The 57,421-nt window shown below is 65.4% G+C and carries 55 protein-coding genes and 3 pseudogenes (2 of these 58 cut by a window edge); 25 read left to right on the top strand and 33 right to left on the bottom strand.

The features are described 5' to 3' along the window. The 3 genes and pseudogenes from AB0L63_RS17705 to AB0L63_RS17695 all read right to left on the bottom strand — a co-directional run. On the bottom strand, nt 1-556 hold the 5' portion of the coding sequence (locus AB0L63_RS17705; protein WP_364501486.1) for an aquaporin. It extends 233 nt beyond the left edge of the window; the window shows 556 of its 789 coding nt (coding positions 1-556); the start codon lies at nt 554-556; the stop codon falls past the left edge of the window. Between the two features lie 153 nt (nt 557-709). Further along, nucleotides 710-1,552 (bottom strand): annotated as a pseudogene (locus AB0L63_RS17700) (transglutaminase family protein). Beyond that, a pseudogene (locus AB0L63_RS17695) lies at nt 1,549-1,785 on the bottom strand (alpha-E domain-containing protein); the annotation flags it as partial. The pseudogenes AB0L63_RS17695 and AB0L63_RS17700, both read right to left, overlap by 4 nt. Nucleotides 1,786-2,057: 272 nt before the next feature. On the opposite strand from AB0L63_RS17695, the gene rpsT reads away from it, so the two are divergent. Next, complete coding sequence (gene rpsT, locus AB0L63_RS17690; protein ID WP_364501483.1) at nt 2,058-2,318, top strand: 30S ribosomal protein S20; 261 nt, start codon at nt 2,058-2,060, stop codon at nt 2,316-2,318. Between the two features lie 357 nt (nt 2,319-2,675). Further along, the gene (locus AB0L63_RS17685; RefSeq protein ID WP_364501480.1) at nt 2,676-2,921 is read left to right on the top strand and encodes a hypothetical protein; all 246 of its coding nucleotides are present in this window, start codon (nt 2,676-2,678) and stop codon (nt 2,919-2,921) included. A 59-nt stretch (nt 2,922-2,980) separates the two neighbouring features. On the opposite strand, the gene AB0L63_RS17680 is transcribed toward AB0L63_RS17685, so the two are convergent. Continuing rightward, nucleotides 2,981-3,892 carry a helix-turn-helix transcriptional regulator gene (locus AB0L63_RS17680; protein ID WP_364501478.1) on the bottom strand — a complete coding sequence of 304 codons (912 nt, stop codon included), beginning with the start codon at nt 3,890-3,892 and terminating at the stop codon, nt 2,981-2,983. A gap of 123 nt (nt 3,893-4,015) precedes the next feature. Between AB0L63_RS17680 and AB0L63_RS17675 the strand changes: the two genes are divergently transcribed. Genes AB0L63_RS17675 through AB0L63_RS17665 form a run of 3 tightly spaced genes read left to right on the top strand, consistent with a single transcriptional unit; the run spans nt 4,016 to nt 5,680 of the window. Further along, on the top strand, nt 4,016-5,086 hold the full coding sequence (locus AB0L63_RS17675; protein WP_364501476.1) for an aldo/keto reductase: 1,071 nt from the start codon (nt 4,016-4,018) through the stop codon (nt 5,084-5,086). Nucleotides 5,087-5,096: 10 nt separating this feature from the next. After that, nucleotides 5,097-5,327, top strand: coding sequence for a hypothetical protein (locus AB0L63_RS17670; RefSeq protein WP_364501473.1), 231 nt, complete (start codon nt 5,097-5,099; stop codon nt 5,325-5,327). Further along, the gene (locus AB0L63_RS17665) at nt 5,327-5,680 is read left to right on the top strand and encodes a toxin-antitoxin system HicB family antitoxin (RefSeq protein ID WP_364501470.1); all 354 of its coding nucleotides are present in this window, start codon (nt 5,327-5,329) and stop codon (nt 5,678-5,680) included. Before AB0L63_RS17670 ends, AB0L63_RS17665 begins: the two co-directional genes overlap by 1 nt. 76 nt (nt 5,681-5,756) lie before the next feature. Here AB0L63_RS17665 and holA read toward each other — a convergent pair whose 3' ends face one another. The 3 genes from holA to AB0L63_RS17650 all read right to left on the bottom strand — a co-directional run bounded on the left by holA (nt 5,757) and on the right by AB0L63_RS17650 (nt 10,712). Then, nucleotides 5,757-6,728 carry a DNA polymerase III subunit delta gene (gene holA, locus AB0L63_RS17660; RefSeq protein ID WP_364501468.1) on the bottom strand — a complete coding sequence of 324 codons (972 nt, stop codon included), beginning with the start codon at nt 6,726-6,728 and terminating at the stop codon, nt 5,757-5,759. Nucleotides 6,729-7,203: 475 nt separating this feature from the next. Then, the gene (locus AB0L63_RS17655; RefSeq protein WP_364501465.1) at nt 7,204-9,780 is read right to left on the bottom strand and encodes a ComEC/Rec2 family competence protein; all 2,577 of its coding nucleotides are present in this window, start codon (nt 9,778-9,780) and stop codon (nt 7,204-7,206) included. Further along, the gene (locus AB0L63_RS17650; protein ID WP_364501462.1) at nt 9,777-10,712 is read right to left on the bottom strand and encodes a ComEA family DNA-binding protein; all 936 of its coding nucleotides are present in this window, start codon (nt 10,710-10,712) and stop codon (nt 9,777-9,779) included. The genes AB0L63_RS17655 and AB0L63_RS17650 overlap by 4 nt, the downstream gene beginning before the upstream one ends. A gap of 662 nt (nt 10,713-11,374) precedes the next feature. Here AB0L63_RS17650 and ligD (AB0L63_RS17645) point away from each other — a divergent pair. The 5 genes from ligD (AB0L63_RS17645) to AB0L63_RS17625 all read left to right on the top strand — a co-directional run bounded on the left by ligD (AB0L63_RS17645) (nt 11,375) and on the right by AB0L63_RS17625 (nt 15,240). Further along, nucleotides 11,375-12,325 (top strand): non-homologous end-joining DNA ligase, encoded by a 951-nt coding sequence (ligD, locus tag AB0L63_RS17645; protein WP_364501459.1) that lies wholly within the window; start codon nt 11,375-11,377, stop codon nt 12,323-12,325. Nucleotides 12,326-12,358: 33 nt separating this feature from the next. Further along, a complete protein-coding gene (locus AB0L63_RS17640; protein WP_364501457.1) occupies nt 12,359-12,676 on the top strand; it encodes a metalloregulator ArsR/SmtB family transcription factor in 318 nt (105 codons plus the stop codon). After that, nucleotides 12,673-13,182, top strand: coding sequence for an SRPBCC domain-containing protein (locus AB0L63_RS17635; protein ID WP_364501454.1), 510 nt, complete (start codon nt 12,673-12,675; stop codon nt 13,180-13,182). The genes AB0L63_RS17640 and AB0L63_RS17635 overlap by 4 nt, the downstream gene beginning before the upstream one ends. Nucleotides 13,183-13,972: 790 nt before the next feature. Next, on the top strand, nt 13,973-14,149 hold the full coding sequence (locus AB0L63_RS17630; protein ID WP_364501452.1) for a hypothetical protein: 177 nt from the start codon (nt 13,973-13,975) through the stop codon (nt 14,147-14,149). Next, nucleotides 14,146-15,240 carry a DegT/DnrJ/EryC1/StrS family aminotransferase gene (locus tag AB0L63_RS17625; RefSeq protein ID WP_364501449.1) on the top strand — a complete coding sequence of 365 codons (1,095 nt, stop codon included), beginning with the start codon at nt 14,146-14,148 and terminating at the stop codon, nt 15,238-15,240. Before AB0L63_RS17630 ends, AB0L63_RS17625 begins: the two co-directional genes overlap by 4 nt. Here AB0L63_RS17625 and AB0L63_RS17620 read toward each other — a convergent pair. The 3 genes from AB0L63_RS17620 to lexA form a co-directional block, all read right to left on the bottom strand. Then, the gene (locus AB0L63_RS17620) at nt 15,237-16,304 is read right to left on the bottom strand and encodes a GDP-mannose 4,6-dehydratase (protein ID WP_364501446.1); all 1,068 of its coding nucleotides are present in this window, start codon (nt 16,302-16,304) and stop codon (nt 15,237-15,239) included. The genes AB0L63_RS17625 and AB0L63_RS17620 overlap by 4 nt on opposite strands. A 556-nt stretch (nt 16,305-16,860) precedes the next feature. Continuing rightward, nucleotides 16,861-17,349, bottom strand: a complete 489-nt coding sequence (locus AB0L63_RS17615; protein WP_364501444.1) for an FBP domain-containing protein — start codon at nt 17,347-17,349, stop codon at nt 16,861-16,863. Between the two features lie 99 nt (nt 17,350-17,448). Beyond that, on the bottom strand, nt 17,449-18,108 hold the full coding sequence (gene lexA / locus AB0L63_RS17610) for a transcriptional repressor LexA (RefSeq protein WP_364501441.1): 660 nt from the start codon (nt 18,106-18,108) through the stop codon (nt 17,449-17,451). Between the two features lie 116 nt (nt 18,109-18,224). Between lexA and AB0L63_RS17605 the strand changes: the two genes are divergently transcribed. Further along, on the top strand, nt 18,225-18,980 hold the full coding sequence (locus tag AB0L63_RS17605) for an NAD(P)H-binding protein (RefSeq protein ID WP_364501438.1): 756 nt from the start codon (nt 18,225-18,227) through the stop codon (nt 18,978-18,980). Nucleotides 18,981-19,187: 207 nt separating this feature from the next. Here the strand turns inward: AB0L63_RS17605 and AB0L63_RS17600 are convergent, their stop codons facing one another. The 7 genes from AB0L63_RS17600 to AB0L63_RS17570 form a co-directional block, all read right to left on the bottom strand. Beyond that, entirely contained in the window at nt 19,188-19,634 is a 447-nt protein-coding gene (locus tag AB0L63_RS17600) for a hypothetical protein (RefSeq protein WP_364501435.1), read from the bottom strand. Between the two features lie 322 nt (nt 19,635-19,956). Next, nucleotides 19,957-20,799, bottom strand: a complete 843-nt coding sequence (locus AB0L63_RS17595) for a DegV family protein (protein ID WP_364501433.1) — start codon at nt 20,797-20,799, stop codon at nt 19,957-19,959. A 3-nt stretch (nt 20,800-20,802) separates the two neighbouring features. Beyond that, nucleotides 20,803-21,561: a diglucosylglycerate octanoyltransferase gene (octT, locus tag AB0L63_RS17590; RefSeq protein WP_364501879.1), complete on the bottom strand. Its 759-nt coding sequence runs from the start codon at nt 21,559-21,561 to the stop codon at nt 20,803-20,805. Between the two features lie 439 nt (nt 21,562-22,000). Then, nucleotides 22,001-22,660, bottom strand: a complete 660-nt coding sequence (locus tag AB0L63_RS17585; protein ID WP_364501431.1) for a histidine phosphatase family protein — start codon at nt 22,658-22,660, stop codon at nt 22,001-22,003. Nucleotides 22,661-22,715: 55 nt separating this feature from the next. Continuing rightward, entirely contained in the window at nt 22,716-23,144 is a 429-nt protein-coding gene (gene rsfS / locus AB0L63_RS17580) for a ribosome silencing factor (RefSeq protein ID WP_364501428.1), read from the bottom strand. 83 nt (nt 23,145-23,227) lie between these two features. Further along, on the bottom strand, nt 23,228-23,869 hold the full coding sequence (gene nadD, locus AB0L63_RS17575) for a nicotinate-nucleotide adenylyltransferase (protein ID WP_364501425.1): 642 nt from the start codon (nt 23,867-23,869) through the stop codon (nt 23,228-23,230). Nucleotides 23,870-23,917: 48 nt separating this feature from the next. Next, the gene (locus AB0L63_RS17570; protein ID WP_364501422.1) at nt 23,918-24,598 is read right to left on the bottom strand and encodes an RsiV family protein; all 681 of its coding nucleotides are present in this window, start codon (nt 24,596-24,598) and stop codon (nt 23,918-23,920) included. A gap of 193 nt (nt 24,599-24,791) precedes the next feature. Between AB0L63_RS17570 and AB0L63_RS17565 the strand changes: the two genes are divergently transcribed. After that, the gene (locus AB0L63_RS17565) at nt 24,792-25,238 is read left to right on the top strand and encodes a nuclear transport factor 2 family protein (RefSeq protein ID WP_364501419.1); all 447 of its coding nucleotides are present in this window, start codon (nt 24,792-24,794) and stop codon (nt 25,236-25,238) included. On the opposite strand, the gene AB0L63_RS17560 is transcribed toward AB0L63_RS17565, so the two are convergent. From AB0L63_RS17560 to AB0L63_RS17545, 4 genes are all read right to left on the bottom strand, one after another. Then, nucleotides 25,239-26,168, bottom strand: a complete 930-nt coding sequence (locus tag AB0L63_RS17560; protein ID WP_364501417.1) for a hypothetical protein — start codon at nt 26,166-26,168, stop codon at nt 25,239-25,241. Between the two features lie 91 nt (nt 26,169-26,259). Then, nucleotides 26,260-27,675 (bottom strand): VWA domain-containing protein, encoded by a 1,416-nt coding sequence (locus AB0L63_RS17555; protein WP_364501414.1) that lies wholly within the window; start codon nt 27,673-27,675, stop codon nt 26,260-26,262. A gap of 3 nt (nt 27,676-27,678) precedes the next feature. Beyond that, nucleotides 27,679-28,590 (bottom strand): MoxR family ATPase, encoded by a 912-nt coding sequence (locus AB0L63_RS17550; RefSeq protein ID WP_364501411.1) that lies wholly within the window; start codon nt 28,588-28,590, stop codon nt 27,679-27,681. A 54-nt stretch (nt 28,591-28,644) separates the two neighbouring features. Beyond that, on the bottom strand, nt 28,645-29,910 hold the full coding sequence (locus AB0L63_RS17545) for a glutamate-5-semialdehyde dehydrogenase (RefSeq protein ID WP_364501408.1): 1,266 nt from the start codon (nt 29,908-29,910) through the stop codon (nt 28,645-28,647). A 311-nt stretch (nt 29,911-30,221) separates the two neighbouring features. Here AB0L63_RS17545 and AB0L63_RS17540 point away from each other — a divergent pair, with 311 nt between their 5' ends. Then, nucleotides 30,222-31,619, top strand: a complete 1,398-nt coding sequence (locus AB0L63_RS17540; RefSeq protein WP_364501406.1) for a PQQ-binding-like beta-propeller repeat protein — start codon at nt 30,222-30,224, stop codon at nt 31,617-31,619. Between the two features lie 204 nt (nt 31,620-31,823). Here the strand turns inward: AB0L63_RS17540 and AB0L63_RS17535 are convergent, their stop codons facing one another. Beyond that, nucleotides 31,824-33,143 carry a cytochrome P450 gene (locus tag AB0L63_RS17535; RefSeq protein WP_364501403.1) on the bottom strand — a complete coding sequence of 440 codons (1,320 nt, stop codon included), beginning with the start codon at nt 33,141-33,143 and terminating at the stop codon, nt 31,824-31,826. 276 nt (nt 33,144-33,419) lie between these two features. Between AB0L63_RS17535 and AB0L63_RS17530 the strand changes: the two genes are divergently transcribed. Continuing rightward, nucleotides 33,420-33,941, top strand: a complete 522-nt coding sequence (locus AB0L63_RS17530) for a transposase (RefSeq protein ID WP_364501876.1) — start codon at nt 33,420-33,422, stop codon at nt 33,939-33,941. Here the strand turns inward: AB0L63_RS17530 and AB0L63_RS17525 are convergent. Next, nucleotides 33,938-34,225, bottom strand: a complete 288-nt coding sequence (locus tag AB0L63_RS17525) for a hypothetical protein (RefSeq protein WP_364501400.1) — start codon at nt 34,223-34,225, stop codon at nt 33,938-33,940. The two genes, AB0L63_RS17530 and AB0L63_RS17525, sit on opposite strands and share 4 nt — an antisense overlap. 474 nt (nt 34,226-34,699) lie before the next feature. After that, nucleotides 34,700-38,164 (bottom strand): protein kinase, encoded by a 3,465-nt coding sequence (locus AB0L63_RS17520; RefSeq protein WP_364501397.1) that lies wholly within the window; start codon nt 38,162-38,164, stop codon nt 34,700-34,702. Nucleotides 38,165-38,424: 260 nt separating this feature from the next. On the opposite strand from AB0L63_RS17520, the gene AB0L63_RS17515 reads away from it, so the two are divergent. Continuing rightward, the gene (locus AB0L63_RS17515) at nt 38,425-39,798 is read left to right on the top strand and encodes a glutamine synthetase family protein (protein WP_364501394.1); all 1,374 of its coding nucleotides are present in this window, start codon (nt 38,425-38,427) and stop codon (nt 39,796-39,798) included. Between the two features lies 1 nt (nt 39,799). After that, the gene (locus AB0L63_RS17510) at nt 39,800-40,858 is read left to right on the top strand and encodes an amidohydrolase family protein (RefSeq protein WP_364501392.1); all 1,059 of its coding nucleotides are present in this window, start codon (nt 39,800-39,802) and stop codon (nt 40,856-40,858) included. A 21-nt stretch (nt 40,859-40,879) separates the two neighbouring features. Here the strand turns inward: AB0L63_RS17510 and AB0L63_RS17505 are convergent, their stop codons facing one another. Then, a complete protein-coding gene (locus AB0L63_RS17505; RefSeq protein ID WP_364501389.1) occupies nt 40,880-41,623 on the bottom strand; it encodes a thioredoxin domain-containing protein in 744 nt (247 codons plus the stop codon). A gap of 206 nt (nt 41,624-41,829) precedes the next feature. Here AB0L63_RS17505 and AB0L63_RS17500 point away from each other — a divergent pair, with 206 nt between their 5' ends. Then, a complete protein-coding gene (locus tag AB0L63_RS17500; RefSeq protein WP_364501386.1) occupies nt 41,830-43,053 on the top strand; it encodes an RtcB family protein in 1,224 nt (407 codons plus the stop codon). 171 nt (nt 43,054-43,224) lie between these two features. On the opposite strand, the gene AB0L63_RS17495 is transcribed toward AB0L63_RS17500, so the two are convergent. Next, nucleotides 43,225-43,707 carry a hypothetical protein gene (locus tag AB0L63_RS17495; protein WP_364501384.1) on the bottom strand — a complete coding sequence of 161 codons (483 nt, stop codon included), beginning with the start codon at nt 43,705-43,707 and terminating at the stop codon, nt 43,225-43,227. A gap of 237 nt (nt 43,708-43,944) precedes the next feature. Here AB0L63_RS17495 and AB0L63_RS17490 point away from each other — a divergent pair. The 8 genes and pseudogenes from AB0L63_RS17490 to AB0L63_RS17455 all read left to right on the top strand — a co-directional run. Next, nucleotides 43,945-44,460, top strand: a pseudogene (locus AB0L63_RS17490) (transposase); the annotation flags it as partial. A 228-nt stretch (nt 44,461-44,688) separates the two neighbouring features. Beyond that, complete coding sequence (locus AB0L63_RS17485; protein WP_364501382.1) at nt 44,689-46,854, top strand: DEAD/DEAH box helicase; 2,166 nt, start codon at nt 44,689-44,691, stop codon at nt 46,852-46,854. Between the two features lie 89 nt (nt 46,855-46,943). Continuing rightward, on the top strand, nt 46,944-47,102 hold the full coding sequence (locus tag AB0L63_RS17480; protein ID WP_364501379.1) for a hypothetical protein: 159 nt from the start codon (nt 46,944-46,946) through the stop codon (nt 47,100-47,102). Between the two features lie 238 nt (nt 47,103-47,340). Continuing rightward, nucleotides 47,341-48,297: a non-homologous end-joining DNA ligase gene (gene ligD / locus AB0L63_RS17475; RefSeq protein ID WP_364501376.1), complete on the top strand. Its 957-nt coding sequence runs from the start codon at nt 47,341-47,343 to the stop codon at nt 48,295-48,297. Nucleotides 48,298-48,408: 111 nt separating this feature from the next. Beyond that, nucleotides 48,409-49,365, top strand: coding sequence for a D-isomer specific 2-hydroxyacid dehydrogenase family protein (locus AB0L63_RS17470; protein ID WP_364501374.1), 957 nt, complete (start codon nt 48,409-48,411; stop codon nt 49,363-49,365). Between the two features lie 431 nt (nt 49,366-49,796). Continuing rightward, nucleotides 49,797-50,717 (top strand): SDR family NAD(P)-dependent oxidoreductase, encoded by a 921-nt coding sequence (locus AB0L63_RS17465; protein ID WP_364501371.1) that lies wholly within the window; start codon nt 49,797-49,799, stop codon nt 50,715-50,717. A gap of 137 nt (nt 50,718-50,854) precedes the next feature. Then, complete coding sequence (locus tag AB0L63_RS17460) at nt 50,855-51,052, top strand: MerR family transcriptional regulator (RefSeq protein ID WP_364501368.1); 198 nt, start codon at nt 50,855-50,857, stop codon at nt 51,050-51,052. Between the two features lie 44 nt (nt 51,053-51,096). Then, entirely contained in the window at nt 51,097-51,624 is a 528-nt protein-coding gene (locus AB0L63_RS17455; protein WP_364501365.1) for a hypothetical protein, read from the top strand. Nucleotides 51,625-52,276: 652 nt separating this feature from the next. Here the strand turns inward: AB0L63_RS17455 and AB0L63_RS17450 are convergent. The 7 genes from AB0L63_RS17450 to AB0L63_RS17420 all read right to left on the bottom strand — a co-directional run. After that, nucleotides 52,277-52,459 carry a hypothetical protein gene (locus AB0L63_RS17450; protein ID WP_364501363.1) on the bottom strand — a complete coding sequence of 61 codons (183 nt, stop codon included), beginning with the start codon at nt 52,457-52,459 and terminating at the stop codon, nt 52,277-52,279. Nucleotides 52,460-52,740: 281 nt separating this feature from the next. Continuing rightward, nucleotides 52,741-53,685, bottom strand: coding sequence for a hypothetical protein (locus AB0L63_RS17445; protein ID WP_364501360.1), 945 nt, complete (start codon nt 53,683-53,685; stop codon nt 52,741-52,743). Between the two features lie 91 nt (nt 53,686-53,776). Continuing rightward, complete coding sequence (locus tag AB0L63_RS17440) at nt 53,777-54,409, bottom strand: nitroreductase family protein (RefSeq protein WP_364501357.1); 633 nt, start codon at nt 54,407-54,409, stop codon at nt 53,777-53,779. Next, a complete protein-coding gene (locus AB0L63_RS17435) occupies nt 54,409-55,395 on the bottom strand; it encodes a ScbA/BarX family gamma-butyrolactone biosynthesis protein (protein WP_364501354.1) in 987 nt (328 codons plus the stop codon). Before AB0L63_RS17435 ends, AB0L63_RS17440 begins: the two co-directional genes overlap by 1 nt. Beyond that, nucleotides 55,392-56,324, bottom strand: coding sequence for a nucleoside-diphosphate kinase (locus AB0L63_RS17430; protein ID WP_364501351.1), 933 nt, complete (start codon nt 56,322-56,324; stop codon nt 55,392-55,394). The genes AB0L63_RS17435 and AB0L63_RS17430 overlap by 4 nt, the downstream gene beginning before the upstream one ends. After that, a complete protein-coding gene (locus AB0L63_RS17425) occupies nt 56,321-57,412 on the bottom strand; it encodes an SDR family oxidoreductase (protein WP_364501348.1) in 1,092 nt (363 codons plus the stop codon). The genes AB0L63_RS17430 and AB0L63_RS17425 overlap by 4 nt, the downstream gene beginning before the upstream one ends. Next, nucleotides 57,409-57,421 carry the 3' portion of an acyl carrier protein gene (locus AB0L63_RS17420; protein ID WP_364501346.1) on the bottom strand. 326 nt of this gene lie beyond the right edge of the window, so the window shows 13 of its 339 coding nt (coding positions 327-339); the start codon falls outside the window, past its right edge; the stop codon is at nt 57,409-57,411. Before AB0L63_RS17420 ends, AB0L63_RS17425 begins: the two co-directional genes overlap by 4 nt.

The following is a 57,421-nucleotide window of genomic DNA, read 5'->3' as shown; positions in this document are numbered from 1 at the left end:
CGGAGATCTGGTCGGTGGAGGCCAGCACCACGAAGACCAGCAGCGCCGTCAACATGACCTCGACGATGATCGTCGCGGACAGGCCGTATCCGTTCTGGATCACCACTTGCCCCAGTGGACCGCGCACCGCGGATGGGCTGTGTTTACCCCAGCCGTTCGCGCCGAGCCCGTTGACCGCGCGGTCGTAGGACGGCAGATTCTTCGCGATCGCGAACAGAATGAGCCCGGCCAGGAATGCACCGATCAGCTGCGCGATCACATAGCCGACCGCCGAGATCGCCGACAATCTGCCGAGCAGCAGCTGCCCGAGGGTCACCGCCGGATTCACATGGCAGCCGGAGATCGGCCCGATCGCGTAGACCAGGAACAGCAGCGAAAAGCCGAAGGCCAGAGCAGTACCGAGCGGACCGACGCGTTCACCGGCCAGCACCGCGGTGCCGACACCGCTGATCACCAGAACGAATGTGCCGAGCGCCTCGGCCGCCCACTTCTTGGGCTCCGGTGTCGGCTCCAGTTCAGTGACTTCCTCGACGACTTCCTGAGCAGTGGGAGACATACGCGCCACCTTCCGAGAGGATCTTCCCCCGTGTGCACGGGGTTCGGCCTAGGACCTGCTACGAAATCACGGCTGATGTGAAAAATGACGTTACGCGAGACGGGTGAGCACTACAACGCTTCCGCAACCGACCGTCAACGCTGGACTGGGCAGCTAGGCGAGCCGGGTGATCTCGACGACGATCTCCAGATCGGTCGAGCCGCCGCCGGAGAAGATGCCCTTCAGCGGCGACACATCGGCGTAATCGCGGCCGACGCCGACGGATATGTGCTGTTCGTTGATGGCGATATCGTTGGTCGGGTCGTAACCCCACCACGCGCCGGTCCAGGCCTCGATCCAGGCGTGCGACTGCCCGCGACCGTCACATTGATCTCGGCGGCCGGATTCGGGTGCAGATATCCGGAGACATAGCGGCTCGGAGTCCCCATGCCGCGCAATAAGACCAGGGTCAGATGCGCGTAATCCTGGTATACGCCTTCACGTTCGGCGAAGGCCTGTACGACCGAGGTGTGCACCGAGGTGGTACCCGCGATGTACTTCATTTCGTCGTGTACCCATTCGGCCGCGCGCACCACGGCTTTCGCGGGCGGCGCACCGCGCGCCAGCTGCTTCGCGATCGCGGCCAGCTTCTTGTCCTGCGGCACATAGGCGGTGGGCGAGAGCATTTCATCGAAACGGTCAGCTGATGTATTCGGAACGCAACTCCTCCCAGGGCAACTCCTCGGCCGCACCGGCGAACGGTTCGGTCTCCACCACCGATGATCCGGTGACCTCCAATTCGGTATGCGGCGCATGCAGATCGAAAGAGGTGACCGCGGTACCCCAGTAGTCGGTATAGCGATAGGACCGGGTAGAGGGCACCGTCTCGACCCGATTCAGGATGACGTTCTGCCTGCTGTCCGCACGCGGAGTGAGCCGAGCCTCATTGAAGGACCGGGTAACCGGGGCGCCGTAAACATAACCGCTGCTGTGCACCACCCTGATCCGCCAACTCACAACTCTCCCTCCATCTGCGCATGGTGATCGTGGCTGCTGCGCAGATCGGTCCAGGCCACCCACGGCGCCGCATGGAAGTACTGCAGTGCGATCGCCTCACTGACCTCGCGACACGTCTTCTGCAGCGCAAGCAGGCGATTCTGCAGGTCCTCCAGCAGCGCACCGGGCGGCAAGAATTCGAGTTCACTGCGGGCCCGGCCGAGCAACCGCTGTGCCTCGTGGCCCGCGCCGACTCCAGCTTGGTCCAGTCGGCGGCCGCGATCACCCGGCGCACCAGATCGAGTGGGAAGGGCCGCTCCTGTCCGGACAGCGAGAAGGTGATGCCCTGATCGAACCGTTCGCGCGGCGGCGATTTCGCATGCCAGGTGGTGGAGATTTCGTGTGCGACGCGCCGGCTGGTACCCTCGATCTTCGGCGTCGCGTTACCTGATTACTCCGGTTGCCAACGCGCGCTCGCGAACTTTTCAACACCGTCCACCAGCGACAGGAACACGAGGAAACAGGCGTGGCCAACATCAAGTCCCAGATGAAGCGGATCCGTACCAACGAGGCGGCGCGCAAGCGTAACCAGTCGGTCAAGTCCGAGCTGCGCACCGAGATCCGCCGCTTCCGGGAGGCCGCCGCGGCCGGCGACAAGGACAAGGCTGCCCAGCAGCTGGTCTTCGCTAGCCGCAAGCTGGACAAGGCCGCGTCCAAGGGCGTCATTCACGCCAACCAGGCCGCCAACAAGAAGTCGGCCCTCGCACTGGCGCTGAACAAGCTCTGATCTCCCCGGTGCCGCCCGCGGTACCTCCATACGTTGACGCAGCCGCCGTGGCCTCGATGACCACGGCGGCCTTTGTCGTCCGCGTCGCCTATTGCGAGGATCACTTTTCGGGTCCGCAGCCGCAGTTCAGATATTTCCTCAGCAATAGTTCAGCAATCCTTCGCCTCGGTAGTGATGCCGCTCCCTGGGCGTTGAGCGGAACCGTCCCGACAGATGCCATGTCATCGAGACTGCCCTGGCAAATCGGCAGAAAAGTGGCGACGCGACAACATCCCCAGGTCATCGCCACATCCCACTCCTCGAGCCGAATTCGGATCGGGCAGCCACATGTCGGAGGTTCCCGCTACGATTCGGCGCATGGTTACCGTGTACGCCAATCAGACGCCGGTTCGCTCCGAAGATCTGCCGGATGTCATCCGCGCAGCCGAGGTCCTAGGCATCGGACTGAAGATCGAGAACGTCATGGTTCCCGATGAGGAGGGCGGCTACTCGCTGGAGTGGATCGTCACCCGGGACGAGGAAATTCCGGTCTATGAGGAGTGGGAGGGCCGGTACGAGGAGTCCGAAGACGACGCCGAGCTGGTTCTCAGTTCGGTCGAATAGAAACCCCGCGAATCCGCACCCGCACCGAGCGGGTGCGGATCTCTGAGGGCGCTGAGTATTCAGCCCAGGTCGGCGTTCAAACGATCCAGCGCGGCCTGCGAGTCCGCATCGGCCGCGCGATAGATGATGATGCGCTGGTCGGGATCCTGAAGCGGCATGAGTACTTCGAAATTGACCACCAGCGGCCCGACCTCCGGGTGATGCAGCGGCTTGCTCCCGCGCCCCTGCACCCTGACGTCGTGCCTGGCCCACCCCTGCGCGAACTCCTCGCTGCGTGCGGTGAACTCGGCGACCAGATCGGCCAGCTCCTGATCGTCCGGGTGAGCCGCCCATGCGGCGCGCAGATCGGCCACCCCCTCGCGAATGATCCGATCCCGGTCGCAGTAGAAATCGCGCAGCGCGGGATCCAACAAGCACAGCCACATGGAGTTGCGTTGCCGCGGCGGCAGGGCGCCGAAGTCGACGATCAACCTGGCCATTTCCAGATTCCACGCCAGGATGTCGTAGCGGTGATTGATCAGCATCGCGGGCAATGGCGACAGATCGCGCACCAGCAGCTCCAGCGCGGGTGCGGGGACGGTGCTCGGTTTCCCGGCATTCGGCTGGCGCTGCTGGGCCAGATCGAAGAGGTAGGCGCGCTCGTCGGTATCCAGGCGCAGGGCGCCTGCGAGCGCCTCCAGGACGTCCGCGGATGGGCGCAGACCGCGCCCCTGTTCCAGCCGCACGATGTAGTCGGTGCTCACACCCGCCAGCTCGGCGACTTCCTCGCGGCGCAGTCCCGGGGTGCGCCGAGCCTGTTTGCGGGCGGGTAGACCCAGATCGCCCGGATTCAGTCGCTCGCGCCGAGCGCGCAGAAAGCTCGCGAGTGCTTGGGCCCAAGTCGCGGAGTTCCCCGGCCCGCCGTGGTCACGCGAGCTACCGCCTCCGGGCCTGAGCTCGCCCCGCTGTGTGGCGTTCACCGTGCTGGTCATCGCCCTCGATCTTACGGCTGACTAGGACTGGCTTTCCCAGGAAGAACCTTCCCTTACCCATAGTCTCGCGCCGATCCAGACTCGATGGCACCGGAAACGAAATACGAATGACAGGAGCACGACATGTCCGGAGCCCGCACTCTCGATACTTACCGGTTGCTCGGCCGCTCGGGTCTTCGAGTGTCTCCGCTGTCCCTCGGAACTATGACGTTCGGCGCCGATTGGGGTTGGGGCGCCGATAAGGACGAGGCCCGCAAGATCTTCGACACCTACGTCGAGCGCGGCGGCAACTTCATCGATACCGCGAGCCAATACACCAACGGCACCTCCGAGCAGCTGCTCGGCGAGTTCAGTGCCGCCAATCGCGAAAGTCTGGTGCTGGCAACGAAATACACGATGCTGCGCCGCCCGACCGATCCCAACTCCGGCGGCAATCACCGCAAGAGCATGGTCGGTTCGGTGGAAGCCAGCCTGCGTCGGCTGAATACCGACTACATCGATCTGCTGTACCTGCACGCCTGGGACTTCCTGACCCCGGTCGAGGAAATCCTGCGCGCCATGGACGATCTGGTCCGCGCGGGCAAGGTGCTCTATGTCGGCATCTCCGACGCACCGGCCTGGCAGATCGCCCGCATGCAGACCATCGCCGACCTGCGCGGCTGGTCGCCGCTGATCGCGCTGCAGATCGAGTACAGCCTGATCGAACGGACCGTCGAACGCGATCTCATTCCGATGGCGCGGGAACTCGGCCTCGGTGTGGTGCCGTGGTCGCCGCTGGCCAGCGGCGTGCTCACCGGCAAGTACAGCCGCACCGATCTGGCGCACGACGCGGAGAGCTCACCCGAGGGCACACGCAAGAATGTGGCAGCCGCCAACGGCTCGCTCACCGAACGCGGCCTCAATATCGCCGATGCGGTGAAAGACGTTGCGGCACAACTGGGTAAGACGCCAGCGCAGGTGGCACTGGCCTGGACGCTGCAGAACCCGGGTGTCACGGCGCCGATTATCGGCGCGCGCACCGCGGCCCAGTTGGAGGACAACCTCGGTGCACTCGATGTCGAATTCGATGCCGCGCAGCTGGACCGGCTACAAGCGGCCAGCGCGATCGAACTCGGCTTCCCGCACGACATGCTGGCACGTCCGATGACCCGCAGCGTGACCTTCGGCGACCTGAAAATCGAAGGCCGCGACTGAGTTTCACCTGATGCGGTGGTGCGAGCCCGACTCACACCACCGCATCGGGGTGGAGTTACATAAGGTGTGCTGCGAACACTTCGGCACGCCGCGCCAGGAAGGCACCAGCCATGCGGTGTTCAAAACACCGTGGGCGGGCGATCCACGCGTGAATATCCAGCGAGGAGACGGCGGTAAAGCCAAGACCGATCAGGTCGAAAGGGTGCTTGCGGCGATCGAGCGGCTGGAGCAGACACAATGATGGAACTGACGACGAAGCACTCTCCCGATCTGCACTATTCGTTCCGGGTGGAATGGTCGCCAAACGACGAGGAGTTCGTCGGTCGATGCCTCGAATTCCCCGCATTGTCCTGGCTCGCGGAGTCGATGGCAGAGGCATTCGAGGGGATCGTTCAACTGGTGGTCGATGTGGTGGCCGACCTTCGCGAGTCGCAGGAGCCAGTTCCGGAACCGCTGGCGGATCGGAAATTCAGCGGGCACTTCGCGTTGCGGATGTCTCCGGCTCTGCATCGACGACTGGCTATGGAGGCGGCCGAGCACGGGGTGAGCATCAATAAGTGGGTCAATGAGAAGTTGGCATCGACTGAGCGGTAATCCCGCTACGCGGCGCTCGTCGCTGTCAGCCGGGGCTCGGTGGTAATCCGCTCGCAATTGTTGCCACGGAACCGTGTCAGCTTGCGGAGTGCAGGTCCAGGATCCGCGTGAGGGCGTGTTCCAAGGCGTAGTTGGCGTCGGCGGCACCGCCCTTGACATCCGCATTCAGCGTGGCGACGACTTGGAGGGCCGCGCCGATGCTGGCCTGGTTCCACCCCCGCGCTTGGGCTTGGGCCTTCTTCACCTTCCAGGGCGGCATGCCCAATTGCTGGGCCAGCTTGAATGGGTCGCCACGGCCCGCGGAACCGACGCGGGCAATGGTGTGGACCGAGTCGGCGAGTGCGTCGGCGAGCAGTACCTGTGGGACGCCGCGGTCGGTGGCCCAGCGCAATGCCTCCATCGCACCGGGCCGGTCCCCCGCCACCGCGAGTTCGGCGACATCGAAACCGGAGATCTCGGCCTTGCCGGAGTAGTATCGGCGCACTGCGGCGATATCGACTTTGCCGCCGGTATCGGCGACCAATTGCGAACAGGCGGCGGACAATTCCCGCAGATCCGAGCCGACCGCCTCCAACATCACCTGCACGACCTCGCTCGACACCCGCACTCCGGCGTTGCGGAATTCGCCGCGCACGAATTCCACCCGCTCGGCCGCCTTGGTCAACTTGGCGCATTCGTGCACCTGCGCACCCGCCTTTTGCAGCGCGGGGACCAGCGCCTTGGCCCGACCGGCCCCGGAGTGCAACACCACGAGCACCACGCCATCGGGCGGATCGCCGGCGGCGGCGGTGATCACCGCGACCGCATCCTTACCCGCATCCGCCGCGGACTCCAGCACGATCACCCGATCCTCGGCGAACAGGGAAGGACTCAACAACTCCGCCAGTTCCGCAGTGCTGGCATCCCCTGCCCGCAGCCGATCGACGGGTACCGCATCGGGATCCGGCGCATTCGTCCGTACCTGCGCCGTAATCCCCGCGATGGCCCGTTCCACCAACAGCTCTTCATCACCGAGCACCAGGTGCACCGCCGCAGTCCGCTCGGTCACGACCGCACCTCGCGGTGCTCCGTCGTAACCGATGGTGCTGTGCGTCTGGTTCGCTCGCTGCACTCGCTCATGACTCCGCCACGCCGGCGCTCGGCTCCGCCATGACCGAGCGATGCTCGGCTGTGTCTTCGGTTCGCTCGCTGCGCTCGCTCACGGCGAGCATCCTACGGTTCGGCACTGACAGGTCCACACCCCTCACGGGCACCAGCACAGCCAGCCCCGATGTGAACACCGGTTGCCCACCGCAGTGGCCTCGATCAACTCCCCGCCGACGCACTCTGCCCTTGTCACCCGTTCGTACGCCCTGAAGACCCCTCACCCGATCGAGCGGACGGTGTTCGTGCTGCGCGAGGTCTTCGATCTGGGGTCGAACGCGACGGCTTCTCGGGATGGAGCATGGAGTAGATCGCGCTGGAAGCGGTCGGGGCGCTCGGAGAGTCGCCGCACTTCTCTTCACCATGAGCATGTCACTGGGCTATCGCGACGACGGTCGGGTCGGGCGGACGGTCAGGGTTCGCAACTGGCCGTCCTTACCCAGGACCAGTACATCGCCCTGTTGATCGGTCCGCGCGACCGCAACCCCCAGATCGGCCAGGTCCGTGAGCACTCTCGGATTCGGATGTCCGAAGGTGTTGTCGGCACCGACACTGACCAAGGCGAGTCGAGGGTGGACGGCGGCGATGAATTCCTTGGTGGTCGTTCGGGATCCGTGGTGTGGCAGCTTCAGCACGTCGGCCTGTAGGTGAGCACCCGAGTGCAGCAGTTGTTGTTGCGCCGGGGCCTCGATATCGCCGGTGAACAGGATTCGGCCCGCGGATGTAGTGGCGGCGATGACGATCGAGCGGTCATTGGCATCGTCGGTGCTGGGCGTGCCGGTCGGGTGGTGCGCGAGTGGGGTCGGTGCCAGTACGTTCAATTCCACAGCGCCGAAACGCAGTACCTGTCCCGAGGACAGCTCCTGCACCGGGATATCCGCCTGTGCTGCGAGACTGGCGACTTGCTCCGGGCCGCTGACCGATGCGCGCCGATTTCGTGGGGAACGCGGTTCGCGGGAAGCGCCCGTCGACTCACCTGAATCCGCCTCGGATCTCTTCGGATTCGACGTTCGACGGTCGCCCGCGCGTCCAGATTCGACATTGCCCGTTGTTCCGGAGAGCTCGCCGGGACCGACCGCCAGGGCATCGACCGAACGACCTCGTAAGGCACCGGCCAACCCGGCGATATGGTCGGCGTGCGGATGGGTCAGCACCAGGAGTGAGATTCGGTTGATGCGCAAGCGATTCAGACAGGTGCGCATGGTGCGTGGGTCCGGTCCGACATCGATGACCACCGCCGTGTGGCCATCGACGGATAAGACGAGTCCGTCACCCTGACCGACATCACAGACGGCCAGTACCCACCCAGCGGGTGGCCAGCCCGGGTGCCAGACGCGGACCGGAATCAGTACCGCCGAGACACCGAGCAGTGCGGCAGCGGCGAGGCGGCGCATCAGCGCCGACCGCAATGCCAACACGATGAGAACTACTGCCGCACAAGCGATAGCCCCGCCGGTGAGCCCACCGCGCACGGAAATCTCGGCCCCCGGAACACTCGCCGCATGTTCAGCGACCAACAGCAACCACCACAGCGGCGGTTGTGCGCAGCGCAGTATCAGTTCAGCCAGCGGCGGCCAAGCCGCAGCGAGCACGGTGCCGATCGCCCCGAGGACGGTCACCGGTGCAATTACCGGTTCGACCAGGATATTCGCGAGGATCGCGACCAGGCTGAGCCGTCCGGTCAGCGCGACGACGAGTGGTGTCGTCACGACGAATGCGGCGGCCGATACCGCGACGATTTCGGCCGGCACCCGCCACCAGCCGCGGCCGCGCAACCAGTCCGCCCAACTCGGCGCCAAGAGGATCAGTCCGGCGGTCGCCAGTACCGACAGTCCGAATCCGGCACGCACCGCAAGTTCCGGCCACAGCGCGAGCAGACCGATGACCGCCGCGCAGAGCGCGGGCAATGCTTGTTTCCGGCGTCCGGTCAGCAAGGCGAGCAAGGTGATCGCGCCCATTGCCCCTGCCCGCAGCACACTCGGGTCCGGACGTGCCACCACAATGAACATCAGCAGCGCCGCCGCCGCGACCACGGCACCGGCGCGCGGGCCCACGGTGAGCAGCCGCAACGCACCGAGCACAACCGCCGACAAGATCGTGAAGTTGGCCCCGCTTACCACGCAAATATGTGCCAGTCCAGCGATTTCGAACTCCTCGCGAACTTCGTCGGATAGTGCGGAGGTGTCCCCCACCACCAGCGCGGGCAACAGCCCCGCCTGTCGCTTGGGCAGCACGCGTGCCGCCGACGCGAGGTCGGTGCGTACCGCGGCGGCGACGCGTTGCCACCAGGGCAATGCGCCGACCACCACCGGCGATCCCTGGGCGCGCAGCGTGGCGACGGTGAGATCGCGGTGCCACGGCGGCTCCGGCTCGGCCCGAAGCTCCACCGCTCGTCCGGGCAGCAGCTCGCCCCATTCCGCGCCGGAGGCCAGAATCACCACGGTGCCACCCGCCCGCACGATCGATGCGCCTTGCCGGTACTCACGCAACCGTGCCCGAACAGTCCATCGCTGCTCATTTCCGAATGCGCTGGACCGCACCGGCTTCGGATCATCGATGGGTACCACGACCACACGCACCGAAGCCGCGGTGTTGCGCAACGGATGCGTCGCCACCCGATGCTCGCGCCACGCCCCGGCCAACGCGAACCCGGCACCTAGCAGCAGCGCAGCAAGCGCGGCAACGGCGACCACCCGCCACCGCTCACTGGGATGGGCCACCGCACGCAATAGCACCACCCAGAGCCCGATAGCCAGCAGCACCAGCGCGGCTGCCAGGACCAGCCCGGCCGTCCATCCCACCGTCAGCGCGACAATCGTTGCGCCCCAACAACTCAGCGCCGCAGGCAGCAACCGCGCGTCCAGTACCGGTGCCGCCGCTACCGCTGGCTCGCCGTCGGTGGCAGCTCGCCGATCGATATCACCCGGCTGGTCCGATATCCGCTCGAATGCGGTCATACCGTCACCAGATCGCGCAGGCGGGCGAGGCGGGCCGGGCCGATGCCGTCGACCTCGCCGAGTTGGGCGACATCGGTGAATCGTCCATTCGTGGTGCGCCAGGCGACGATCGCACGGGCGGTGATCGGGCCGATGCCGGGTAGGGCGTCGAGTTCGGCTTCGGTTGCCGAATTGAGGTCGACCTTGCTCGACGGGCGTTGTGCCGCAGCCGAATTCGATGCCGAGCCACTTGGCGCTCGGCCGCCCGCGCTGATCGTGGCGCTGCCGGGCTGCGGCCCATTCGGGCCGCTCGGACCGACGACAACCTGGTCGCCGTCCTGAAGGCGCTGCGCGAGGTTGAGTCCGCTCAGGTCCGCACCGTCCTTCGCACCGCCCGCGGCGGTGAGCGCGTCGGCGACCCGGGCTCCGGCGGGCAATCGCACCAGACCGCCGCGCTGCACGAGACCGACCACGCTGATCACCAATTCCATTGCGGGACTGGCGGTTATCGGCACAGCAGAAGGTGCTGCGCCGGATGATGCCGCCATGCTGGTGGACAGCCCAGCCGGTACCGTGTCGGCGCTGATGTGCACCGCGGACGGCGACGGCACCGGCTGCGCGACCGGCCGCTCACGCAACACCACGACAGCCGCAACGACCACCGACGCCAGTCCGACCGCGATGAGCGTCGCAAGTCCCCGCCATCCCGGATCCAGCCGAGTCCCGCGAAACCGTTCCGGCACAAGCCGATCCAGCCACGCCGAGCGACGCCGCGGTTCATCCAGCCAACCCGGTGCCCGCACTTCGCCGGCCCGGCCCGCACAGTCCTGCTCACCTTCGTCGGCCCCGGCGTCCTCGGTCCACGCATTCTCGGGGCGGGACTCCACTTCCGTGGATAACTGCTCGTCATCCCAGCGCCCACCGCTGACCGCACGCCCCGGCTTACTGCGCACCGATCCTTTTCCGGACCTCGACGAACGGGGCGAACTTCGACAGAGCTCGGCACCTACGCGGTCGGACGACGGCGGACGCCCGGTACCGATCGTTCGGCTGGCGCCGACTCGCTCGGTCAACACGGTCAGTCGGCGGCGAATCCGCTCGCGCTCGTCATGTCGTGACATGGCGGCGACGCTAGTCCCGCGACAAGGTCAGCAAGAGGTGCCGACCAGGCGAAATAAAAGTCTGTTGATAACTGCGAGCCTGTGGATAACCACGCCCGCGAAGGCGCGAAAACTTGTGCGGCAACACCAGCGGCGGCGAACGCACATTGCCCGACTCGGGCCGAGGCAACATGGGTCAGATCCGCACCGCTGTGACTACCGTCGTGGTGAAACGCACCGTGGAGGAACCGCCTGCCGCGTCGATGACCTCCCGATGCCATCCAGCACCTCTTCCTGTGTGGCAGTGGAGAATTGGGCGCGACCGCCAGTTGGCAGCTGGTCGAGCCACTCGTGCGGTAAGGACGGCGCTGCGGAACATCACGGATAGCCACCGACGACGACAGGCCGAGTTCGGGCAGGACACAGTCGGTGACCATTCCGCGATCAGACCAGTCGGTACCATTCAAGTGATTGTCGTCACCGACGAAGGGTCAGGCGATGGTGTCGAGGCGAAAGTGACAAGGCTGCCGCACTATGCGGCGATGCTTGCCGTCGCAGGCCACCTCCCCAGCGATGACCAGCGCTGGGCATATGAGGTGAAATTCGACGGTATTCGCGCCATCGGCTATGTCGACCGCGACCTGCGCCTGATCTCACGCAACGGCAACAACATCACTCCGGCATGGCCCGAACTCGCCGAGCTCGCCCCGGCAACCCCGCCCTTCGTCATCGATGGTGAAATCGTCACCTTCACCACCGACGGCCGCAGCTCCTTCGAAGCGCTGCAACCGCGAATGCATCAGCGCAACCCCGCAGCGATCCGAAGCCTCGCCAAGTCCGTGAAAGCGACTTACGTCATCTTCGATCTGCTCCACATCGGCACGCGCTCTCTCATCGATCTGCCTTACGAGCAGCGTCGACAACTGCTGGAACAACTCGGCATCTCGGCCGCGCACTGGCGGGTTCCGCCGCGTCTGCACGGCCCCGGCTCCGAGGTCCTCGCCGAATCCCGACGGCTCGGCCTCGAAGGCATCGTATGCAAGCGCCTCGACAGCCCCTACCTGCCCGGGCGACGTAGCCCGCTATGGATCAAGGTCAAGAACGTGAACGACCAGGAAGTCATCATCATCGGCTGGCGCCCCGGCATCGGCCGGCGGGCCGGGCGCATCGGCTCATTGCTCATGGGTATCTACGACAACGTCGGAAAACTGACCTATATCGGCAACGTCGGCACCGGATTCACCCAAGCGATGCTCGACGAGCTGAAGGCGAGACTCGAACCGCTACAACGTAAGACACCCACCGCCGACGCCGACATTGCCGACGCCATCTGGGTCGAGCCCCAGCTTGTCGGTGAGGTGTCGTTCGCCGAATGGACCGGTGACGGCCGACTTCGACACCCGTCCTGGCGCGGACTCCGTCTCGACAAAGAATCACGCGAAGTGAAACGTGAATATATTCCTTGACAGTTATATAACCAATGAGGAATTATCGATTGCGTGACGACGCCGAAGGCATTTCAGGCGCTCGCCGAACCGAATCGGCTGGCCATCCTCGAGGTACTGCGGGAGGGAGAGCAGCCGGTAGGGGCGTTGGCGGAACGGTTGAGCCTGAGTCAGCCCGCGGTGTCGAAACATCTGCGCATGCTCAAGGACGTCGGGCTGGTCGAGGTGCGCTCGGATGCCCAACGTCGCCTCTACCGCATCAGACTAGAGCCGCTGGTCGAACTCGACGACTGGCTCGAGCCGTACCGCCGATTGTGGAGCGCGCGCCTGGATCGACTGGAAGAACACCTCAACCGACGGAGGCAATCGTGACCGACGCTCAGCTGATAACCGATGGCGCACGGCCGGCCGTACGACTGGAGCGGCAGCTACCTGACCCGCCGAAAGCGGTGTGGGAGGCCATCACCCAGCGAGAACAGCTCGAATCCTGGTTCCCCTGCGACGTAATCGTGGACGGCGGGGTCTGGCAGGTGGGTGCTGGGATAACCTTCCGGTTCCCGAGCGATGTCATCGATATGACACTCAGCGGCGAGGTGTTGGCCGTGGACGAGCCGAATCTGTTGTCCTTCACATGGGGCGAGGAGACCCTGCGCTTCGAACTGACCGAGCACAACGGCGGCACCCGCCTGGTGCTGGTCAACGAGCTCCCACCCGGCGCGGCAGCACGCAATGCCGCGGGTTGGGACGAGTGCCTGGACCGCCTTGTCGGAGTCGCGCCCACACCCGATGCCTGGAAATCCCGCTTCGCGGTCTACTCTGCGGCATTCGAGCCGGCTCTCGGTCCTCAGGAAGGCCCACCCGCCGCCTACAAGGATTGATCCCCGGCGTCTCGGAGTCATACTGCGTGGACTGTCGACAGTGGATTCCCTGCCCGATGCAGCGACCGCCCGCACACGCTGGTGATCTTGCGACGGCACGCGAGTCGATTTTCGCTGGACGAGTGATTCCTCTCCGGATAAGCGGGTCCGGACCGAATCCGGGCCTGCTCAACCGGAGAGGAATCTCGGGCACCCAGGTGCTGTTGAGTGTCGGCACACTGCGCGCCGAGGTGAAAGCGTTACGCAGAACACCAGCGCCGCCAAAGAGCCGAAGAAGGCAACGGCTAGACCACGCAGCATCGTTCGAACATGGGTTCGACAGATCGTTACCGGGCGCTGGTACACGATGAGCCGTACACTCGCCGACAATGAACGCCACGTCGAAACGTCCGTTTCCTCTCCTTCCACCGGGTTCCACTTCCGAAGCCCCAGCGATTCGAGGTAACGACTGGTCGGCGTTCCAGCAACTCGTTCAGCTCGAGGACCACTGGACGCTTAAGGCGTGGCCACCGGGCCGAGCCAGGCTCTATTGGTATCTGACGTTTGATGATCCGGCACTATCCGCGCTAGCGCGAGAGTGCCAATCCGCGTTGCCGATAGACGATATCGACCTAGTGCCGCTAGATGGACTGCACATCACACTGATGGGAATCGGGAGTACGGACGAAGTGCGTACCGCTGATCTCGCTGAGATCATCGGTATTACACGCACCAGGATCGGTGGGGCACCGCACCAAACTACGCGGTTATCGACCACTCCACACACGAGTCCATCAACGGGTTGTGGACTGTGCTGCCCGGCAAGATGACGCTGTCGCTACACGCCTCCCGCGACGTGGCCTCGGCGATAACCGGCACCAGACAACCCTTGGCGCTACCCGCCCGGCACCCGGTACCCGATGACGGAGTCACTGAGCTGGTCGCGGCCTCGCCGTGGGCCGCCCACCAGGAAGTGACACTGCGATGATTCCACCATTCACCGCCGCACTGCCCGAGCAGGAAATCCAGACCGTCACAGCGGCCGTCGAGCAGATCCTGCACTCCGGGCAACTGGTCCTCGGTCCGCACACGACAGCGTTCGAGAAGGCCGTCGCCGACATGGCCGGCACCCGATACGCGGTCGCGGTCAATTCCGGATCCACCGCATTGGAAATCATCTTCCGATTCATGGACGTGCGCGGCCGTGTCGTATTGGTACCAACGAATACCAACTACGCGACCGCCATTGCCGCGATGCACGCCGGGGCGCGGGTACAGCTGTATGACTCCGGGTTGTATCCGGACATCACCGATATCGAGCGACGGCTCACCCCGGAGGTCGCCGCCGTGGTGGTCGTACACATCGGCGGATACCTGAGCCAGCAGCTGCCCCACCTGGCTGGGCTATGTAAACGGCTGGGGGTGCTGTTGATCGAGGACGCCGCCCACGCGCATGGCTCCACCCTCGGCACGCGCCCCGCGGGGAGTCTCGGGTATGCCGCGGCGTTCTCCTTCTTCGCAACCAAGACAATCACGACCGGTGAGGGCGGAGCGATCACTACCAACGACCCGGAACTGGCTCAGATGGCGCGCGTGTACCGCAATCAGGACAAAGACGATCACGGCCGCCGCGTGGTGGTAGGTGGCAGTTGGCGGATGACCGAACTCGGCGCCGCGCTCGGGACCGCGCAACTCGACCACCTCGACAGCGATTTGCGACACCGCCGCGCCGTCATCGACCGCTACAGCCGCGAACTGTCCGACATCGGACTCACGTTCCCTGCCCTGCACGGCCAGATCAGCGGACACAAGTGCATCACCATGCTCGCTTCCGACATCAACCGGAACACATTGCGCGAGAAGATCTTCGCCGCCGGAGTCGAACTCGCGCGGGGAATCTATGAGCAGCCGCTGCACAGGCAACCGGTGTTCTGTGGGTTGAATATCGCCGACTCTTTCCCGGTCGCCGACGATTTCGCGGCGCGACACCTGTGCCTGCCGCTGTGGCGGGGAATGACCGACAACACGGTCGCGTGTGTCATTGATACGGTTCGCCGCACAGTAGCGGCCGACACCTAGCGTGGAGTCGCCGCAGGCCCGACCTGGCTCCAGTCGAAGCCCAGCTCGCCCTTGTCGGCGATGACCTGCTCCCACCACGAGCGGTGCTCGACGTACCACGCGACGGTTTCGGCGATCCCGGCGGCGAAGTTGTGGACTGGTACCCAACCCAGCTGAGATTCGATCTTGGCTGGGTTGATCAGGTAGCGCCTGTCATGATTCGGCCGGTCCGGGATGTGCTCGATCCACTCACTGGCGTTCAAGCCGAGTTCGGTCACCACCAACCGCGCGATGTCGAGGTTGGTTACCTCGCAGCGTGCGGAGATGTCGAAGATCGGTAACAGGCCAGGATCGGTCGCCGCCGCGGCCGGGGTCGTACCGAGCTCAGCATGCAACACCCGATGCACTGCCGCGCAATGGTCGGCCACATGCAACCAGTCGCGGCTCTGCAACCCATCGCCGTATACCGGCACCTTCCGGCCCCTCAGCACATTCGTCACGGCGAGCGGAATCAGTTTCTCCGGCAGTTGGAACGGGCCATAGTTGTTGGCGCAGTGCGTCATCCGGATATTCATCTCGGGGTAGGTCTGCATATAGGCACGCATCATCTGATCCCCAGCAGCCTTGGCCGCCGAATACGGGGTCTTGGCGTTGAGCGCAGATCGCTCGGTAAACCACTGATCCCCGGCCGCCAGCTCCCCGTATACCTCGATCGTCGACACGTGCACGTGTGAGCGCACCGGCACCAATCGGCTGCACTCCGCCATCACCTGCGCCCCGAGAGCATTGCTGCGCATGAACGCCGACGGCCCCAGGATCGCGCGGTCGTTGTGAGACTCGGCCGCGAAATTCACGACGTAGTCCGGCCGGTACCGGCGGTAGAGAGCCTCCATCACTTCGAGGTCGGCGATATCGGCTTTCTCGAACGTGATCCGGTCGATCACCTGGTCCAGATTGGCTACGTTCCCAGCGAACCCTATGTAGTCCACCGCCACCACCTGTGCATCTTTTTCCTGCTCGAGCAGGAAATGCACATAATTCGCGCCGATGAAGCCCGCAGCTCCGGTGACAAGGTAGACGGCCATGGACACCGAGCCTAGCTCAGGTCCAACCTGTAGGAATACACGATTGGACGCCAACTCGAGCCAGTGCATGAGGCCCGGCCTAACCTCTCTTGCCATGACGCAAGGAGGCCGGGGCGTGCCCTTTATTCGCTGATTCGTGACGTGCAGACTGAATGAGCTGCGGTGTGAAACGACGAGCGCGCCCCGCCTCGATGGGGCGAGGAGTTCCCACCCGGTGCAGCAGCACGCAATGCCGCGGGTTGGGACGAGTGCCTGGACCGCCTTGTCGGAGTCGCGCCCACACCCGATGCCTGGAAATCCCGCTTCGCGGTCTACTCTGCGGCATTCGAGCCGGCTCTTGGTCCTCAGGAAGGCCCACCCGCCGGCTACAAGGCTGGTGCTCTTGCGACGGCACGCGAGTTGGTTATCGCTGGACGAGTGATTCCTCTCCGGATGAGTAGGTCCGGACCGAATCCGGGCCTGCTCAACCGGAGAGGAATCTCGGGCACCCAGGTGCTGTTGAGTGTCGGCACATGGCATCTACCTCCATTTCATTGCTGGAACCGAATCGATGGATCTAGGTGAACAGCCTGGTGAGGAAGGCGTTCATATTGTCCCGAACCCGCTCGATCTTCTCGTCGGTGATGAGGTTTTCGCGGTATCGATTGCCGAGCGCGGGCGTCCGCTTACCGCGCGCGTACAGCGAACACGCCAGATCGGTGCACATATAGGTACCGATCGAGTTGCCTCGGCGTCCGGATTCGCCTGCCTTGTGCGCGGTCATCAGCGACACACCCCGACCGGTATGCGAGGTCAGGCAGATCGCGCACATCTGGGTCCGACCGGATCCGCCGGTTTCATAACGCAGCGCGACGCCGACGATGCGATCGTCCTGCGGCACAACGAGATAGCCGCGGCCCGGCAGCGACGGATCGCTCCAGCCGAGGAAATCCAGGTCATCCCACGGTTGTGCGTCCAGGTCCCCGGGCACCGGCAACTTCTTGGCGGTCGTCTTGGAACAGTTGATGAACGACGACCTGATGTCGCGTTCGGTGATGGCTTTCATGACGGCATCGACTCCTTCGATCGATCGGTTGACAAACCGAAGCGACGTTACCGCTGGTCATTAGCCCAAGCAACGGAATTTCGAGCCGCCCCGCCGCGCTCACACGCGACGCATCACCGAGACAACCTTCCCCAGGACCACGGCCTCGTCACCGTCGATCACGTCGTAGGCCGGATTCCGCGGTTCCAGATAGATATGCCCGCTGCGACGCCGATAGACCTTGACCGTCGCCTCTCCATCGATCATCGCGGCGACGATGTCACCGGAATGCGCCTCGTGCTGTTTGCGGATCACCACCAGGTCACCGTCGCAGATAGCCGCATCGATCATCGAATCGCCGCGCACGCGCAGCCCGAAAACCGTTCCGCGACCGACGAGTTCACGCGGCAGCGTCATCATGTCGTCGGCGTGCTCCTCGGCGAGGATGGGCGTGCCCGCCGCGATATCGCCGACGACCGGAACCGCGACCGAATCCTCGGCCTGCTCCGCGACAACGGACGCCTGCAGGAACATCCGCACATCGATCGGCCGCGACATGGTCTCGCCGCGCCGCAGAAATCCCCTGTCCTCCAGAGACTTCAGATGCTTCGAGACCGAGGACGAGGACCGCAGGCCGACGGCATCGCCGATCTCCCTGGTACTCGGCGCGTACCCGTACCGCAGCGCCCAGTCCCGAATCGTGGCGAGGATCCGCTGCTGGCGCGGCGGCAGGGTCGAGGTGTCGAGGTGCGCGAAGGCATCGTGGTCGTATCCGGTCACCCGGGAATCCTAGAGGTGCGCGCGGACAATTCCCGACTGTGTCACACCCGGTCCGCCTGCGTCGTCATCCGGGTACAGACCGACAGGCATCGGCCCACGCGAAATTTGGAGGAACCATGACGACAATCCTGCTGACCGGCGGCACCGGCACGCTGGGCCGCCACGTCACACCGCTGCTGGTCGAAGCTGGTTTCAAGATTCGAATGCTCAGCCGCAATGCCCACGAGTCGACCGATGACATCGAATTCGTGACCGGGGATCTGCTGGCGGGCACCGGCGTCGAGGCGGCGGTCGACGGCGCGGAGCTCATCCTGCACTTGGCGGGCGGTCCCAAGGGCGACGAGGTGGCGACCCGGCACTTGGTCGACGCCGCTGCCACAGCGGGTGTCCAGCACATCGTCTATATCGGCGTGGTCGGCGCCGAAAAGCTGCCGATCGGTTACTTCCGGGCCAAGTACGCCGCCGAACAGGCCATTATCGAATCGGGCGTCCCGTACACCATCCTGCGCGCGGCCCAGTTCCACGACCTCGCCCTGAAGACCGCGCGGGCCATGGCGAAGAGCCCGATCGTCCCGACGCCCGGCGCGGTGCTGTGGCAGCCGGTCGATTCACGGGAAGTGGCCGCGCGGCTCGTGGAGCTGACGCGCGGCGTGCCGGCCGGGCGGGTGGCGGATTTGGTCGGGCCGACGGTGTACTCGATGGCCGAGCTGATCCGCGGCTACCTGAAGGCCGAGGGCAAGCGACGGCTGTTCCTGCCGGTTCCGGTGCCGGGCAAGGTCGGGCACGCGTATCGCGCGAAGGAGAATCTCACCCTCGACGGTTCGACGGTCGGCAAGCTCACTTGGGAAGACTTCCTCGCCGAGCAGGTGTGACAGCGAATCTGCTGGCACGGCCGCCGGATAACCGAGCTGCCAGCAGTGTGACGGTTCTGCTACGGTGGCGCATCGAAGGAAGTCGCGAATGACCTTGTCGCGGTGCGGCTTCGGAACGGACATCGCCTCGAACCCTCGCCATCCGACGAATTACTGTCCCGCATAACCGAACTCATCGCCGCGCGCAGCGCCACCCTGCTGTGACCATCAATGCTCGGTCACGAAGTGAATCGCCAAGCGATCACACAGTTCACCGAGCGCACACGCATCGATGTGTGGCCCGTCCGACCACGCATCGGCGTTCGTCCACGGCACCGGGTCCGGGGTGCCGTGTGGACGAGCGAATACGTGCTGATGGAAATGCGCCACGCTCGGGTCGGTGATCGCGGAGAACACGAATTCCGATGCCAGCTCGACGTGCAACGCGTGCGCGGCGCGTCGAGCGGCCCAGCCAACCGCCCGCGCCTCGGCATCGGTCAAGGTCGATAACGTCGGTGCGTGCCGCCGGGTTTCCACGAAAAGGTAGCCTGGCACCGGCGTGCCCTCGGTGAGCGGCCGATGCGTCACCAACACCAGGTCGTCGGCGTAGAGCACCGGGCCGACCAGCGCACCGATCCCCCGATGCTTATCGCAGATCGGACATTCGTTCCCCACATCGTCACCATGGCTTCCGTGCGGCGCCTCGATATCGAAACTCCGCCATCCCACTCGATATCGCCGAAAGCCCTTGCCGCACTCGGTGATTTCCCGCTGACGTGGTCGGGTCGGGCGGGGTCGCCGAGCGGACCTGCCGCACATTGTGGATCGTGGCATCGTCGATCAGTTCAGAGCCTTCGCGTTGCCGAACTCGTCATCGCCGCGATGATAGTCACCTCCGATGCCGACCGAAGGGGTTACGATCACGCAGAAATTATTACGCCCACCACAGCATTCGACCGGAGATGCGGCATATTCGCGAGGGCTGAACCGCGGTCGATCAAGCGCAGCCGCCGGGGACGACCAGCACACCGACAGCGCCGACGCCGAGATGCACGGCCAGGGTCGGCCCGAATTCCGCGACGATCAGTTCGCCGATGCCGGGCACCAATTCGCGCAGTTGGGTGGCAACAGTATTCGCGACGTCCTCGACGCCCAGGTGTTGTACAGCGACGGCGGCGCCATCGTCACCCGCCGCATCCACCGCTGCCGCGACAAGTTTGGCGTAGGCCTTGGAGCGAGTGCGAACCTTTTCGCGCAGTTCCAGGCGGCCCTCGACGATCTGCAGCAGGGGTTTGCTCACCAGTTCGCTGCCGAAAAATGCGGCGGCGCTGCTCAATCGGCCGCCGCGGCGCAACTGTTCGGTGCGGTTCACCAAGACGAAGGTGCGTGATCGGCTGGCCGCGGCAACGGCGGTGTCATAGACGACATTCAAGTTCGCGCCACGATGCGCGCGGCGGGCGGCGGCGAGCACCGGCAGGCCGGTGGCCAGACCGGCGCCGAGTGAGTCGACCAACCTGACCCGATCGGCGGCATCCATATCGCGAACCGCCTGTCGTCCCGCTTCCCAGGTGCCGGAGAGTTGGCGCGAAAGATGCACCGCGACAACACCGTCCCCATTGCTGCGGTCCAGGGCCTGTTCGTAGGCCGCGCGCAGCTCACCGGGTGAGGCCGCCGAGGTCGTCACGGTATCGGAGCCGTAATCGATATCGATGGCGTCGACACCTTCACGGATGGCGCGGTCACCGACCAGGACATGCAGTGGGACAACGGCAATGTCCAACTCACCGACAAGTTCGGCAGGCAGGCTTGCGGACGAATCGGTGACGACCACAACAGCCACGGACTACCGAACCTCCTGCAAGGTCTTCACCATCGCATTCGCGACCGCGGTATGTCCGGCCCAGCCCCAGTGGATGCCGTCCGGATTCGCGTCGCCGGAGAAGATGTCCTCGCGCACCGCTTCCGCGAGATCGACCAGCGGGACGGAGGTCTTGGCCGACCATGCGCGCAGCACCTCGACGGCAGGCTTCCGACCGCTGTGCACATGCCCGTAGGCGGCACAGTCGTGCACGGATGGCAGTACCGCGACGATCGGCAGATCCGGGCGCAGCTGAGCCAGCGCTTCGCGCGACTGCTCCAGGTAGTCCACACTCACCTTCGGCGGCAAGGCTACGGGGCGACCGAGTTTCGACAGCTTCGGCTGCAGCCAGTTGTAGGTGGCGCGAACCACGCGACGCAGCGCCGGGGGACGCACATAGCGGATCAACTCGCGCAGCGCGGTCGGTAGCGGCGAGGGCAAGGTGTCCATGCCGCCGACCGCGAAGACGACCGCACCCGCGCGCGGCACCGTGGCCCAGATCCGGGGATCGCCGATCAGCGCCCAGTAGGCGTCCCGGCAGGTCCAGCCGATCCGCCCGACCAGCTCGACATCCCAGTCGAGTTCGGCGCCCACCAGGTTCGGCCAGATCTTCGGATGGTCCGCGGGCAGGCCGCCCTTCGGACCGAAGTAGGACAGCGAATCGGCGATCACCAGCAGCACCGGGCGATCTGATGCATCGGTCGAGGCCGGTTCCACTGCGGCGGCCGAAACCTCGCCACCGATAACCGATTCGAGCTCGTCGACGACCGAATCCACCGTGGCAGTGGATTCGGCACCGCTTGTCGAAACCGCGGCCGGGACATCCGGCGCGGATTCCGCTGCGGGAGCTATGGACTCGTCTGTGCGGGCAGCGCCGATCACCGATTCCTCGGTCGACCCCGCGATATTCGTATCGGAAGCCGCCGCACTATCTTCCGGTGGCTGACCTGCTGGTTCCGCTGGCTCCACGCCGGTTCCGGACACAGTCGCGGGTCCGGCCGGCTCCTCGTTGCCTTCCCCGGAGTCGGCGGAGGCAACGGTTTCGTCGCCGTCGGACTCGGCCGATTCCGCCGGCTCGACCTGCTGTACCGGGGAAGGTCCGAATAGCGCATCCGGGATCGCCCGTTCGGGCTTTGCCGAAATCCGACGGAACAATTCATCCGGCACCTGCCGAACCGGTTCTTCAGAGGACATCCGGGGCCACCTTCGCCGCTGCGTTCCACACATCTAGGCGCCAGCCGGGCTGATCGATGCTCGGACCGTGACTGCTCAGCTGTACCCAGCTGGTATTGGCCAGTCCCCCAAGGGCAGGCCAGTTCCGCGGCGGCAGGTCGAGCAGCGCGGCGGTGAGGGCGGCGATCAGCCCGCCATGCGCCACCAGGATGATAGTCCGGCCCGGCCAATCCTGCCGCTCGGCGAATAATTCCCGAACAACCGGTAGTGACCGTGCGCCGACCTCGAGTTTGCTCTCCCCGCCCGGCGGGGTATAGGCCGCATCCAAGCGCCAGGCCACCCGCGCGCCCGGATAGTCGGCGTCGACCTCCAGATGGGTCAACCCCTCCCAGTCACCGAGATTGGTTTCACGCAGCCGCGGATCCGGGACCACCGGAAGATCTGTGTGATCGGCCAGCGCCGAGGCGGTATCGAAGGCACGGCGCAGATCGGAGGAGACGATGGCGATCGCATTGCGCGAAACCAGTTCACGTGCGGCCTCTTTCGCCTGACGACAACCGAGTTCGGTGAGATCGGTGTCGATCTGCCCCTGCATCCGGTCGGCGGCATTCCACTCGGTCTGCCCGTGCCGCAACAGGATCAGCGTGCGGACGCCGGCATACTTGCTCACAGCTGCGCCTCGCTCCGCTCGGCTCCGCTGCGAGCAAGCTCGCAGTATTGATGGTTCACTCGCTACGCTCGCTCACGCTGTCTTCCCCCGCTTCACGACGTACCGCGACACCCTCGGACTCGGCCGCGATCCCGTCCACCGGAACGACCGGACAATCCTTCCAGAGCCGTTCCAGCGCATAGAAATTGCGTTCGTCATTGTGCTGGATGTGCACGACGATGTCGACATAATCCAGCAGTGCCCACCGGCCCTCGCGGGTGCCTTCGCGCCGGACCGGCTTGTGTCCGGCCAGGCGAAGCTTCTCCTCGACATTGTCGACGATGGCATTGACCTGACGCTCGTTCGGCGCGGAAGCGATCACGAAACAGTCGGTGATCACCAGCTGTTCGGACACGTCGAGCACCACGACGTCGGTGGCCAGCTTCTCGTCCGCCGCGCGCGCGGCGACCTGCGCCATCTCCACCGACTCGACAGATGCGCTCATGCCTCCGCCTCGCTAACGCTCGGCTCCGGCATGACCGCACATGCGGCCGTGTCTTCGGCTCCCTCGCTACGCTCGCTCACGCCTTACTTACCTTCCACTCCCACGGGCACATACAGATGCCGCTTCGATATGTACTGCACGACGCCGTCGGGCACGAGGTACCAGACCGGCCGGTTCTCCGCGGCTCGGCGACGGCAGTCACTCGATGAGATCGCCAACGCCGGGATCTCGATCATGGTCACCGCATCGACCGGCAGGTCATGCAGATGCTCCTCGAGATGATCGGTGTTCAGCTCATACCCCGGTCGGCTCACTCCGACGAATTTCGCCAGTTCGAACAACTCCGCCCAATCCTGCCACGTCAGGATGTTGGCGAGCGCGTCAGCTCCGGTGATGAAGTACAGCTCGGCATCGGGATGCTTGGTGCGCATCTCGCGCAGCGTGTCGACGGTATAGGTGACCTTTCCCCGGTCGATATCGGCCCGGCTGACCGAGAATCGAGGGTTGGATGCGGTCGCGATCACGGTCATGAGGTAGCGATCCTCGGCCGGGCTGACCTGCCTATCGGCCTTCTGCCACGGCTGTCCGGTCGGGACGAAGATCACCTCGTCCAGTTCGAACCGGTTCGCGACCTCGCTGGCGGCGACGAGGTGGCCGTGGTGGATGGGGTCGAAGGTGCCACCCATCACCCCCAGCTTGCGTCGATGCCGACCGTTCTCCTGCATGAGAGCCGAGCTTAACGGGTCGGTTCGGTCCGAGCCGGGGCCGGACGGTCAACTGCTGACGACTGCCCGCAGACCCGGCTCGAGCACTCCGTCGAGCTCGGACCACGGGATCGTGATGTCGATATAGCCCAGCGCGTGCGAGGCGATCTCCCCGAGGTAGACGCGCATACCGTCGGGCATGGCCAGCCAGTCCTTGAAGTTCTCCACGGCCGGCGCGATGCGCTGCGTGTCGTAGGGGTTCGTGCCGACGCGGGTCTTGGGGATCTGCGCCTGCGCCTGCGCCGACAGCCGATCCAGGCCCTGCCGTAGATCGGTGAACAGATCCGGCAGGGTGAGCGCCTTGCCGGTGTCGATATCCGTCACGTGCGTGCGTTTGAAGGTAGTCGGATGCAGATAGCCGTCGCTGACCTCGATGCCGAGCACACCGCTGAGCACATGGCGGCCGATATGGGCGACCTCGCTGTTGAACCCCTTCACCCGCTGGTTTTGCGCCGCGGCGCGGAGGTACGGATCCAGCTCGGCGCGCATGCCTTCGTTGAAGTCGGTGCGCGCTTTCTCGGTGCCGCCTGCGACCTGCGGCAGGTCGAAGGAGTACCAGGGACCCTCGAGCCGGATCGAGGCCGCGGTGAAGGCCGGTGCCGCGGGTGTGTCGGCCCGGTCGGCGGACCCGCACGCCGTGAGCACGGCGAACAGCACGCTGGCCAGGACAGCGGCAGCGGTCTTCCTCATTACGCCTCCACGAATAGCTCGCGTCCCGTGCCGAGAAGGTACCACCGCGAGCTATTGCGGATTCATCAACTGCTGATGACCGCGCGCATCTCCGGCTTCAGCACGAGCGTTTTCGATCAGCAGCCGGCGGGGCGCATGCCCGGTATATTAACCGGGGGGATCGCCCCGGTTAACTGTTGAACAGGAGTATGCCATGTCCGTCACCCCTCGGGAGACCATCGAACGCCTGCTGACCTTGATCGCTAGCGGACCGACGCCGGAGATGGCCGATGTGTATGCCGTTGACGCGGTGTTCGAACTACCGTTCCTACCGCCGGGGGCGCAACATCCCGAGGTCGGCCGCGAGGCATTTCGCGCGCACCTGGTGGCAGGCGCGCGGATCCAGCGCTTCGATTCGGTCGACGACGTCCACATCCACGAGACCGCCGACCCCGAGGTCGTCATCTCCGAATACCGGATCAACGGCACGGTGTTGGCCACCGGCAAGCCGTTCGATCTCCGGATCATCAATGTCTCCCGGGTACGTGCCGGGCTGATTGTCTCGACCCGTAGCTATTCGAACCCGCTCGCCGCTGCCATCGCTTTCGACCAGGTCGAAGCGCTGCTCGGCGGGCTGGTCGCCGAGCAGTCGGCCGGGTGATCAGTCGTCCTCGTCGCGCTGCATATCGGCGAGTTGGGTGCGAGTGTTGAGAAGTTCGGTGGTCACCTCGGGCGATGGGGAGGTTTCGGCCAGGTCTTCCAGTTCCGTGCGTAGATCGCGCATGGTCGTGAGCCATGGCCGGTCGGATGCCATTTCGGCGCCGTATAGCTGTAACCACGCCGCGGAGCGTAGGCATTTGGCTCGGGGGCCGATGCGGTCGAGGGTGCCCCAGAGGTGGGCGGCGCGGAGGAAGGCCACGACAGCTTGTTCATCTTCGCCGCAACAATCCAGGGCCGAGGCCGCCGCCCAGGTGAGCTCGGCTTCGAGTTCGACGCGGTCAGGATTGTTGTAGACCAGACGGGCCGCCTCGACGAATTGCTGTGCCGCATCACGGAATCGGTTCAGCTTGCGCAGGGACTCGCCGTATTGACGGCGCACGATCGCCATTTCGGCGGGCGGGTACGGCTGTTCGCCGGCGGCGAGCGGCTGTTCGAACAGCGCGGCGGCCTCGCTGTGCCGTCCGGCCCGGTGGCAGGCGCGCGCGGCGACGAAGGTGAGGTGTATCGCATCCGCGGCCGAAATCGGTTCCCACCGTGCGGCGGCGGTGAGTGCTGCATCGGCCAGTTCGTATTCGCGGCCCGGCTGCGCGGAGAGCACGATGACGAGCTGGGAACTCAGCCGGGCCAGATGTTCGGCGGGCAGTGCGGTCGCACCGATCGAAAGCGCTTGGCGCAGATACTGTTCGGCATCCTGCGGATGGTCGACCAGACGTACCGCGGCCAGTTCGGCCAATTGCAGTGCGTCCTCGGCTTGTTCGGCGACGGTGGTGGTAACCGCGGGCGCTACAGCGACGTCGATCTGGAATGAATAGTCCCCATTACCGCTGCGGCCCGACCCCACCCGTGCGCCATCCGGCGCGTTCTTCACCATGGACCGAATCCTGGTGCGCGGGCCCAATGGTTCCCTTAACGAATGCTGATGGTGTTAACCGACATCGATAATGAGTTCGGTCACCATCGCGTCACACCGGTAGCAGCCGGGACACCACCGCGGTCAGTTGTTTGGCCGAGCGGCACTCGTGCATCTCGATCACTTCGCGATACCGATCGGCGGCGGAATCGCCGGTGCCCCAGTTGCTTTCCTTCTCCGGATTGAGCCAATGCGCGTGTTTGGCGGTCTGCACCAGCTCGCGCAGCGTCTTCAGTTCCGGATCACGGTAATTCGTGCGGGCATCACCGAGGATCAGCAGCGAGCTGCGGGCGGTGACCGCGTCGGGCCACTGCTCGACAAAGGTCGACAACGCATAGCCGTAGTCGGAATGCCCGTCCAGGCCGACCACCTTGCCCTCGGTGAGAATGCGGGCCATGGACTGGTCCAGCTGGGTGTTCGGATCGAAGAACCGGGTCACCTCGTCGGTCCGGTCCACGAAAGCGAATATCCGCACCCGGGAGAACTGTTCGCGCAGCGAATTGACCAGCAAGAGCGTGAAGTTGCTGAATCCGGCCACCGAGCCGGACACATCGCAGAGCAGCACCAGTTCGGGGCGACCCGGCCGCGGTTTGCGATTCACCAGGTCGATGGGCACACCGCCGGTCGACATGGATTTGCGCAGCGTCTTGCGCAGATCGATCGCACCGCGGCGAGCGTGCCTGCGCCGCACGGCAAGTCGGGACGCCAGGATCCGGGCCAATCGCTGCGTGCTACGCCGCAGCTCCGCGAGCTCGGTTTCCGAAGCACGCAGGAAATCGACATCCTCGACCTGCCGGGCGACGGCATAACTCGCGACGCGCTCCCTACCGAAATTCTCGGCGACCCGCCGGTGCGTTTCCGCCTCCACGATGGCGCGGAATCCGGCAATGCGCCGCCGGCCGATGCGGCGGGCGATCTCGGTCTCGAATTCGCTGGTATCCGGTCCGATGGCCAAACCCGCCAGAATCCTGGCCAGCAGTGTTTCCGGCTGCACCTCGCGCAGCGTCCGGTAGACGGAGAAAGACGGACCACGCGAGGATTCGTACTGCCCGAGTTGTTCGACCAGCTGCGCGGCGATCATTTGCTGCTGCTGCGTCGAATCCTCCCTGGTCAGCAGGGTCGCGAGCAGTGCGCGCAGCGCCGGAATGTCGATCTCACCGGACGGCGTGCGTGGAATCTCCAGATCATCGGGAGTGCCGCTGCGCGCGCCGAGGGCGGCCGGGAACCACAGGTCGAACAGGCCGTCGAAGGTGCTGCGATGGGTGGTGCGGCGCAGCAGCGCACAGGCCAGCCCCTCGCGCACTACCTCGCGGTCCATCAGATCCAGCACCGTAACCACGCGCCCCGCGTCCACCGTCTCCGCGGGACCGACCGGGATGCCGCGCGCCCGCAATGCCTCGACGAAACCGACGAGATATCCCGAAATCCCGTGCGGCGCATCGAGTGTGGGCTGCGATCCGGCCGCCATGGCTCAGGCCAGCTTCAGTTCGGCCAGCGCGCGCTGGTGGTCGGCCTGATGTTTGAGCACGACACCGAGGGTGGCGCGCACCGTGGTGTCGTCGAGATCCTGCAGCCCCAACGCGAGCAGGGTGCGTCCCCAGTCGATCGACTCCGCGACGCTCGGCAGCTTCTTCAGCGGCATCCCGCGCAGCACGTGCACGATCCGCACCAACTGCGCGGCGACCGCGGCGGACAGCTCCGGCACCCGGCTGGCCAGGATGCGACGCTCGAGTTCCTCGTCCGGGAAGTCCAGGTGCAGGTAGAGGCAGCGGCGCTTGAGCGCTTCGGAGAGTTCGCGCGTCGCATTGGAGGTCAGCACCACGAACGGCTTGCGGGTGGCGGTAATGGTGCCGAGTTCCGGGACGGTGACCGCGAAATCGCTGAGCACCTCGAGTAGCAGACCCTCGATCTCGACATCGGCCTTATCGGTCTCGTCGATGAGCAGCACGGTCGGATCGGCGCGGCGGATCGCCGTCAGCAGCGGACGGGACAGCAGGAATTCCTCGGTGAAGACGTCGGCCTTCGTCTCTTCCCAATCGTTTTCGCTCGACGCCTGGATCCGCAGAATCTGCTTGGCGTGATTCCACTCGTACAGCGCGCGGGCCTCGTCGACGCCTTCATAGCACTGCAGACGCACCAGCTCCGCGTCCGCGGTCTGCGCGACCGCCCTGGCCAGTTCGGTCTTGCCGACACCGGCCGGACCCTCGATCAGCAACGGCTTACCGAGCCGATCGGCCAGGAATACCGAGGTCGCCGTCGCCTTATCGGCCAGGTACCCGGTCGTCGCAAGCCGTTCGATCACATCGTCGACCGAGGTGAAGACCGGCTCCTGCACTGCGCTTTCGGTACCCACGTAGCCGTCCTTCCATCGAGACCCACCCATAACGCTACGGGAGGGCCCGAAGCAAGCACTCGGCGGTTCTTACACCGAACAAATCTAGACCGGGCGGATCTGGCCGTCGCCCCAGACGATCCACTTGGTCGAGGTCAGTTCCGGCAGCGCCATCGGGCCGCGGGCGTGCAACTTCTGGGTAGAGATGCCGATCTCCGCGCCGAAGCCGAACTGCTCACCGTCGGTGAAGGCGGTGGAGGCGTTCACCATGACGGCGGCGGCATCGACGCGGCTGGTGAATTCGCGGGCCGCGGCCAGCTCAGCGGTGACGATGGCCTCGGTGTGGCCGGTGCCCCAGGTGTTGATGTGCTCGACCGCCTCGTCGAGATCCTTGACGACCTTGAGTGCGATATCGAGGGTCAGATACTCCTCGCCCCAGTCATTATCGTCGGCGGGCACCAGTCCGGGCAGATCACCGTGCACGGTGACACCGTGGCGTTCCAGCGCCTCGATCAGCCGGGGCACCGCGGTGGTGGAGATTGCGTCGTCGATGAGCACCGTCTCAGCGGCATTGCACACGCTGGGACGGCGGGTCTTGGCATTGATCAGGATCTGCTCGGCCATCTCCAGATCGGCGGCTTCGTGCACATAGACATGGCAGTTGCCGGTGCCGGTTTCGATGGTGGGCACCTGGGCGTCGCGGACCACGGCATTGATCAGGCCAGCCCCGCCGCGCGGGATGACCACGTCGACCAGGCCGCGAGCCTGGATCAGATGGGTCACGCTGGAGCGATCGTGGCTGGGCAGCAGCTGCACCGCATCCGCCGGAATGTCCAGTGCGACAAGGGCTTCCCGCAGCACCGCGACCAAGGCGGCATTGGAGTGCGCGGCCGAGGAGGAACCGCGCAGCAGCGCCGCATTGCCGGATTTGAGCGCGAGTCCGAATGCGTCGACGGTGACATTCGGGCGGGCCTCGTAGACCATGCCAACGACGCCGAGCGGCACCCGGACCTGACGGATCTCCAGCCCGTTCGGCAGCGTCGACCCGCGCACGACCACCCCGACCGGATCGGGCAGCCCCGCCACCTGGCGCAGCCCGGAGGCGATGCCGTCGATGCGCGCCTTGGTCAGCCGCAGCCGGTCCAGCAGCGACTCCTCGGTTCCCGCCGCCTGCGCGGTCGCGATGTCCTCGGCATTGGCGGCGAGCACGGTATCGGCCGCCGCGAGCAACGCATCCGCCGCAGCATGCAGCGCCTCGTTCTTCTGCGCCGTGGTCAACTGTGCGAGCACCCGCGAGGCCGCCCGAGCCTTACGCGCGGCATCATGCACCGTCTCGCGGATATCTTGGCCGGTCGTCGTTCCTACCGTCATGACCAACAGCCTACTGACCGGGCGCAGTGGCCTCGGCACCCATTCCCGCGAGTACGAGGAGTCGACCAGCTCGTTCGACAGATGCAACCGACCGGTAGCACGAGTTCGCTCAGCAGCTGTTCGTGCCGCCGCTGCCAGCACGTCGCGCTCGAGGCTCCGAAGGGCCGATCGGCAGCTGGTTACAACCGAAACACGCTGCGCGGCAGCCTGAACCGGCACATCAGACTCAGTCTCACCTTGACAGGCTGATACCTTGCATACTCGCACCGTCCAGTGCCTGGTCCCGATAGCTGCGTGAAGGAGTCCTTCGAGTGAACACGGCTGCAAGGTGGCTCACCGATCAGCGGAGGATCTGGATCGCGGTGCTGATCGTGGCTGTGGTGGCGGGTATCGCCGCGGTCGTGTGGGTGAACCGCTCGCCAGAGCAGCCGCAGGAGGTATCCGTGTCGTACGGCCGCTTCCTGATTTCGCCCCGGCTCGACTCCACTCCGGTGCCGCGGTGGACATTGCGCGCTGCCGACTTGTCCGACGAGCCCGGTGCGGTTCTGCTGGCCGCGCCGCAGAACCTGGGTGGCTATTACGGCTACAGCTCGCCGATGGACGCCGGGGCGATGATCGTCGCGGCAACCGCAGTGCCCGGCGAGCCCAGGCCGGGCGAAAATGCTGGACTGGCCGTCGGACCGGTGCGGATGCACGGCATCGATCCGGATACCGGCCAGGTTCGATGGACGACCGATGTCGGCGAACTCGTCAGCTGCCGTGAACAGGTATTCGACGGACAGCTCGCCTGCCATGGCACGCATCGAGTGTTGATCATCGAGGCTGCCACGGGCGCGGTACTCGGGGACCATACGACGGACTTCGACGTCATGGACGTGACAGTGCGGGACGGCGTCGTTTCGGTAGCCGGCCGAACCGCGGACTGGATGACCGCTGTCGTCACGCGAGGGACCACTTCCGATATCGACGCGACCTGGCGGCGGACGTATCCGACGCCCATTTCCGGCGACCCGGTCAGGCCCAGGATCACGCAGGACTACTTCCTGGACGGGCACGACCATGGCGTTCGCGTCTACGATCTGCGTACCGGCGAGTTGCTGTTCACCGGCCCCATTGCCTACGCGTTCGACGGCGGCATTGTCGCTTCCCAGGTGTTCGACCGCGGCGGGAGCGCGGGACGGGTCACGCTTCTCGATCGCAATGGCCACCCGATCACCGAGGTCGGCAACGCGAGCTTCCTCCTCGAGTGGTACCCGACCGCGACTGCGACGCCGCCGCCGATCCTCACCGGCGAGAGTGCTTACGAGCGAACGACAGGCCGAGTCCTCTGGACCAATGCGCAGATCGGTATCGACGAGTACGCCGGACGCAAGAGCGCGATACAGGGAGTAGTGGATAACACCGTGATCGTCCGATCGCTCGATGGATCAGAGCTGGCCGGCCTCGATCTCACCGACGGACACCGAATCTGGCAGCAGCCGACGCCGTTCTCGAACAGGTCGCGCTACGACGGCATAACCGACGCGAGCCACCTCATTCTGACCGACGGCACCACCGTGCACGCGATCAACGCCGCAGACGGTTCGACCGCCTGGTCGATGCCGTCACCGCCCAGTGGTGATCCCAGACTGCGCTCGGCGGTGAAGGCGATGGGTGGCCGCATGGTCATGGTGACGGCGCAGGAATTCACCGGATACGCTGCGGCATAATGTGACTTGATATTCGACGGCGGTGGCCGACGTTCACTCCAGGCGAGTGGGATGCCTTCGCAGCAGACGTACAGGCCGGTAAGTTCACCCACCCCACAACGTAACAGCTCCCAACCACAGCCAACGGCCTCAGTCCCACCCCTAATGGACCTGAGGCCGTTCCCATTTCAGCCCAGCGAACGCGTGGCACACGGGACCCGCGGGCTATCCCCGTTCGGTCAGGGACGCGATCAGCGGGAACTTGGTGCTGAGGGTGATCGCCGGAGCCGGAGTGGGATCCGGTTTCTCGATGGTCAACTCGAACCGCCGCATGATGGTCGACAGCGCGAGTTGCATTTCCATCATCGCGAACGCGTTGCCGATGCAGAGGTGTCCACCCGCGCCGAAGGGCAGGTAGATGTTCCGGTCACGAGCGGCGACCGCGTCGGCCGCGAAGCGGTCCGGGTCGAAAATGTCCGGCTGATCCCAAACCTCGGGGTTGCGGTGTGCGTGGTAGTAACTGAACATCACCGGGGTGCCTGCCGGGATGAGGTGGCCCCCGATCTCATCGTCCTCGCGCGCGCGGCGTTGTCCCATCCAGACCGGCGGCATCAGCCGCAACACCTCCTCTATCACCTGCTTGTTGTACGCCAACGCGGGCAGGTCGGTCATGGTGGCGTGACCGCCGGACAACGAGGTGTCGACGTTGTCGCGCAGTCGCTCACGCACCTCTGGATGCAGTTGCAGGAGCAGAATGGCCGATGTCAGGGCCGAGGCGCTGGTTTCGTGACCGGCGAAGAGCATGGTGACGACCTCGTCACGCAACTCTTTGTCGGTGAAGTTCTCGCCGGTCTCGGCGTCGGTGGCGTTCATGAGCATGGCCAGCAATCCACCGTTGTCGTTGGCGCGGAGCTGGTCGATCACCGAATAGACGATGGCATCCATCTCGCCGATCGCCCGCCAGAAGCGGCGGTGGCTCGGAGTCGGAAACTGCAAGGGGATCAACGGCATCCGGATGAACTTTCCCAGTTCGTCGTTCACCCGCTGTGTCGCGCTGGAGAAACCGGTCACCTCCGGTCCGTGCGGATCCATCCCGAACAGAGCTCGCACCACGACTCGCAATGCGAGGTGGCTCATCTGCTCGCCGACATCGATCGTTCGGCCGGCGCGGGCGTGCTCTGCCCATTCGTCGCACATGGCGTCGATCTCGGCCACCATGATCTCGCTGAGCGCGTTGATCTTCTTGTGGTGAAAGGCGGGTTGCACGAGGCGCCGGTTACGTCGCCATGTGTCGCGGTCGGCGATTGTCGCCAGCCCGCGGCCAGCGAACGGCTCCAGGATGTCGTACATCTCGGTCTCGCGGGTGAAGTTCACCATACGTTCCTGCAGTATGTACTTGATGTGGTGCGGATGCGTAACGCCGACCATGCCCCCGTTGATCAGCTGGAATCGAAACACGTCACCGTGCTCGGACCTGGCGTCGGAAAGGAACGTAATCGGGTCGGTGAGAAAGCGCTTCGTGTTGCGAAGGCGTCCGGTGACCATCGGAGGCAAGTCACGGACACTGGTCGAGATAGACATCACAGCGCCAAGTAAAGCCGACAACGGGGTACTTTGCCACGGTTGGCGATCGTGCCCGAAAAACTGTCCACGGTTCGTCCGGTCGACTCGCCGTGGACAGCCCGGACACTCAGACGGACAAGACAATTCGCGACCTGCTCCACACGGTGTACGGGTGCGTTCCGCGCCCGCCGCGAAGGGCGACCAGATCCACGGACCGATCGTGACGCTACAACATCAGCCGTGCTGATCGGGGTCACCATGCGGCGGCTGGTCGCTGTCGAATCGTCAATCGTCGAAACGGCTGCGATCAGGGACGTATTCCCATTCCGGGACATCGGAATTCGGTACGGCGGCTCCTGCTGCCCCACCGATCAAGAAACCGGCGACGGCGCCGATACCGAAGCCGAGGTGATGGGGAACAGGACGAAAACGGTTGTACGACAATGCATTGTCGGCGACGGCTCGGCCTTCCCCACGGCTGGGCACCTCGCCGCCTACGCCGGCATCGCGCCGATCACCCACCGTTCCGGCAGCTCCATCCGCGGTGAGCATCCCGCCTGCTCCGGCAACCACAAACTCGAACGCGCGCTGTTCCTGTCCGCGTTCGCCGCCCTGCACGATCCAGCCAGCCGCACCTACTACACGCGAAAGCGCGAGGAGGGCAAGAAACACAACGCCGCCCTGATCTGCCTGGCCCGACGCCGCTGCGATGTCCTCTATGCCATGCTCGAAACCAAACAGCCCTACCGAGATTCACCCACAATAGCGAGTACCCGCTAGCGTGCGTCCTCCCGGTCACCGCGCAACACCACCACAACCGCGGCGTCCGTCTCGCCGATGGCCTGGTCGATCCTCAACGTCTGCTTCGACTGGGATTCCTCGACGACATGCCGATAGGACGGCGACAGCAGAGACTCCACCTGACCGAGCACGCCGGAACCAACCCCAGCGGTCTTGGGGCGGTGACGCCAATAGATCCAACCCCGCCGCTCCGCCCACACCGCAACCCGATCGACAACGATCACCGCCAAGACCAGACCGGCCACCCCGAACGCCCCATGCACGCAACAACCTCCCGCCGCTTGAACACCACCCCGAACCAACGTACTCGACGAAAACCACAGGGCCCCCCGAAACCCCACCACCACAAGGGAATCGCCCCCGTCGAACTGGACATGTGATCACGTGGAAGCTGTGGCGGCATCGCCCGAGAAGCCTCCGCCACCAGTGCCACCTGATCTTGATCGCGCCTCGGGCTCGCGCTGTCTGGGTGAGACTTGCCACCAGCGCCCGATGGACTCGGCGGTGAGGGTTGTTCCGGACGTGTCCACGGTGGTGGCGAGTCGCACGTCTCCGTTGGTGGTGGCGATCGTCATCGGGAGGCTGGCGATAACCGATCCAGTGTTCACCATTCGAAATGGAGCCTGAAGTATGGAGCTCCAGGCGTCCGGCAACGCCGTACCTCCGTGTCCAATGCTGTTGAGCCCGAACGTAACTCAGTCGCGATCCAGTACGCGGCACGGCCGATGTCTTTCACCTCATCCGGGACCACTTTCGTGATATGCCCGCTCGCTGATTCCATCGATCTCGGTCAGGATCTGCCGCAGGAAGGGTCGGGGTGGCAGGCCGGGTGCCTCGGGGGCGGCGAGCAGGGCTTCCACGACCGGCGCGAGCGCGGGGGCGCTGTCCACGGCCACTCGAACGAAGCCGAGTTCGGCGCACCGAGAAAGCACCGGAGCCAGGCAGGCGATCGCCTGATCGGTTTGTCCGGCGGCGGAAAGGCAACCGCCGTACAGCAATTGAGCCTGCAAGAGCGCGCGGGGGCGAGGCTGGGTGCGGATTTCGGCGACGATCTGTTCGGCAGCGGCGGCGGCGCGCTCGGCTGCCGACGGTGACTGTTGGGCGAGTAACAGACGAATGGCCGACTCGTGGGTGAGTTCGGCGGTGACGGCGAGTGGGTGGTTCGGTTGCCGGTGGTACGTGGGCAGGTGCTCGAGCGTCCGCCGGTCGTCGTCGGTGATCGGCAGACCCAGTCGTACCCGCTCGTTCACGATGCGGGCACTCAGCCGTGGCAGGGCGATGTTCTCCGCGACCGTCTGCCCTTCGTCCAACCGTCGTCGTGCGGCATCGCGGTCGCCGCGCAGTGCCGCCGCCCTGGCACCGGTCCCGTAGGTGGCGACCAGGAATTCCACCGCACCGGACGCGACCCCCGGACCGGGTGCCAGCAACTCGGCGGCTTCGGCGTATTGCCCTTTCTCGTAGAGCAATTCACCGAGCAGGCCGCTGGCCAGCCGGGTCGCGTAGGATTGGCTGCCGCTATTGCTGGCAAGGGTGAACGCGGAGCGGAAGAGCGCCTCGGCTTCGGCGATGTCGAGTTGTTCTTCGGCGGCTTGGCCAGCGATGCAGGCGCCGTATACCACGCCGGCCAGGCCGTTGATGCAAGTCCGGTAGGGCTCGGCCCAAGCGTGCCAGCGGCGGGCGCCGGCGAAATCGAAACGGTAGAACGCGGCCGCTTCCGCGGTGGTTGCCGCGACGCTGGCGAAGAACGATCGTACCGGCTGTTGCAGCCATGCCACGGCGGCATCCGGGAAATCCTTGAACCGGTCCGTCACAAGGTATTCCGCGGTTCGCGTCACATCAGCTTGGATGCGCAGATCCACGGTCCCGGGATCGTCCGGTGCGGCGGTTGCCAGTGCCGCGTCCACGCGATCCAGCGCGGTCCGGGTGGCGGCGGGGCGCAGGAGCGAGATATTGGCCCAGGCCACCGACAGTTGCAGCTGTGGATCAGCAACCGTGATCTCGACGGGCAGCTTCCTCACCAGCCCGAGGAAGGTGGCCATCCGAGAATCTTCGATCAGCGTGTCGGCATGTTCTTGCACCAGTTGTTTCGCCTGCTCAGCGGCACCGGCCGCGAGCGCGTGATCCACCGCTTCGGTGAGCATTTCGTGCTCGGCGAACCATGTCGACGCGGTCAGATGGAGCTGTTCGAGCAAGCCGGGATGCTGCCGGATCAGTCTGCGGCGCAAGAAGTCCGCGAAGAGCGCGTGATAGCGGAACCACCGCAGCTCGTCATCGACGCTGCGCAGGAACAGGTCTCGGCGCCGCACCTCCTCGAGCTGTTCCTGCCCTGACCGCACTCCGGTCAGCGCCTCCGCGAGATCTCCGCAGATGGTGTCGGTGACCGCGGTCCGAATGACGAAGTCGAGCATCGTCGGTTCGAGCGCGCCGACGACGTTTTCCATCAAGTATTCGCCGATGGCGTAGTGCTGCCCCGTGATCTGGTGCAGGTAGCTCCCGGGATCCTCCTTGCCGCGCAGTGACAGTGAGGCGAGCTGCAGCGCCGCCACCCAGCCCTCCGTCGACTCGCGCAGCCGGTCGACCTCGGCGCCGGAAAGGTGCAATCTCTTCACATCAACCAGGAAATCCGTCGTTTCCCCGGAATCGAAGCGCAGTGCGCTCTCGTCGATTTCCACCAGCTCGTCCTGAACGCTCATGCGCCCCAACGGAAGACCGGTGCGAGTGCGGCTGGTGACGATCAATCGCAGGTAGTCGCCCCCGTTGTCGAGCAGGAACTCCATCGCGGCGAGGGTCGCCGGACTGGTCGCTTGGTGCCAATCGTCGATCACGACGGCAACGGGCTCCGCACTGTCGTGGATCTCGTTGATCAGGGCCGTCATCACCTGCTGCGCCGCGGCGGCGGAATGCTCCTCGAGAATCTGCGTCAGTTCGATCGCCAGCGTGGGACGAACCTGCCGAATAGCCTCTGCCAAGTGGCTCAGGAACCACACGACATTGTTGTCGTCCTCCGCGATCGCCAACCAGGCAACCCGGACGCCGTCCGCGTCGAGGGCGTGCGCCCACTGTGCGGCCAGGGTGCTCTTGCCGAAACCGGCCGGACCATGAATGAGGACCAGCCGCCTGGATTGTCCCTCCCGTAAGGTCTCCAGCAACCGCGGGCGATCGACCAGCCGGCGCAGCGTCGTCGGTGGACGGAACCGGGTCTTCGGCGCCGATTGCGGTCCCAACGCGGTTGCGGCCGTCGACGTGGTCGGCCGGATCGGCCGACCACCCGCGACCGACACGGCTTCGACGGATCCGTCGCGCTCCGGGGCGGCCATCGTGTCCACCGGCAGACCGCAGGAGAACTGCGCGGTGCGCAACCGCTCGCCGAAGTCCCTGGCAGTGACCGGCCGGTCGGCGGGGTCGGTGGCCATCGCGGCTTCCAGGACGGCGCACACCATTGCCGGTACGCCGACGGATCGCAGATCGGGGACGGGTTCTGAGGTGATGCGCACGAACTGCGCCACCATCGATTCGCCCGCCTGGCGCTCGAACGCGGCGTGGCCGGTGAGAGCCGCGAACAGCGTCGCACCCAGCCCGTAGATATCGGAGAGAACCGTCGGAGGTTCGCCGCGTATTACCTCCGGGGCCGTATAGGCCGGGGTCCCCGCGACGACGCCGGCCGCTGTCTCGAACGCGCCGCCGACGCGCGCAATACCGAAGTCCGCCAGCTGCGGTTCACCGTAGTCGCTGATCAGCACGTTAGCGGGATTGACGTCGCGATGGATGACACCGCTGGCGTGCGCGGTCGCCAGCGCGCCCGCCAGCTTCACGCCAACGGCAAGTACCTCCTGCCACGGCAACGGTCCGTCCGCGCGAATCCGTGCGTCGAGTGAGCCTCTGCGGTGCAGGGGCATCACGATGAACGGCCGTCCGGTCGGGGTGACGTCGGTCGTCAGCACCTGGACGATGTTCGGGTGGGTAGCGAACTTCCCGAGCGCACGTTGTTCGCGCAGGAAGCGGGTCCGGTCCTCATCATCGACCGTGGAGCCGAGAACCTTGACCGCCACTTCCCGATCGAGTATGGACTCGATGCACCGGTACACAATGCCGAAGGCGCCGCGGCCGATCTCTTGGGCGTCGGTGAACCCGGCCGCAGCCAGTTCCGCTGCGATGCCGAAAGTCAGGTCGCGTTGCGTCCCCTCGGCATTACCTTCGGACACCGACCGATCACCCGATCAACCGCTCACCCGGTCATCGGCGCAGTCTTCTGGGAAATTCGCGCGTTTGCTGCGGCCTGCCACTCGGACCGCACCACGAGCGACTCATGTACTTACCTCTCGAGGCGAAAACCAACTGGTCCCGACACGTCGATCATAAGCCGCGACGACGGGAGCAGTGGGCCAGGCATCGAACTGGCCGCGGCGCCACCGGCAACGCTCATTCGGCGCAAAACCCGACGAGGTCGGATTATCTTGGGGCTATGCCTACTATGCCGGATCGGATACCGGCCGAGGGTGCCCACGATGCGTTGATCGGGCACCTCGAGGCCCATATGGTTGCGCTGACCTTTGTGGACAATGCCGGGATAACCAGGGTGAAATCGGTGCCGAAGGGGCGGTTGGCGCATGCCGCCAAGTTCGGGATCGGGGTGTCGCCCTGTTTCGAGACGTACACCTTCGACGATCTGATGTCTGTCGGGCGGTATCTCGGCGGACCCGATGGTGATCTGCGCCTGATTCCCGATCTGTCCCGATTGACCGAACTCGCCTGTCAGCCCGGATGGGCCTGGGCGCCCGCCGATAAGTTCACCCAGGACGGCACCCGCTTCGTCGCCTGTCAGCGCGCCTTCGCGACCCGGCAGGCCCAGGTGGCCGAGCATGCCGGCCTGCGACTGTCGATGGCATTCGAGACGGAGTGGTCGGTCGGGCGCGCGGACGTCGACAACGATTTCGTCCCAGTGATATACGGGCCCGCCTACAGCATGATCCGGTTGAGCCAGGTGGGCGAATACGCCAGTGATCTCGTCGCGGCATTGGAGCGCCAGGAGATCGCCGTCGATCAATTCCATCCGGAATACGCACTGTCGCAACTGGAGTTGTCGGTCGTGCCCAATGATCCGGTCGCGGCCGCCGATGACGCGATCCTGGTGCGGCACACCATCCGGCAGGTGAGCGCACAATACGGTTGGCGCGCACTGCTCGCGCCGTGTATCGAGCCCAGCAGCGCGGGTTCCGGTGCGCACCTGCACCTTTCACTGCACGATGACGAAGGACCGCTCTTGGCCACGGGCACGGGTCCCTATGGCATGCGCCCCGCGGGCGAGGCTTTCCTGGCCGGTGTGCTGCGGGAACTGCCCGCCCTGGTCGCGATCGGCGCGGGCAATCCGGCGAGTTTCCTTCGGCTGCAACCCTCGCGCTGGGCCGGGGTCTGGCAATGCTGGGGTCGGGAGACGCGGGAGTCCGCGCTGCGCTTCATCACCGGTGTGCAGGGCACCCAGGACTGGGCGGCCAATGCCGAGGTCAAATGTTTCGACGCGACCGGCAATCCGTATCTGATCGTCGGTGCGGTCATTGCCGCCGGACTCGCCGGTGTCGCCGAAGAACTGCGGCTGCCCGCCGAAATCACCGGCGATCCGGTAAGTTTCGATGCGGAACAACTCATGCTGTCGGGTGTGCGACGGTTGCCGACCAGTTCGATGGAGGCCGCCGACGCACTCGCGGACTCCAAGGTGCTCGCCGAAGCACTCGGCGTCGAATTGCACGATGCGCTGCTCACGGTGCGCCGCGCCGAGGCGGAACGCTATCGGGATATCAGTCCGGCCAAGGTGGTCGAGCTGACCCGCTGGCGGTTCTAGCGTGCTCACTGACGGTGTCGGTCTCACCGATCACCATTGTCACGGCGTCGTGGCCGCGGATCTGGACCGCCCCGGTTTCGAGCGACTCCTCGGTGAGGGACAACACGGCACCTTCGATTCGGCGATCGGTCTGGCGGTAAGGCGTTGGTGTGCACCGATTCTCGACCTTGAACCACATGCGAATGCGGAGCGGTATCTGGCGCGCAGGGCCGAGCTCGGCTGGCGCGAAGCGACCACCCGACTGCTGTGCGCCGCCGGCACGACCCGATGGTTACTCGATACCGGATTCGGTGGTGGACGAGCGGAATTCGCCGCCCTCGCCCCCGGCGAAGTATGCGAGATCGTCCGGCTCGAACAGGTGGCCGAGCAGGTGATCACCGAAATCGGAGCGGCGAAAAGACCTTTCGAGGATATCGAGACCGCATTGCGTGGTCGGGCCCGAAATGCCGTCGGCCTCAAGACAATCGTGGCCTACCGCTGCGGCCTGGACTTCCCCCGCACCGATACACCGCCATCGACACTCGTCCACGAACTCCGCCTCACCGATCCGGCGACGCTCGGCTGGCTCGTCGGACTCGGCGCTCGCATCGGAGCCGAACTCGGCCTGCCGCTGCAGTTCCACACCGGATTCGGTGATACGGATCTGCGGCTCCAGTCCGCCGATCCGCTACTGCTCGCCGACTTCCTGCATGCCACCGCGGGCACCGGACTATCGGTCATGCTGCTGCACTGCTGGCCATTCCATCGCAACGCCGCCTACCTCGCCCACGCCTTCAACCATGTGCACCTCGACCTCGGCCTGACCATCCCCTACGTGGGACAACGAGCCGACGCCGTACTCGCCGAAGCACTCGAACTCGCCCCGTTCCGCGCCTTGCTGTACTCCTCCGACGGCTGCGGACTCCCGGAACTGCACTACCTCGGCGCACTGCTGTGGCGGCTCGGTCTCGGCCGCCTGCTCGACGAGTGGATCGCCGACGATGCCATCACCCTCGCTGACGCCGAACGGCTCGTCACGGCGATCGCCAGCGGAAACGCCGCGCGCACCTATCCTGAATGATCGCGCGATCCATCGGAGGGACTATCGTGCGGCGGCGATGGCAGCGGCGAGTCCGTTGAACACCTGGCTGGAGTCGAGTTTCTTACCGTTGACGAAGACGGTTGGAGTCGAGTTGACGTCGCCGTTGAGGACCTGCTTGGTTTTGTCACGGACATAGGTGTCGTATTTGCGATCGGTAATGCATTGGGCGACAGCCGGATCGGTGTAGCCCGCCTTCTTGGCGATCTCGATGAGCTCGCTGTCGGGTAGGCCACTGCCGCCCTCGGCGGGCTGCTGTTCGAACATCGCGGCGAACCAGCCCTGATATTTCGAATGATCCTGTCCCGCAACGCAATATGACGCATTCGCGGCGCGCGAGGAGTACTGGGTCGAGGAGGCGCGGTCCAAGAATGAGATGACGTCGTACTCGATGACCGCCGTGCCGTCCTTGGCGGTGTCTTCGAGAGTCTTGGCATTGCGTTTCTCGAATTGTTGACATGCGGGGCACTGCAGGTCCGCGACCACGCGAACAACGACCTTCGCATTCGAATCGCCGACGCGGACCGTGCCGGTGGCGGTCAGCCCCGCCGGGGTCGTCCCGGAACCGGCGGCCGCCGCCGTGGCGGCACCCGAAATGACCTCGGTACGACTCTGCACCACAACGACGCCGACCACGCCCACGCCGACGAGCAGCAGTGCGGCGACCACGGCCAGAATGACGACTGCGGGTTTGGTCGACCGCGACGCCGACGGCGGACCGGCCCATCCACCCTGCGGGTTGCTCACGGTAGCTTCACCACGCTTTCGCTCGCCGAAAAGTTCCGCTCCGCACGATAGCGGTTGCCGAACGCGGCATGCTCGTCCGGTCGCGCGCCGACGACGCCTGACTGCCGATTTCTTGCGGCCAACTTTCGCGAATATTGAAGTGCGCACAGCCCTGCGGGGAATCTAGCGTTGAAAGGGAACAGACCGAACAAGGAAGGACGCTTCTCATGTTTCCCGTTGAGCTGCGCGGTACCAGGGCGCAGACGCTCATGTGGGCCAACGAGCACGATATCGAGCAGGCCGCGCTGCGGCAACTACGGAATATCGCGCAACTGCCATGGGTCCACGGCGTCCGCGTCATGCCCGACGTGCACCTCGGCAAGGGCGCGACGGTCGGCTCGGTGATCGCGATGCGCGATGCGGTCGCACCCGCGGCCGTCGGCGTGGATATCGGCTGCGGCATGGAGAGCGTGCGGACCGACCTCACCGCCGCCGACCTGCCGGACAATCTACATTCACTGCGCTCGCGCATCGAGGCGGCGGTGCCGGTGGGGTTCCAGGCGCATAAGGATGCGGTCGACGTCGCGAAGCTGGGCGCGCGGTTCGCCGCCTCACATGGCGAATTGGCCAGGCACGTCCGCGGCTGGGCGCGTTTCTGGTCCGAGTTCGGCTCGCTGAATCCGGGCGTTCAGGCACTGGAGTCCAAAGCACACAAGCAGATCGGCTCGCTCGGCTCCGGCAACCACTTCATCGAGATTTGCCTGGATGAACACGACACGGTCTGGATCCTGCTGCACTCCGGTAGCCGCAATATCGGCAAAGAACTCGCCGAGCGACATATGACCGTCGCGCGCGCACTGCCGCACAATCAAGATCTACCCGATCGTGATCTGGCCGTATTCCTTTCCGGCACACCGGAAATGGAGGCGTACCGGCGGGATCTGACCTGGGCGCAGGAATACGCCGCACGCAACCGCGCAGTGATGCTGTCGCTGGTATGCGATGCGGCGCGCGCGGAATTCACCGGCCGCGAGGTGCGTTTCGACGAGCCCCTGAGCTGCCACCACAACTATGTGGCGGAGGAGGAGATCGACGGTGTGCCGATGCTGGTGACCCGCAAGGGCGCGGTGCGGGCGGGAGCGGGCGATCTGGCATTGATCCCGGGTTCGATGGGCACGCGCTCATATGTGGTGCGCGGCAAGGGAAATCCGGCCTCGTTCCAGTCGGCATCGCATGGCGCGGGTCGGCGGATGAGCCGCAACGCCGCGAAGAAGCAGTTCACCGTCGCGGATCTGATCGCGCAGACCGAGGGCGTGGAATCGCGCAAGGATGCGGGCGTGGTCGACGAGATCCCGGCCGCGTACAAAGACATCGACGAGGTGATCGCGGCACAGAGCGATCTGGTGGATATCGTCGCGACGTTGCGTCAGGTGCTGTGCGTGAAGGGGTGAGACGTGGCCGAATTGTGGTGGCACAACCGCAATTCGGCACGAAGCAGCTCAGCGACATCCACGATGCTGCGTTGCCTCATTATTGGCAATGAGACTCGGGCAGTAGCACGGACATCGACTTGAGTAGGGCCGAATTGTGATGAGCGCCACGGCAATTCGGCCTGAACGCATTCAGCGCCGCCGCATCGTTCCCGCGACGCCCGCACCGAGCAGCAGGACGCCGAGAATGAATGCGTATCCACTCGCCACCCAGGTGATCAGCGCTTGCCGCATCTCCTCGGACAACAGCGGCAGATCATCATGGATGATTCGCCAGGTGTCATCCGGGAACAGGAAATACACGAAGCCCGGCACCACACCCCAGATCAGACCGGCGAGCACCGTCCCGGCCGGTGTGTATGCGGCGAGCGCGGCCACCAGAAGTAATAACAGTGCCCCACCGACGATCTGGAACGTCGACCCGGCCCGATTCGCCACGGACCCGAGAATGACCCACTGCCGGGTATCCAGCGCCGCATGTGCGGCGAGTCCGATCCCGACCGGCGTAACCACCAGACCGGTCAATATGCCGACCATGGTTCGCCCGAATCCACCGGTACTGCGGAATTGCGCACCGGGTGGCGACCAACCCGGCGGCGGCTCGTAGTTCGTCATGGCTGCCTCCATAAGGTTGTAGGTGTTCAGGGCTGGATGTCCTGGATGCCCAGGACGGCGGGGTGTGGCTGATGGCTGCTTGCCGTTGGGTGGTTTCGCAGGAGTGGCCGCCCGGTCGTTCTGGACGCCTTGGCAGCTGATTGAAATCTGTGTGCTCAGTCGCTGTTTATGGAGATGCTGGCGGGGTCGTCCGTGGGGTCGAGTTGTGAGAGTGGGAGGTCGGACCGAGTGGCGGTCACCGCGCCGCTCATCGCCCGGCTGGCCCGTCAACTGCGCGACCTCGATCGTGAGATCAAAGATCTCGATAAACAACTCACCGAACGGTTCGGCGAGCATCCCCACGCCGCCGCCATCACCAGCGTGGACGGGTTCGACCCGATCCTGGGTGCGCAACTGCTGGCCGATGCCGGTGGTGACCTGCGCACCGTGTTCGGCAGCGCGGGCCGCCTGGCCGCCTACGCCGGACTGGCGCCGGTGCCTCGCGATTCGGGGAAGATACGCGGAAACCTGCACCGCCCCAAGCGATACCACCGTGGTATGCGCAAAGTCTTCTAGATGGCTGCACTGTCGAGCATCCGCCGCGCCGACGGCCCCTCGCGAGCCTTCTACCAAAAGAAACGCGCCGAGGGAAAGATCCACACCCAAGCGCTCATCGCACTGGCACGCCGCCTGATCGACGTCATCTGGGCACTGATCCGTGACAACCGCACCTTCGCCACCGAGGCACCAGCCTCGATCAGCGCTGCGGCTTGACACGATCATTGAAACTCCTGCGCGGTCTCACGGTGCGGAGCAATGGTCTCACTCTATTGCCCGTTGCCCCGGGATATTTCGCCGTTTTGGCCCACCGGGCGGCACCGGAGATATCGGTGTCCACCGGTAACGATCGGGACATTCGATCCGCCGAGCCTTTCGTCGAACGGATAGCGCGCGGCACGGTCGTCGGTATCGATGTCAGTCGCATCAGGCACGATGGAGCGCATGACCACCGCGGCCGGTACTTCAGCGATCGACCTCACCGCACCCGAGTTGCGGGAACGGGCCGAGGAGTTGCTGCGTGACCTCGCGGGACCGCGGGCGCGGCTGCGCGAGGATCAATGGACGGCGATCGAGGCTTTGATCGTCCAGCGGCGCCGGGCCCTGGTGGTGCAGCGCACCGGCTGGGGTAAGTCGGCGGTGTATTTCATCGCGGCCAAGCTGCTGCGCCGAGCGGGGCGCGGGCCGACGGTGATCGTGTCGCCCCTGCTGGCGCTGATGCGTAACCAGGTCGCGGCGGCGGAACGGGCGGGCGTCGTCGCGGCGACCATCAACTCCGGCAATGTCACCGAATGGGATGAGATCCACGATCGGGTGGCCGCGGGCGAGGTGGATGTGCTGCTGGTCAGCCCAGAGCGGCTGAACAATCCGGACTTCCGCGACCAGGTATTGCCCAAGCTGGCCGCCGACGCCGGACTGGTCGTGATCGATGAGGCGCACTGCGTCTCGGACTGGGGTCACGACTTCCGGCCCGACTACCGCCGCATCCGCACCTTGATCGCCGATCTCGGCTCCGATGTGCCGGTGCTCGCCACCACCGCGACCGCCAACGATCGGGTGGTCACCGATGTGGCCACCCAGATCGGCACCGACAGTGTGTCTACCCACCCCGCCGACTCCGTCGGCCTGCCACCTCCGTTGGTACTGCGCGGCACCCTGGATCGCGAATCGCTGCACCTGTCTGTGGTGCGCTTCGACGATGCCATCGAGCGCACCGCGTGGCTCAGCGGGCACCTCGACACGTTGGCCGGTTCCGGCATCGTCTACACCCTCACCGTCGCCGCCGCGCACGATCTCGCCGATGTGCTGAATTCGCACGGACACAATGTCGCCGCCTATACCGGGCAGACCGATACCGCCGAACGCGAGGCGCTGGAGGCCGCACTGCTGAACAACGAGGTGAAGGCGCTCATCGCGACCTCGGCACTCGGTATGGGCTTCGACAAACCCGATCTGGGTTTCGTGGTGCACGTCGGCGCACCATCGTCCCCCATCGCCTACTACCAGCAGGTGGGTCGTGCCGGTCGTGGCACCGATCGCGCCGAAGTGGTGCTGCTGCCCGGTCCGGAAGATGCCAGGATCTGGAGTTACTTCGCCTCCGTTGCCTTTCCGCGCGAACACATCGTGCGCTCGGTACTAGATGCACTGGACTTCGACCGACCCATCTCGACAGCCGCACTCGAGCCGCTGGTCGAACTGAACCGCTCGCGGCTGGAAATGGTGCTCAAGGTGCTCGATGTGGACGGCGCGGTGCGCCGGGTACGCGGCGGCTGGATCGCCACCGGACAGCCGTGGGTCTATGACACCGAACGATACGAACGTCTCGCCGCAGCCCGCGAGGTCGAACAGCAGGCGATGATCGACTATCAGCGCACCACCGGCTGCCGGATGCAGTTCCTGCGCCGCCAACTCGACGATCCCGGCTTGCCCGCGCTGGACGGCAATACACCCGGCTGCGGCCGCTGCGACAACTGCACCGGCACCCGGCTCGATACCACCATCGACTCCTCGGCCATCGCCGCGACCCGGGCCCGGCTCGACCGTCCCGGCCTCGATCTCGCCCCGCGCAAGCAGTGGCCCACTGGGATGGCCAAACTCGGTATTCCCTTGTCCGGCAAGATCACCAACGGCGCGGAGACCGGACGTGCGCTCGGTCGGCTCACCGACCTCGGCTGGGGCCAGCGCCTGCGCGCCCTGCTCGACGCGCCCGATGATCCGGTCCCGGACACCGTCTTCGACGCCTGCATCGCGGTGCTGCGCGAATGGAATTGGACTACCCGCCCGACCGCGGTGCTGGCCCTTGAATCACATCGCTATCCGGTGCTCACTGCCACCCTCGCCGCCCGCCTCGCCGAGGTCGGCCGCCTGCGTGATCTCGGCACCTTGCAACTGCGTGCGGATCGGCCGCCGGTATCGGCCGCGAACTCGGCCCATCGGGTCGCGGGACTGTTCGACTCCTGGCTGATTCCAGATCTGACTTCAGTGGACGGTCCGATCCTGCTCGTCGACGCACTCGCCGATACCGGCTGGACGCTCACGGTGGCCGCGCACGCCCTGCGTAACGCGGGGGCATCGGCGGTACTGCCCTTCGCGCTCGCCACTCAGACCTAGCCCAATGTTTGCCGATCAGTAACTAACAAACTAGCAAACATTTAGCTAGCCAGCGTTTCGCGCCGGGTTCGATCGGTCACGATATGGGCATGGACTCAAACTTGCCCGCAAAGCGGCTGCTAGATGAGGTCACCGCAAGGTACGACTCGGCCGAGGCGTTTTTCGAGACCTTGGACAACCCCCGCATCGACCCGAATGCCGACACCATCGAGCTACCACCCATGCCGGAGCTGCGCGAGCCCGACTGAGCTTGCGCGGTGGCCACTGGATACGCCCTACTGACGCGCGTCCGGTAGTTGAAGCGTCGGCGGGTCCGGCTCGATCCGCCTGGTGTCGCCGACGGTATCGGCCGGCGCGGCTCGCGGACGCCGTTGGCGCCGACCCCGCCCGGACCCCGGCCGCCGCCCGCGGGCACCGCGCGCAGTTCGAGCTGTATGTCACTCGGGATACCGGCGGCGGACCCACCGAGCCGTTATCGTCGGACGGGTGGCCAGAAAGTCCGCGTCGCCCGCCGTCGAACTCGATGCCGGCGACCGCACCGTCCGGATCTCCAACCCAGACCGCATCTACTTCCCGGAGTCCGGCGCGACCAAGCTCGACCTGGTGCAGTACTACCTGAGCGTCGGGGACGGCATCGTCCGCGCACTGCGGGATCGGCCCTGCATGCTGCATAGATTCCCCAAGGGACTCGCGGGCGACAAGGTGCATCAGAAGCGGCTGCCCGCCGGTGCGCCGGACTGGATTCCCACCGTGCGCGTCTTCTTTCCGCGCTACGGACGACATGCCGACGAACTCTGTGTGGACAAGTTGGCCGATGTCATCTGGGCGGTGCAGATGTCCACGGTCGAGTTCCATCCGTGGAACTCGCGCCGCGACGACACTGAGCGACCAGACGAATGGCGCATCGACCTCGATCCGATGCCGGATTGCCCGTGGTCACGGGTGCAGCGAGTCGCGGACGTGGCACATGAGGTGCTCGACGAATTGGGCGCGGTCGGCTGGCCGAAAACCTCCGGCGGCAGGGGCATGCACATCTATGTGCGCATCGCGCCGGAGTGGGGATTCACCGAGGTGCGCCGCGCGGCACTGGCCTTCGCGCACGAGGTGGAGCGGCGCGCACCCGACGATGCGACGACCACCTGGTGGCGCAAGGACCGCGATCCGAAACTGCTCTTCGTCGACTACAACCAGAACGCCCGCGACCACACCATCGCCGCCGCCTATTCGGTGCGTGGCGTCCCGGAAGCGACGGTTTCCACCCCCATCCGCTGGGATGAGATACCCGATATCAACCCGCGCGACTTCACCATGAAAACGGTCCCCACCCGCTTCGCCGAACTCGGCGATCTACACAAGGGCATCGACGAGGCAGTATTCCGCATCGACCAACTGCTGGAATGGGCCGATCGCGACAAGCTGGACGTCGACCTCGACGAGGACTGACCACACACGGCCCGATGGTTCGGACAGGACAAAAGGTGCCGATGCTACGGTTCGCTGCGAAGTCGACCGCAGGCGCCGTGCCGGTGGTTCGCCCGCGACAGGAGGTCGTCCATGAGCCCCGCCGAGGTTCCGGTTCCGGTCGCGATCGGCCCGATGACGCCGGCGCCGACGTTATTGCGCAAGGCGGTTGTCGAGGGCGGCGCGACCGTCGCGGATCTGGCGCAGGCCAGGGCCCTGATCTGGTCGGGTGGTCCCGGTGAATTCCCGGACGACTTGCCGGACTCCGTCGAATGGGTGCAGCTGCCCGCGGCCGGTGTCGAGGACTGGTTCACCGCTGGCATTCTTGCTCGGCATCCAGATGTTCGATTCACCTCCGCCGCAGGCGCATTCGCCGCGAGCGTAGCCGAGCACGCATTGATGCTGCTGCTCGCCGGAGTACGCTATCTGCCCGAACACCTGCGGGCGGGTAGTTGGCGACAGCACGATTTCTTCCCGCACGTCGACACACTGCGCGGCAAGACGGTCACCATCGTCGGTGCGGGCGGGATCGGGCGCGCCCTGATTCCCATGCTCGTCCCGCTCGGTGCGCACATCATCGCCGTCAATCGCTCCGGCCGCCCGGTGACCGGGCCCGGAATTCCGGATACCGTCGAAACCCTTCCGGCCGAACATCTCGCCCGCATCTGGCCGCGCACCGATCACGTGGTGATCGCCGCACCCGCGACGGCCGAGACGAAACACCTGGTCGGAGTGGAGGAACTGGCCCGATTGAAGCCGTCGTCCTGGGTGATCAATGTGGCGCGCGGCAGCCTCGTCGACACCGACGCGCTGGTGGCCGCCCTAGCCTCCGGCGCGATCGGCGGCGCCGGTCTCGATGTCACCGATCCCGAACCCCTGCCGGACGGCCACCCGCTCTGGGTGCTGCCGAATGCCATTGTCACACCGCATGATTCGAATCCCCCGCAGCTGCGCCTCGCCGCCTTCGCGGACCATGTCAGCGCGAATGTGCGGCGCTTCATCACCGGACGGGAACTGCTCGCGCCGATAGATACCGAACGGGGTTACTGACCCAACCGCAACCATCCCGTTTTGAATGTGCCATTGACAACTGGCACATTCATGTCTGACGCTTAGCTCATGACAGGGTCAACGAGGCCCTCGGTCTCTGGTGTTGCGGCGGTGCCGTCGGCACGGTCCAGACTCGCTACCGCGGCATGCGAGATCGGACTGCGGCGGTACCCATGAACGCACCGCCGACGCACCGCGCCTGCGCCTGCGAGTTCCGCCGGATATGGCCATGCCACCGCCGCTGATCCAGGCGGGCGGCGCCGAAATGCTCTGTGCCGATGCGACTGTGCACTCGAGATCTCGCCGGGCCAGGTAGCACGTCTTCCAGGCGCTGCCGCTGCTGACGCCGGAGCCGGACCTGGCCTTGGATCGGACCGCCGAATTCCGGCGTACCACACTGATTTCTGACACCGTGAAGAAGGTGAGTTGAGATGTTCGGATTCGAAAGACTCATCCCGATCGGAATCCGACCGCGCCGCAGTCATGGCGCCCGCGCGGTGGTCACCGGTGCGGGCAGCGGCATCGGCCGTGCTTTCGCACTCGAAATCGCCGCGCGCGGTGGACAGGTGATCTGCGCCGATATCGATGAATCCCGCGCCGATGAGACCGTGGCCCTCATCGAGCGCAACCATCCCGGTGCCGCGCATGCGTTCCGCTGCGATGTTTCGCGCCACGAAGAGGTGGAAGTCCTTGCGCGCTTCGCCGAATCGCTGTTCGAACGCCCGGTCACGCTGGTGGTCAACAATGCCGGGGTCGGCATCGGCGGCAAACGGGTCGGCGAAATCGGTTTCGCCGATTGGAATTGGGCACTCGGCATCAACCTGTGGGGTGTGGTGCACGGGTGCGAGATCTTCGCACCGCGACTGCGCGCCGCCTGCGGTGGCGGGCGCGACAGGGGCGGAATCATCAATGTCGCCTCGGCCGCTGCCTTCGCCGCCGCACCGTCGATGGCGGTCTATAACACGTCCAAGGCCGCGGTGCTGTCGCTCTCGGAAACCATGGCGGCCGAGCTGAGCGGGACCGGAGTCGCGGTCACCGTGCTGTGCCCGACCTTCGTCAAGACGAATGTGGCTCGCGACGGACGTATCACCCCGCAATCGGCCCGATTGGCCGATACCCTCATGCGCCTGACCGGCTTCTCCCCCGAACGCGTCGCGCGCACCACCCTCGACGCCAACGACCGCGGCCAACTGTATGTACTGCCGCAACTGGACGCGCACCTCATCTGGTGGCTCAAGCGCTACTTCCCCGCTCAATACACCTATGCCCTCGGGCTGCTGAATCGGCTACTGCCACAGGAGAACTCGTCCAGCTCCGACCGGACTTCGGCCTCGGATAGGACGGGAGTCTGATCATGGCGAACGCTGGCCCTTTCGAGCGACCTGCACGCAATCGCCAGCGGCGTGCGGGACGTTGGACTCGGTCGGTTCGCAGACCGCATTCCGGCCGCAGGTGCAGGGTGCCCTAGTCGCTATGAGAGGTGATATCGGTGCCGGACTACTGGATCGATGATCTCGCCCGCGCTGCGGGCAACACGACCCGGAATGTGCGCGCCTACCAGGAGCGCGGACTGCTACCGCCCCCGGTCGGCAAGGACGGGCGCGCCAGCGTCTACGACGATTCGCATCTGGAGCGACTGCGACTCATCGACGCGCTGTTGCAACGCGGCTTCACCACCGCCATATAGCCGATTTCATTACCAGCTGGGAGACCGGCAAGGACCTCACCGAGGTGCTCGGTCCGCAGCACGCGGTGACGGCCAGCTGGGCCAAGGACGAAACCTTCGAGATGCCCCGCGAACTCATCGGGACCACTCTCGGCACCGATACCGACGAACTCGTCGACCGGCTCGCGGAGATGAAGCTGGTGCGGATCGAGGGCGATACCGTCGCCTGCACCGATACCGCACTGCTCACCTCCTTCGCCGAATTGCATGAATACGGCCTGGAACTGCGCACGCTCATCGAGATCTACGCCAAGGTCGCCGACCACATCGATGACATCACCCACGTCATGATCACGGCCACCGAACAGCACATCGTCGACGAACACAGGCCCGGCTGGTTGCCGGAGACCAGCAGCGAAATCGCCGGCACCACAGCGATGCTCAATAAAATGCGCGAACTGGCCGTTGCCTCGGTGCATGCCACCCTGGCCCGGTCGCTCGATGTCACGCTGCGGCGCGAGTTGGGCGATTACCTCGCCACCGCCGCGGAGCGCGAACGCGGACGTACCGGTTCAGTGCCCGACGCGCCTTGACCGCCAGCGATATTCGCTGGGGTGCGCGTTGGTTCCGGGGGTTCACGCCGCCGATTGTCCGGTTTCGGGCCGACCGAGCGTTTCGGCTCGGCAGGCACGATGCTCCGGGCAGAGATAGCCGAATCCGGGTCGGATGAATGCCGGGTCGAGTCGCTGTGCGAACGTCAAGTTTTCGCGACGCCAGCAATCGCCGCATACCACTGTGTTCATGTGGCACCTCATTCCGCTCACAGGACGTGTGACCAGGAATTCCCAATTCCGCCGGGATCAACGCTGGCGTGAGCCCATAGCAACACAACCGTTACCTGCCCCCACGCCTACACACATTCGCAGCTCGCGCGGGTCAGGGGTCGAGTGGATTCACCACGCCCAGCCAGATCGCGGCCTGGCCGCTGATAGTGATATGCGTCCGCAAAAGATTTGACACCTGGATCCCTAAAACGCTGCACGCCAACCGATCCCATCCCACCGGGGGCAGCGATGACCGCGCCCGCCCTGCCTGTGTGGGAACGGTCCGCCCACCGCTGGGGCAACCCTGTCGCAAGCTGACGCCGACGCCGTCCGGGATCCCGCCACCGAGAGCCGTTGACCCCGCACTGAATCCGACACGGCACGCATAGTCTCGTCGAATCTTGGTCCAGTAAAAGGGGTTTCATCTGCTTGGGGTGAGCCCGAGGGCGCGGTGGTGGGCTTCGATGCCGTCGAGTATGCGTTGCAGGCCGTACTCGAAGACCGTGTTCAGGTTGAAGTCGAACTGCTCGCGAGTGACGTAGTCCAGTGCGGGATGCCCCGTGGTGGCTGGTTGCCGCTGACGACGGCCGCTGCGGTGGCGCATCCAGTCATCGGCCGACATTTCCGCCGGTGGAGTTCTGGGATGAGGGCGCATTCCTCGGCAGTGTCACACCGAGGGTGAACAAGGCGACGCCGTCGAATGGTGTCTCGTTGACCGCCCAGATTGATTGGAAACCACCACCACCGGTAATCACACGCTGCGGGCGAAGTATGTGGGCGGCAATTACACGAATCGGAGGGCTCGGTCGCGTGCGCGTCGGGACCGGCGTCGATCTCGGATCGGCGTGCCTGCCGATCGGCTGAAGTCACCGGCGGGCTTTGGACTTACGTCAGGGTGATCGCCTGCACGATCAGTACTATGTACAGTGTCAGGATGAACAGGACGGCCGGGAGTACCGGATAGTCCGGCTTGCTGCCACGGGCGAACTTCACCGCGCCCCAGATAGGAAGCGCTAAGAGCGCCAACGGAACCCAGGCGACCATCGCCTGGGCTGACGGGTACGTCCATGGCTGGACGAGTGCGATATCGGTGGCGGCGGCGACGGCCGCGCACAGCAGTCCGAAGGCCGTGCTGCCAGTCGCGCCGAGAGCATTGGAGTAGAAGTGCTCGTCGGTGCGTGGCGTGCGAAATGTCTTGCGAGCGAATTCGAATTGCAGGAACCCGCCGGCGAATATCAGAGCGACGGACGCGGTCTTCCAGGTGGCGTGGACCTCGCCGGTATCGGCGGCGGACAGGACCACATAGGCGGTGACCAGGAGCTGAACCGGATAGGTGACGGCGAGATTCGCCATGATATCGGTTCGTATGGTCTCCGATAGCCGCTCGAGCCCCCATAGCGCCAGGCCGTAGGCGAGGACGGCAGCGATCATGAGCGCGGAGATCACCGAGAGCGTCAGGCTGGCGGCGATCGCACCGATGGCAATGGCCGCCATGGCGGCTCGGAGTTCGGTCGCGGAAATCGCGCCGGTGACCAAGAGGCGGTCCGGATTGTGCACACGGTCGTAGTCGAGGTCCTTCTGTTCGTCGACCATGCGCAGATACAGCAGGACGAAGGCGACGACGACGATACGCAGAACCGTGGCCCCGGTCGGATGCCAGGCCGAATCCGGTTGTGACACCAGGGCCGCGGTCCCCTCCAAGGCCAGCACCCAGAGCACGCCGTACAGGACGTAGTGCGGTTTGTACATGACCGCGGTGAAACGCCCGATATGGACAACGGAATCGAGCAAACCGGAGGACGACGTCCCGGCGACCTCGGCTGTGTGCATTGTTCGCTCGCTGGGCTCGGCTGTGTTCATGGTTCGCTCGCTGCGCTCGGCTCCGGCACGAGCGATGCGCGCTGTAACCTGATTCGCGAACTCATGCCTCGGTCCACCGATCCCACATCGTCACCTCCGCGGCAGGTGTGCGCCGCAGCCCCTGCCCGCGCGTACCGGGCAGCAGATGCGCGACCGGCAGCATGGCGACCTGGGTGACCTGCTCGAACGGAATCCCGAGCAGATCGGCGATCTCGCGCTCATAGGCCAGATGCGCGGTGGTCATGGTGGAGCCCAGTCCACGTTCGTGCAGCGCGAGCATGAAATTCCAGACCGCCGGGTAGATCGAGCCGTAGAAACTGGCCAGCAGCAGCGGGGACGCGGCCGCGGGCGGGCGACCGAGCGAGCACACGATGACCAGCACGGGCACCTCGTGCAGATGCGCCGCGAGGTGCTGCCCGGAGGCCAGATCACCGAGCTGGTCCGGACGAGGTGTGCGCGCGGAAAGGTACGCGGCGAAACCCTTTCGGTAGTACTCGGCGATCTGCTGTTTAGTCGCCGGATCCGCCACGACCAGGAAGCGCCACGGCTGCCGGTTGGTGCCGCTCGGCGCGTGCACCGCGATATCCAGGCAGTCCAGCAGGTCCTGACGCGCGACCGGACGGGTCAGGTCGAGGCGGCGGCGGAAGGCGCGGGTAGTGGTCAGCAGATCGGTGCCCGAGAACTCCGCGCCCATCAGGCTCCTTCACTATCGGCCTCGGAAATCAGTGCGTCCTCGGCGAATTCGAGATCGATCCGGGCGGCCACGGCGTCGGCCTGGTAGATCTCGCAATGGATCACGGTGGTACCGGCGCCTTGGTCGGTGATCTCCGCGGTGCATTCCACCGGCAGGTCCAGCTCGACGAATCGTTCGAAAGCACTTGCCACACATGCGAGTTGGGGCAGATCGCGCACGAGCATCGACAATGCGGTCTGCCGGCAGGCCTCGATGAGCAGACTGCCGGGCACATGGTCGAGCTGGTGGTCGAACAGAAAGGGATGGCCGAGATCGGGTACCAGCCGTGCCCGTGCGGTCGCACCGTCGCGCACCGGCGGGCCGATCACCACATTGCGCCAGTTCTCCCGGCCGACCGCGGCAGGTGCGGCGCGTTCGGTGAGTGCCAAGGCACCACAAAACGGGCCGAGCCCCAGGCTTTCCCGGAATCCGCTGCGCAGCGCCGACCACTGCCGTGCGGTCACCCAGGAGAAGGATCCGTCGACCGTCAGCATCGGCACGCCGTCGGATTCGATCTCGAGCACCATATCCACTCCCTGCAGCACACCACCACGCTGATGATGCTGCGGAACTCGCACATGCATCACCAGATCGGCGGGTGCGGTGCGCACCTCCCACGCGGCGGTGTCGGATCCGGTGCCATTGAAGGTGCGTACTACGAAGGCCATTTCGGGCGGCACCTCATAGAACTTGTGCGTCAATGCGATGGCGGCCTGCCGGGCCGCCTCCATGACCACCAGCGGATCATGGCGCACCGCAAGCGATCCGGCGTGATCACCGTAATACGCGTGCATTCTGGGCAGTTGGGCTCCCGCGACGAAAGTGTGTTCGGCCACGGCGTCCAGCGAGGTGACGAACACCTCCGAGACCGCGCACCGGTGTGCGAGTTCCCGGGAGATGGTGCGGGTATGGCTCGCCAACTGCACGGCGGCCGCTTCTGTGGTCACGTTCGACCCTCCAACCATTCTTCGGCGGACACCGGTCGCAACGTCTGCGACGCGGTACCGGTCCGCATGGGAAGTACATAGGACCCGAGTACGATCGCCGACCACGGATCGACCTCGCGGCCATCGGCCCAGGCCAGATGCAGCAACTGCGCACAGTCCGCATCCGAGGCCGGATCGAAACCGGGTGGGGTCGACCTACCGCCCTGTGCCGAATCGTGTAGCACCCGGTCGAGCGCGTCCGCCCGATCGAAGCTGCGCGCCGGTGTGCGCGCATAGAGTTCCTCGGCGATCGCGGCCGCGTCCGCCGCGCGATCCGCACCTGCGCAGGCTTGTGCAATCACCGCTGCCCGGCTCCATTCGTCCAGGTAGATGGCGAGTTCCCGCAGTACGTCGGCGGGATCGTCGGGCGAATGCACCAGGTTCAGCAGATAGTTGTGGCGGCCGAGCAGATACCGCAGTTCACCCGGGCGGCGCTTGCGCGGATCGGTGGCGCCCTTCGCCTCGGTGAGCCGCACCGGCACCGGCAGTTCACCGTCGGGGGCGTGCACGACGAGGACGAGCACATCCGAGATGGCGACCAGCAGATCGGCCAGGCGGCGGCGTTCGGGGGAGGCGATATTCCAGGCGAAGTACCACAGTGCGCGGGCCACATGCCGGTCCACCGGAAGACGGAATGCGCTGACCACCCGAAAACCGTTGTCGACCAGCCAATTCAGTGTCGGCTCCACGGAACGCGCGACGATCGCGTCCGGCTTGAGCAGCAGCAGCGAATGCTCCCTGGCGAATGTGGCCGCATCGACACCGAGTCGGCCGAGTTGGTCCACCGATTCCTGAACATAGGTGTCGACGACGTAGGCATCGACCTTCTGCGGCGATGGCGTCAGCGCGCCCAGCAGTTCCCGCAGCGACTCCGACGTTGTCGCACTCATGGGGCGGCTCCGTCGAAGTTGTTGCTGGCCAGGATGTCCGCTATCGAGGGCAGCGGCATACCCAGGTATCCCGATTCCAGGCAGAAGTCCAGCAGTACCCGCAGATACTCCTTGCCGCTGGCCGGGGACGGTTTGCCGAGCAGCACGTCGGCGTGGCTGGTGTCGAACACCAGTCGCCGCCGGAAATAGCTGGTGTAGAGCGAACCGATGCGGCGGTAGTACTCCCGCTCGATCGGCTCGAGGTCGTCCTCGGCGAAGGTCGACTCGGGCACGAACGTGGCGACCTCGAACGACGGATATTCGGCGAGCACATCGGAGACCTCGCGCAGCGACAGGGTATCGCGGCCGAGCGCGTGCAGCGTGCGACGGTGTGCGGAATCGAAATCCAGTACGGCCGCGGCGATGACATCGGCGACATGGTCGACCGGTGCCAGCGAGAGTGTCGCGTCGTAGCGGCCGGGCAGCGAATGCAGTTTGCCCTCGACCATGAGTTTCACCACGGTGTACAGATTCTTGTACTCCCGAATGGTGCCGGTATCGCTCGCTCCGGTCACGATGCCAGGCCGCACGATCGCCCACCGCAGGCCCTGCTCCCCAGCCGCGCGCACCAGCTTCTCGGCGCGAAACTTGCTGTCCTCGTAGCCATTTCCGAAGGTTTGACCGGCGTCGAGTTCGTCCTCGGCAAGGGTGCCGCCGCGCATGCCGCAGACATATGCGGTGCTCACATGTACCAGCGGCACCTCCCACCGTCGCGCGAGCGCAATGGCATTCGCGGTGCCGACGACATTGAGTTCCTCATAGTCCGCCGCCGACGCGTCGAATGCCGTGGTCGCCGCGCAGTGCACGACGATGCCGACCCGCTCCGCCAGATCCTCGGCGTCGCGCTCGGAGAGGCCGAATCCGGGCGCGCGCACGTCACCCGCGACGGCTGTGCCGGCCTCGATCAACGTGCCGTCATTGCGCACAATGGTCGAATTGCGGTGCAGCACAGCGGCAATCGGTCGATTCGCGGCCGCGAGCCTGGCCACGACCTCGGCACCGACCAACCCGGCCGCACCGGTCACCAGCACGGTATCGCCAGGACTCATAGCGGCACC

It is taken from the genome of Nocardia sp. NPDC051990, assembly GCF_040680755.1.
Taxonomy (GTDB): Bacteria; Actinomycetota; Actinomycetes; order Mycobacteriales; family Mycobacteriaceae; genus Nocardia.
The sequence above is the reverse complement of the archived record's forward strand: the minus strand, read 5'-3'. Positions and strand labels throughout refer to the sequence as shown.

Bases quoted from the DNA above. Each gene is read 5' to 3' on its own strand.
- AB0L63_RS17685 (WP_364501480.1), top strand. From the start codon at position 2,676: ATGGTTACCGTGTACGCCAATCAGACGCCGGTTCGCTCCGAAGATCTG.
- AB0L63_RS17680 (WP_364501478.1), bottom strand. From the start codon at position 3,892: ATGACCAGCACGGTGAACGCCACACAGCGGGGCGAGCTCAGGCCCGGA.
- AB0L63_RS17675 (WP_364501476.1), top strand. From the start codon at position 4,016: ATGTCCGGAGCCCGCACTCTCGATACTTACCGGTTGCTCGGCCGCTCG.
- AB0L63_RS17670 (WP_364501473.1), top strand. From the start codon at position 5,097: ATGCGGTGGTGCGAGCCCGACTCACACCACCGCATCGGGGTGGAGTTA.
- AB0L63_RS17665 (WP_364501470.1), top strand. From the start codon at position 5,327: ATGGAACTGACGACGAAGCACTCTCCCGATCTGCACTATTCGTTCCGG.
- AB0L63_RS17655 (WP_364501465.1), bottom strand. From the start codon at position 9,780: ATGACCGCATTCGAGCGGATATCGGACCAGCCGGGTGATATCGATCGG.
- AB0L63_RS17625 (WP_364501449.1), top strand. From the start codon at position 14,146: ATGATTCCACCATTCACCGCCGCACTGCCCGAGCAGGAAATCCAGACC.
- AB0L63_RS17620 (WP_364501446.1), bottom strand. From the start codon at position 16,304: ATGGCCGTCTACCTTGTCACCGGAGCTGCGGGCTTCATCGGCGCGAAT.
- AB0L63_RS17615 (WP_364501444.1), bottom strand. From the start codon at position 17,349: ATGAAAGCCATCACCGAACGCGACATCAGGTCGTCGTTCATCAACTGT.
- AB0L63_RS17605 (WP_364501438.1), top strand. From the start codon at position 18,225: ATGACGACAATCCTGCTGACCGGCGGCACCGGCACGCTGGGCCGCCAC.
- rsfS (WP_364501428.1), bottom strand. From the start codon at position 23,144: ATGAGCGCATCTGTCGAGTCGGTGGAGATGGCGCAGGTCGCCGCGCGC.
- nadD (WP_364501425.1), bottom strand. From the start codon at position 23,869: ATGCAGGAGAACGGTCGGCATCGACGCAAGCTGGGGGTGATGGGTGGC.
- AB0L63_RS17570 (WP_364501422.1), bottom strand. From the start codon at position 24,598: ATGAGGAAGACCGCTGCCGCTGTCCTGGCCAGCGTGCTGTTCGCCGTG.
- AB0L63_RS17565 (WP_364501419.1), top strand. From the start codon at position 24,792: ATGTCCGTCACCCCTCGGGAGACCATCGAACGCCTGCTGACCTTGATC.
- AB0L63_RS17560 (WP_364501417.1), bottom strand. From the start codon at position 26,168: ATGGTGAAGAACGCGCCGGATGGCGCACGGGTGGGGTCGGGCCGCAGC.
- AB0L63_RS17555 (WP_364501414.1), bottom strand. From the start codon at position 27,675: ATGGCGGCCGGATCGCAGCCCACACTCGATGCGCCGCACGGGATTTCG.
- AB0L63_RS17550 (WP_364501411.1), bottom strand. From the start codon at position 28,590: ATGGGTGGGTCTCGATGGAAGGACGGCTACGTGGGTACCGAAAGCGCA.
- AB0L63_RS17545 (WP_364501408.1), bottom strand. From the start codon at position 29,910: ATGACGGTAGGAACGACGACCGGCCAAGATATCCGCGAGACGGTGCAT.
- AB0L63_RS17535 (WP_364501403.1), bottom strand. From the start codon at position 33,143: ATGGTCACCGGACGCCTTCGCAACACGAAGCGCTTTCTCACCGACCCG.
- AB0L63_RS17530 (WP_364501876.1), top strand. From the start codon at position 33,420: ATGCGGCGGCTGGTCGCTGTCGAATCGTCAATCGTCGAAACGGCTGCG.
- AB0L63_RS17515 (WP_364501394.1), top strand. From the start codon at position 38,425: ATGCCTACTATGCCGGATCGGATACCGGCCGAGGGTGCCCACGATGCG.
- AB0L63_RS17500 (WP_364501386.1), top strand. From the start codon at position 41,830: ATGTTTCCCGTTGAGCTGCGCGGTACCAGGGCGCAGACGCTCATGTGG.
- AB0L63_RS17495 (WP_364501384.1), bottom strand. From the start codon at position 43,707: ATGACGAACTACGAGCCGCCGCCGGGTTGGTCGCCACCCGGTGCGCAA.
- AB0L63_RS17485 (WP_364501382.1), top strand. From the start codon at position 44,689: ATGACCACCGCGGCCGGTACTTCAGCGATCGACCTCACCGCACCCGAG.
- AB0L63_RS17480 (WP_364501379.1), top strand. From the start codon at position 46,944: ATGGACTCAAACTTGCCCGCAAAGCGGCTGCTAGATGAGGTCACCGCA.
- AB0L63_RS17470 (WP_364501374.1), top strand. From the start codon at position 48,409: ATGAGCCCCGCCGAGGTTCCGGTTCCGGTCGCGATCGGCCCGATGACG.
- AB0L63_RS17465 (WP_364501371.1), top strand. From the start codon at position 49,797: ATGTTCGGATTCGAAAGACTCATCCCGATCGGAATCCGACCGCGCCGC.
- AB0L63_RS17450 (WP_364501363.1), bottom strand. From the start codon at position 52,459: ATGCGCCACCGCAGCGGCCGTCGTCAGCGGCAACCAGCCACCACGGGG.
- AB0L63_RS17445 (WP_364501360.1), bottom strand. From the start codon at position 53,685: ATGCACACAGCCGAGGTCGCCGGGACGTCGTCCTCCGGTTTGCTCGAT.
- AB0L63_RS17440 (WP_364501357.1), bottom strand. From the start codon at position 54,409: ATGGGCGCGGAGTTCTCGGGCACCGATCTGCTGACCACTACCCGCGCC.
- AB0L63_RS17430 (WP_364501351.1), bottom strand. From the start codon at position 56,324: ATGAGTGCGACAACGTCGGAGTCGCTGCGGGAACTGCTGGGCGCGCTG.
- AB0L63_RS17425 (WP_364501348.1), bottom strand. From the start codon at position 57,412: ATGAGTCCTGGCGATACCGTGCTGGTGACCGGTGCGGCCGGGTTGGTC.